Genomic DNA, 57,671 nt, shown 5'->3' on the forward strand with positions numbered 1-57,671 from the left:
TTCCCTCTTTTCATGTTTATCGTCGCTGAAAACATTGTATCCAAGAGAGAATAAAATGACTCTTTTTCTTTTTACACAATTATATGGACTTTATCCGATAGGGAGTCGCCTGAAGCATGAAAGGTAGCAAAGAGCCAACGAATACGACGATAGAGAGTCAGCCGAAGCATGAAAGGTAGCAAAGAGCAGGAGAATGCGACGATAGGGGCTCAGCCGAAGCATGAAAGGTAGCAAAGAGCGGGAGAATGAGACGATAGAGGCTAAGCCTAAGCTAGAAAGGTAGCAAAGAGCAGGTGAATGTGACGATAGGGAGTCGCCTGAAGCATGATAGGTAGCAAATCCATAGAGTGGAAAAACCACTACTTCATTATCAAAATTTTACCAATAAAGTAAAGTAATAAATAAAATTGCTTCATTTTTCTAGTATTTTAGAAGGTGTTTGATGTAATTCGCTGAAAAGTCCCATATAATAAGAGGTAAGTAATTGAGAGTGAGGTGCGGACTTATGGAGGATTATGCGAGTGCTAAGTTAGTTGAAGAGAAAGTGTTTAAGGATCCAGTGCATGGCTATGTTCATGTGCGAGACCAAGTGATTTGGGATTTAATCGCTACGAAAGAGTTCCAAAGATTACGGAGAATTCGACAATTAGGAACTACTTTTCTAGTATTTCATGGGGCAGAGCATAGTCGATTTAATCATTCACTAGGTGTCTATGAAATTGTACGGCGCATAGTGGACGATATTTTCCAGGGTCGACCTGAATGGGATAATGATGAACGACTGTTAGCTTTATGTGCTGCACTGTTGCATGATGTTGGACATGGTCCGTTTTCACATGCCTTTGAAAATGTATTTGGCACAAATCATGAAGAATATACGAGAATGGTGCTATTAGGGGATACAGAGATTCATGAGGTTTTAGCCCGTGTATCAAAGGATTTCCCTGAAAGAATTGCACAAGTGATCGATAAAAACTATACGAATCAACAAGTAGTCAGTTTAATCTCCAGTCAGATCGATGCGGATCGAATGGATTATTTACAGCGTGATGCCTATTACACAGGGGTTAGCTATGGCCATTTTGATATGGAGCGGATTTTACGCGTGATGCGCCCGCGAAAGGATATTATTGTCATTAAAGCAAGTGGGATGCATGCAGTAGAGGATTATATAATGTCTCGCTATCAAATGTATTTACAAATCTACTTCCACCCAGTATCACGTAGTGCAGAAACTATCTTATATAATATTTTAAAGCGTGCGAAACGATTAAGTGAAGAGGGCTATTCGTTTAAATTTGAGCCAGTTCATTTCAAACCATTTTTTGAAAATAATAATACATTAAAGCAATATTTAGATTTAGATGAAAGTATTATGCTGACCTACTTCCAATTTTGGCTGGAGGAGAACGATGCTATTCTAAGTGACCTGTGTAGACGCTTTGTGAATCGTGATTTGTTTGAGCACGTTGACTTAAACCCAGAGGAAGAGCCAGAGCGTTATGCATGGCTTGTGGAGCAAGTAAAGGCTATTGGCTTAGACCCAGAATATTATATTAGACCTGATTCTACATCAGATTTGCCTTACGATTTATATCGTCCAGGTATCTCATCGAAAAGTCCAATTTATTTAGAGATGCCTACAGGGGAGATTCGGGAGCTAGCTGACCAGTCGCATATTGTTGCTGCAATTGCCACTAAGATTAAAACTGATTATAAGGTATATTACCCGAAAGAAATCGGGGGATAGGGAATAGACGAACACAGAAAAACTGCTCCAAATAAAAAAGAATCTATAAGCAAAGTTCAAGTTTATGAACAAGTGCATTAGATTCTTGGACAAGCTTATTTATCGGAAGCGCGAACCCCAGCGTTTGCATAATGGTTTTTTGCCATTTCTTCAATAACGATAGTTACTGCTTCTGGTGGTGCATTTACTGTTTCTACAACTGCAGCTGTTACTTTTTCAACTAGAGCTTTTTTCTGTTCGTCTGTACGACCTTCTAACATTTTTACTGTTACGATTGGCATTTTACATCCTCCCAAGTGGATAAAATTAGTGTATATTCTTTATAATAGGCTTAGATGGAGGGATTGACAATATGGCAAATGAAGAAAAACCAAAACAAAAGATGGGCTTTACCATTATAAAAAATGATCCAACAGATGGCCATAAAGGCTTTGGTATCGGTTCATTATCTTTAGAAAATGTATCGCCAGTTTTTATTGATATACAGGAAAAAAACGCATTTATTGATATTGGTGCGATGCATGCAAAGAGTGAAGTGGAGCGTCGTGTTAAATTTACGACGAATCGTGAGGACTCAGAAGGTGGAAAACCGTATTGGCTAGTATGGGTTACAATCGATTTCAAAGAGGATGGACCTTATTTTGCTGGAGTAACTGCCTGTGAAATGGTTGTGAACAAAGAAAAACGTCGTGGCTATAAAATTTTAGCTGACCATGTCAACAGAATGGACAAATCCATGAAGCGTAAAATTATGGTTGACTATATGGATGATGTATCAAAAGAAGTGCTAACAGACTTCTTAAAATCTCATAATTTAGAAATGTGGGAAAGAAGCGACGAACAGCTTCACAAGGATTTAGAAGTCCAAAAATAATACTTTTACGACTAATAAATAGAAAATATGTTTTAAAAATAGTATCTAGTCAATAGTTTTTGCGGAAAAAACATTCTTAAATTTGAACAAAATGTGACAGTTTAATTTAAGAATTAATCCGTTGTTGAAACTATGTTTGAAAAAAAGTACACTGAAACTAGCTTAAATAGTAAGCTAGGACACTTGGCTGAACGAAATGTTTGAGACTTATGCGGCATTTGAAACTCCCAAGCCGGATGCCCCATGAATCTCATACTTTCGTTTGCCATAAAAATCGATTTTTCCTCGAGAAAAAATCGATATTTTTTTATATTGATATACCAATTTTTACCGATAAATAATAAAAGCTCTTTCTTGCTGGCGGGTATAATACCGAACAAGAAAGAGCTTTTTTAATTAGTTATTATTAAACATACCTTTGAAAGCTTCAAATGGGAATAAATCTAAGAAATCCTTCCAGGAATCTTCATCAAAGAACTCAAAGGATGAACATTTTTCCTTTGGAATATCTTCAGCTTTTACATAAACCATTCTCTGTTTAGGACAAGACTCCGTTGCGAGCTTTCCAGTTTCAATATCGATTAATACCTTTTCTACACCTTTTGGAGGCTCAAAGGTTTCGTTTGGCTTTCCTTTGTTGATGGCCTCCATAAAGTCAATCCATACTTGCTTAGAAGCAGCCATGTCTTGCTGTACGGAAAGGGTTTTCCCTTGGTCATAGCCATTCCAAACACCTGCAGTAACGCTAGGTGTGTAACCAACTAACCATTGGTCGCTTACTGTTGTACCAGATTTAGCGGCATACGTATGTGTCATGCGTGGGCGCAGTGAAACACCGGTAGCAGGGGAGTAATCGCTAAACACTGGATCGAAAATTCCTGTCATCATATCTGTTAGTAAAAAAGCATTTTCTTCAGAGATGACTTGCTCAGTCTTAGGTTTTTTGTATTCGTAAACAACCTCGCCATCTGCATTTTTGATTTCAAGGATTGTTGTTGGTTTTGTTTCTTTCCCGCCATTAGCAATCGTATTATATGCTTTTGTTAAATCGAATAGTGAATTTTCTGTTGTCCCAAGAGCGATTGATGGATTATTCGCGTCGGAGAAGTTTAGGTTAAATCGTTCTAAAACATCTCGGTAGGAATCATAGCCAATTTCCTCTAATGTTTTGACAGCATAGATGTTATCAGATATTGCAATAGCCTGAGCAAGTGACATCTGGCTATCTGCAAATTGCCCGTTAACATTTTGTGGCTTATAAGTTGCTCGCCCGTTATCATAGGTGAAAATTGTTTCGCCGACATCTAAAAATGTCAGTGGTGAAAATCCCTTCTCTAAAGCAGCCGCGTATAGAAATGGCTTGATAGAGGATCCAGGCTGCCGTACTGCTTGCGTCACGCGGTTAAACGAGCTACCTTCATAATCTCGTCCACCAACTAGTGCTGTAACCTGTCCTGTTTCCACATCCATACTAACAAAGCCGACCTGCAAATCACTGTCAGGCATGTTTTTCTCGATAGCATCGTCAACAGCTATTTGGTGTGCTTGGTTTAAAGTAGTTTTAATGGACCAGCCGCCTTCTCGGATGTTCAGATTCTCTTTTTCTAAAATCTTTGTAGCTTCCTGCCACGCAACATCTAGGAAATAAGGGGAAATTGATTTTGTCGCAGTCCATTGCTCATTTTTTAAGACGATTTCTTCAGAGTTAGCACGACTTTTTTCTTCAGCTGAAATGTATTTTTGCTTGTCCATTAATCCCAGGATAACTGCTTGGCGATTCATCGCTTTTTCATAATTATTAATAGGCGAATAAATACTCGGTCCTTTTGGAATTCCTGCTAACAAAGCTGACTCAGCTAAAGTTAATTCGCTTGCTGATTTGCCGAAATAATAACGGCTTCCTGCTTCAATTCCATACATTCCGTGCCCATAGTTAACGGTATTTAAATAACCCTCTAAAATTTCTTCCTTACTGTAAAAAACTTCTAATCGATAGGCATATAAAGCCTCCTGAATTTTTCTTGCCCAGGTTTTATCAAATGTTAAGTAGAGGTTACGAGCTAATTGCATACTAATTGTACTTGCACCCTCTGCCATGCTTTGTGTTTTTAAATCTGTCAAAACTGCACTGGCGATACGTGAATAATCAAAGCCGTTATGCTCATAGAAATCTTTATCTTCAACAGCAACTGTTGCATCTATTAAATAAGGAGAAATTTCGTCTAATTCAACCCAATAGCGTCTTTCTGCAGAATAATAATCACCAATTCGATTTCCATTATTATCTAAAAATACAGATGCTTTTGGCACGGTTAAAGGCGGAGCACCAGCTATTTGAGCATATACACGCAAAGCAATTAGCCCAGCTACAATCGCAAATACAGCAGCTACTGCAGTAAAAGTTGTGTACTTTAACCATTTTTTTCTTTTTCTCTGTCGTCTATAGCTTTCTCGTTTCATCCGCATCTCACCCCACATCATTTTTATACTGTCCATAGTATAGACTCAAAAAGTAACCTTTAATCGAAATTATACGTAAAAAAACTGTTGCAACTTGTCTAAAATTATCTATAATTTTTTCAAGTAGCTGTATGTTGTAGTTTTTCTAAGTGAAGGCTATTCGATATTTATAATAACCATCCATATATCATATACGAATAAAGTCGAAAAAAGTTTCAAAAGACCTATCTATTGCAATTTTGACGCGATATATACGAGTTGAACCGTGAGATTTGGTCTGTAATTGTTATATATAAGCTGATAGGTATGAAAAAACTTGTTAATTATCAGTTTGAGTTAAACAAATAATCGACAAAATATGATAAAGTGAAAAGCAATTGGCTCCAATTGAAGCTGGAGTTTAAGAAACACATGCAGGGTTTGTTTGAAAATAAGAAGTGAAGGTGAAATAAATGAGATTTGATGAAACGTATGCAGGAAATGTATTTATAAAAAGCCACCCAAATTATGAGGAATCAAAGGCAGTTCTTTACGGAATGCCGATGGACTGGACAGTAAGCTATCGTCCGGGTTCTCGTTTTGGCCCAGCTCGAATTCGCGAGGTTTCGATTGGACTGGAGGAGTACAGCTTATACTTAGATCGTGAATTAGACGATGTGAAATTCTTTGATGCGGGAGATATCCCACTTCCTTTTGGAAATCCAGAAAAGTCATTAAAAGAAATTAAAGATTTTGTTCGAAAAGTAGTAGCTGCTGGTAAAGTGCCAATCGGTATGGGAGGAGAGCATTTAGTTTCTCTACCTGTAATGGAAGCGGTATATGAAAAGTATAACGATTTAGCTATTATTCATTTTGATGCACATACTGACCTACGCACTGATTACGAGGGCGAGCCGTATTCACACGCGACACCAATTCGTAAAATTGCCGACCATATTGGACCAAAAAATGTGTATTCATTTGGTATCCGTTCTGGCTTAAAAGAGGAATTTGAATGGGCTAAAGAAAATGGCATGCACATTTCACCATTTGAAGTATTAGAGCCTCTTAAAAAGGTTTTACCAACTTTAGAAGGACGCAATGTCTACGTAACGATTGATATCGACGTATTAGATCCAGCACATGCTCCAGGAACTGGAACAGTAGACTGTGGTGGAATCACATCAAAAGAATTACTAGCATCCATCCACGAAATCGCACGTAGCGGCGTAAACGTAGTAGGCTTCGACCTAGTAGAAGTAGCACCTATTTATGATCATTCTGAAATGACCGTAAATACAGCGGCTAAGCTATTACGTGAAATGATTCTTGGTTGGGTTAAATAATTAGAAGATTAATTCATAAAGGTATGGACCATTACTATAAAGTGTCCATACCTTTTTAATTGTTTTCAGTGTAGTGTTTAGGAATTTCTTATAGTATTTAATTACCCCTTACATAGTTCTACCTTGATAAAATTCACCAATTTATCCTATAATATTAAGGTTATATATAGTAATGGTAGCCAAGGAGCGGTCCCTAAGCAATGAGTATGGAAGAAACAAAAGTAAAAATAAAATTAAATTCCACGATTTTACCGATAGATGGAGAAAAAGAAAACTACGAAATGTGGTTAGATGGGTCAGTAGTGAAAAAGTCTGGGAAGTCCTATCTGCGTTATGTAGAGCAACTTGAAGAAAAAGAAATCCGCACAACCGTCAAAATGGGAAATGAAGATGCCTTTATATTACGTGGTGGAGGAGTGAAAATGCGCCTGCCATTCAACACAATAAAAGAGGAAATTGGAGAATACGAGACACAATTTGGATCGATGCCAATCATAACAAAAACCAAGCATCTATCCTATGATTATAATGAAGATAATCAATTGAGCGGGAAATTTAATGTCCAGTATGATCTCATCATTAGCGGTCAATCCGTTGGAAAATATACATTAGAAATACAATATTCGGAGGTACAAAAATGAATGCAGTAGAACAATTGCAGCAAGCAATCAAAGACGCCTTACAAGCAGCGGTAGAAAAAGCTGGCCTAGTTGAAGCCGGGACAGAATTAAATATCCATTTAGAAACACCAAAGGATAAAGTAAATGGTGACTTTGCAACAAACCTGGCAATGCAATTAACAAAATTAGCAAAAAAACCGCCACGTGCAATTGCTGAAAGTATTTTAGAAAACCTTGAAACAAAAGGCACAGAGATTGAAAAATTAGAAATAGCGGGCCCTGGTTTCATTAACATCACAGTCCGTAAAGCATTCCTGGCTGATGTTGTAAAATCAGTAAATGAGCAAGGCGAAAACTATGGTCGCTCTGCAGCTGGAAATGGTGAAAAGGTACAGGTTGAGTTCGTATCAGCGAATCCAACAGGTGACCTACATTTAGGACATGCACGTGGAGCTGCATTCGGTGACTCATTATGTAATGTATTAGACTTTGCTGGGTTCGATGTATCTCGCGAATATTATATTAACGATGCTGGTAATCAAATCAACAATCTAGCGCATTCACTAGAAGCTCGTTACAAGCAAGCTTTAGGAATGGATGCAGCAATGCCGGAGGACGGCTACCACGGTCAAGATATTATCACGATTGCTGGAAAATTGGCTGAGGAATTCGGTGCGGCAATTCTAGAAAAATCAGACGAAGAACGCTTTGAATTTTTCCGTGAGCATGGCTTGAAGCTTGAGTTAGATAAATTAAAAAATGACCTAGCAAACTTCCGTGTGAACTTTGACGTTTGGTATTCTGAAACTTCATTATACAAAAACGGCAAAATCGAAGTAGCTTTAAACAAATTAAAAGAAAACGGCCATGTATTTGAAGAAGAAGGAGCTACTTGGTTCCGTTCAACTACATTCGGTGATGATAAAGATCGAGTTTTAATCAAATCCGAGGGTTCATTCACATACTTAACGCCAGATATCGCCTATCACGAAGATAAAATTCAACGTGGCTTTGAAAAGCTAATCAACATCTGGGGTGCAGACCACCATGGTTATATCCCACGTATGAAGGCAGCAATTCAAGCACTTGGCTATGACCGTGATAAGCTAGAAGTTGAAGTAATCCAAATGGTTCAGCTATATAAAAACGGCGAAAAATATAAAATGAGTAAGCGAACAGGGAATGCTGTAACAATGCGTGACCTAGTTGAAGAAGTAGGCTTAGATGCGGTACGTTACTACTTCGTGAAAACTGCATGTGATTCACATATGGACTTCGACTTAGATTTAGCTGTTTCACAATCAAATGAAAATCCAGTTTACTATGCTCAATATGCACACGCACGTATTTGCTCAATTATCCGTTCGGCTGATGAGCAAGGCTACAAAACTTCATTAGAGAATTTAAATCTGTTAACAGCAGAAAAAGAAGAGGATGTACTGAAAAAAGTAGGTGCCTTCCCTCAAGTAGTAGCCGATGCTGCAAAACACCGCACACCTCACCGTGTTGCAAACTATATCCAAGACCTGGCAGCTGCATTCCACAGCTTCTACAATGCAGAAAAAGTGCTTAACCCAGATAACAAAGAGTTAACTGAAGCACGCCTAGCACTAATCAACGCAGTCCGTGTAACGCTAGCAAACGCACTACGTTTAATCGGTGTAGCAGCTCCGGAAAAAATGTAATTTAACATTTATAGTAAAGTGACCCATTTGGGCGTTTCAGTTGAACGCTCGGTGGGTCATTTTTTTGTTTAGAGCTGGGGGGAGGGGCAGCTAACGGTTTAGTGAGGAGCGGGATCAGTGCCCCAAAAACGGTGGAGCGAGGTTAACCGGTAAAAGAGAGCAGTCGTCAGTTCCCCAAAAACGCTGGAGCGAGGTTAATCGGTAAAAGAGAAGAGGCATCAGTTCCCCAAAAAAGCTGTAGCAAGGTTAATCGGTAAAAGAGAAGAGTCGTCAGTTCCCCGAAAACGGTGGAGCGAGGTTAATCGGTAAAAGAGAAGAGTCGTCAGTTCCCCGAAAACGGTGGAGCGAGGTTAATCGGTAAAAGAGAGCAGTCTTCAGTTCCCCGAAAACGCTGGAACAAGGTTAATCGGTAAAAGAGAGCAGTCATCAGTTCCCCAAAAACGTTGGAGCAAGGTTAATCGGTAAAAGAGAAGCATCGTCAGTTCCCCGAAAACGCTGTAGTAAGGTTAATCGGTAAAACAGAAGAGTAGTCAGTGCCCCAAAAAAGCTGTAGCGAGGTTAACCGGTAAAAGAGAAGAGTCGTCAGTTCTTCGAAAACGGGGGAGCATGGTTAATCGGTCAAAGAGAAGAGTCGTCAATTCCTCGAAAACGCTGTAGCGAGGGTAATTGGTCAAAGAGAACCCGAACCCACACCCACACCCACACCAAATTTCTACATAACAAATATAAAATTCTATTAATTGCATAAATTCTATTGAAGTTTACGTTAACGTCAATGCTATAATTTGGGAAAAGAGGGGTGAGAAGGCAGATGAAAACGATTCAGGAGGTTGCGAAAGAATTCAATGTTTCAACTAGAACGCTACGATACTATGAAGAGATTGGGTTGCTTCGTCCAAGTCGTTCTGTTTCGAATCAGCGCACCTTTTCAAAGAAGGAGCTTGCTAAGCTGAAACTCATCTTTCGGGGGAAGAAATATGGATTCTCACTCGATGAAATAAAGGAGATGGTGCTTCTATTTGATTTCGACCGAACAGGCGTGCAACAGCTTGAACGAACTGTTGAATATGGCGAGCAAAAGATGAAAGAAATTGACTCCAAAATTGAAGAGCTTGTTCAAATGAAAATTGAGCTACAGGAGCTGCACACAAAATTCTATGAAAAATTGATGAATTTAAAGGGAGAGATGGTTGATGAATAGTTCAAATTTGTTAGCAAGAAATGCCCGAAAATATTCAAATAATGAAGCAGTAATCTGTCATGGAAGAAGAGTATCCTATAAAGAATTGGATGAACAAGTAACACGATTAAGCAATGCCTTATTAGCTCAAGGAATCAAACAAGAAGACAAAGTGATTCTTTTTATGCCAAATGTATTGGAATTTGTGGTTAGCTATTTTGCCGTACAGCGAATTGGGGGAATCGTGGTACCAGTGAATGCGAAATTCACTCTATCAGAAGTTGAATATGTGGCTGAACACTCGGAGGCAAAGGCAATTCTAGCACATGAAGCTATTTTTGCAGCTGTTGAAAAAATCTCGGCTATCCCATTAAAAATCAAAACAGGAGCACCAACTGATGGATGGTTGAGCTACACAGAGCTTTTAACAGAAAGCGAAACTACACCAATTGACTGCCAGTTAACAGAAGACGACCTTTCTACAATTCTATATACATCTGGAACAACGGGAAAACCAAAAGGGGTTCTTTTTAGTTATCGCAATGTCTTAGCCGTTTCGCAAATGATAGCTATCGAAATGGAAGTGAAGCCAGAAAGCCGACTTCTTTTAATGATGCCATTAACTCATTCCGCGCCACTACATTTATTTTTAATGTCTGGTGTTTTAGTAGGTTCAACAATTGTTTTAACACCAACCTTCACGCCGGATTTATTAATCGACTCGGTAGAAAATGAAAAAACGACGCACTTCTTTGGGGCACCTGTGGCATATTTGGTAACAGCTTCGAATCCAAGACTTCAAACAGCCGATCTTTCCTCGATGAAATGGTGGGTTTATGGAGGAGCACCGCTTTCTGAAAAAGAAATTCGCTTAGTTCAGCAAGCCTTTAAGACGGATAACCTATTATGTGTTTACGGATTAACTGAGGCAGGTCCAAGTGGGGCATTATTGTTTAATGATGAACATGAACAAAAGGCTGGGAGCGTCGGCAAGCGTGCACCGTTCGGGACAGAGCTTAGAATTATCAACGAAGATGGGGAAGATGTTGCTGAAGGTGAAATCGGTGAAGTGGTTTTATACGGCGAGGGTAATATGGTCGGTTATTATCGAGATGCTGAGGCAACAAAAGCAGCCTTTATAAATGGCTGGGTAAGGACGGGTGATTTAGCTCGATTTGATGAAGACGGCTTTATTTGGATAGTGGACCGAAAGAAGGACGTTATTATTTCAGGTGGGGTCAATATTTATCCAAAGGAAATCGAGGATCGTATGCTTCAATTTGAGGGTATTTTTGAAGTAGCAGTTATTGGTATTCCTCATGAAGAATGGGGCGAGACGGTAAAAGCAGTATATGCGACGAAAACGCCGATCGATGAAGAGAAGCTTAAAGCCTATTTAACTGAGCATCTAGCGAAATATAAAGTGCCAAGGGTATTTGAACAAGTGGAAGCGCTACCAAGAAATGCTTCAGGGAAAATTCTAAAACAACAATTGAAGCAACAGGTGGTGAACTAAATGAAGGTTTTGCAATCTTCTAGTAAAAGAGAATCAAACTTTTTTGAAAATGATGAGACGCTTCACAAAATACTAGAACAAATGCTGGAACCGAAGCTCTTAGAATATGCAAAACGAGAATTGCAGGATTTTGGGGAGCTAGTTGCCGGTGAAATTGATGAACGGGCAAAGCATACTGATAGGGAGGGAGAGCCTCGACTAAAACGATACAATAAATACGGTGAGGAAACTTCAGAGGTATGGGTCAATGAAGGCTACAAACAGACAATTCAGCAATCCTATAATACTGGAATCGTGGGCTATGTCCATAAAGAAATTCCACAGTTAGGGAAAAAGGGGAACTATGTTTATAGCTTTGCACAGGGCTATCTGCTTTCTCATGCCGAACCAGGCTTTTATTGTCCAGTGACGTTAACGATGGCAACAGCCTATTTACTGGATCATTATGCAAGTGAGGAATTGAAGGCACGATTTCTTCCCTATGTTTGTTCAACAGGGGAAGTGGAATTATTTGAAGGAGCTACCTTTTTAACGGAACGACAAGGTGGATCCGATGTAGGTGCAAACGTGGTTAAGGCACGTTTTGATGGAGAAGGCTACCGGTTATATGGCGAAAAATATTTTGCTTCAAATGCAGGAATGTGCGGAGTTGCCATGGTATTGGCACGTATCCCTAACGCACCAGCAGGGTCAAAGGGGCTGACGCTTTTTGCAGTACCGTGGAAAAATGAAGATGGCTCAGTCAACGGGCTAAGAATTCGCCGGCTAAAGGATAAATTAGGCGTTCGTGCAGTGCCGTCTGGAGAAATAGAGTTTGATGGTGCGCGTGCCTATGTTGTTGGGGACCCAAGTAAGGGCATATACTATATGCTTGAAGCTCTAAATCTCTCTAGGATTTGTAATGCTGTAGCTTCAGTAGGGATTATGCGACGTGCGTTTCTAGAAGCGAAGCACTATGTTTCCAATCGTGAGGCATTCGGGCAAAGCTTGACGAACTACCCGATGATTCAGGATTCTTTAGGGAAATTAGCAGCAAAACTACATGTGGAAGTAGCTGCTACATTTGATTTGATTCAGCAATATGATCTTGTTACGAATGGGAAGGGAACTACGAGAGAAACGGTTTTGAATCGATTGTACATCGCTATTATGAAGAAGGAAACGGCAGAGCATGCAGTCAAATTTGCAAGTGAAGCCATCGAACTTCATGGAGGAAATGGCTATATCGAAGACTTTGTCACACCGCGATTATTACGGGATGCACAGGTTCTGACGGTGTGGGAAGGTACGGCGAACATTTTAGCCCTTGAGGTCATTCGATTATTTAAAAAGTATGATGCACATAATTTATTTATTGAAGAAATGAATAAGCGATTACTAGCAATTCCAACATCAAAGTTGAAAGAAATCGTCGAAGTTCAATTAAATGTAATCGATAAGCAGCTACAGCTATTTGTTTCCTTAGATGATGCCACACAAACTTATGATGCAAAGGCAATTACAGAAAAAATGGCCCTTATTTATGAAAGTGTCATCGCTATAGAATGGGCAGCTCAATTTGGAGATAAATATGAAAAGTTAGCGGAAATCTATTTAGAAGAAACCTGGGAGCTGCGTAAAGTAGGTGACCCAATGAAAACTGTTCAGTATTTCCATGAAATAATCTAATAGTGATGGGAGAGTGCTTAAAAAAAGAAAGGGTGCTCTTCTGAAGTGAAAAGTGTAAATACAATTTGTGAAAAAGCATGGCGATCGTAATCGAGTTCGCCATGCTTTTTATTTAAGCGGAAAATTTTCGGTTAATGGTTCAAATAGAGGCCTAACAAGCAGAAATAAGAGAAGATTTTCCTGTTAATCTCTATATAATAAGCCGAAATTCACGGGTTTTGGCAAAATAAGCGGAAAAACTTCCTTTAATTCAATGAAAATATCACTATATTTCAATTTAGAAGGAAATTTTTCGGTTATTCTTCAACCCTTAACCACTCCAAAACCGCAATCCATTTTAAGAGACTCACCAGCTTACAATCCATATTAAGTTACTAAGAATTTGACGGATGAAAGAAGCTAAAAGTAAAATAGACTTATAAGATAGAGAGCGGATTTAGTCTGATAAGGAGATGGCGAATTTGAAAGGTTTATTTATTAAGACTGAAGAACAACGAAAATGGTTAAAAAAGCTAGCAACCCTAGAAGCAGAATTCAAAGTTAATGCCCAACAAATTGATGAACAATCAATCTTTCCTCGCGAGCATATTCAAAAGCTACGTGATATCGGGTATACGAAAATTACCTTACCGAAAGAATTAGGTGGCGACGGTTTTACTATTTATGATGCTATTTTGTTACAGGAAACCCTAGCGAGCTACGATGGAAGCACAGCGCTTTCAATAGGCTGGACGGTATTAACGGTGGGTGAATTATTTGAGAATAAATATTGGGAGCCTGCGAAGCTAGCGGCCTTTGCTAAAGAGGTAGAAAAAGGAGCAATTATTAACAGGGCTGTAAGTGAAGCGGCAACTGGCAGTCCGATTCGTGGAGGGCGCCCTGGCACGACGGCAAAACGTGATGTGGACAACTGGATTATTAATGGGCGAAAAAGCTATACGACTGGCTCACCTGAGTTAGACTACTTTTTAACCTCTGCATGGATTGAGGACGAGGAGAAAATCGGCTTCTTTTTAATACATAAAGATACACCAGGGATTTCTATAGAGGAGACCTGGGACGTTATTGCAATGCGTGGAACAGGGAGCCATGATTTAGTGTTGAATGCCGTGAAATTGGATGCATCTGATTTGGTAGAAGTCCCTAACTATACGACAGGCTTCAAATTGAATGGATGGCTGCTCATGATTCCCGCAACATACCTAGGAATTGCACAAGCAGCACGTGACTATGCAATACAATTTGCCAAAACTCATTCACCGAACAGCATTCAAGGGACAATAGCTACGTTACCGAATGTTCAAGCATTGCTTGGTGAAATCGAATTGGAATTAGCCCAAGCCCGATTTGCATTATATGGTGCTGCACAAAGCTATGTGGAATTGAAAGCGAAAGAACAAAAGGGTAAAACGCTAACAGAACAGGAAGGCTTGGTTATTGTTAATGCAGTAAATGTAGCAAAGCATGTTGTCACTAATGCTGCCATTACTGTAGTCGATAAAGCGATGCGAGTAGTTGGAGCAAAAAGCCTACAGCGCTCAAACCCGCTACAACGTTATTACCGTGATGTGCGTGCGGGACTCCATAATCCACCAATGGATGATTTAACGATAAAAAAATTAGCTGAAATGGTACTGAACGAAAAAGCATAATAAAACAAGTTTAATGGATCAATGATACTCGAAAAGTTTTATACATTCTTTTCCATAAATAAAGTATAATAGAGAGAAATAATTTCATAGCTAGTAAAGGTCTTTTTGCAAAGCTTTGCAAAAAGAGTAAAAGGGAAGTTGGTGAAAGTCCAACGCTGTCCCGCAACTGTAAATGGGAGTGCCCCTAAAGTCCACTGTTACGAAAGGCTCGTAATGGGAAGGAGGGGAGCATGATGAACATAAGCCAGGAGACCTGCCTTTATGATAACGATTCAAACCTTACGAGGATAGGGGGAGTACTGCGATTGTAATTCTATTAATTACAAAAGTCTCCCTTTTGACTTGGCTAGGGAGGCTTTTTATTTTTATGAAAACAAAGGTGAAGCAATGAAATACAATTCAATTTCTACTAAAAAATATAATATTGTAAAGAATAGTGTTGGGGTCGTGTTGTGAAAAAGAAAATGGTATTTGCTTATAGTTCATCTATCTTAATTTTATTCGTTAGCATTTGGCTTGGGGTTTCGATTGGCTCTGCAGATATACCTCTTTCAACATTATGGGATAACGAGACCAATCCAAGTGCTTATAGTATATTATGGGGTATTCGAATGCCTCGTGTAATTTTAGCTGGACTTGTCGGGTCGTCACTTGCCATTGCAGGGGCAGCCTTTCAAGGATTACTTAAAAATCCTTTGGCAGATCCATATACACTTGGTATTTCCTCCGGTGCTTCTGTTGGAGCAGTGGCAACGATTTTCTTCAGTCTTTCAATACCGGTACTCGGGTCTTACACTCTGCCGTTATTCGGGATGGTCGGTGCATTTCTTTCAATGATTCTTGTCCTATCCTTTGCAAGACTAATCGACCGTTCTATGAAAATGGAAACACTTATTTTAACAGGGGTCATATTCAGCTCCTTTTTAGGATCCTGTATTTCATTAATGATTGCACTTACAGGCCAACAGCTCCGTGAAATTACAAGCTGGTTACTGGGTAGTGTGTCTATGCGTGGATGGCCATATGTGCAAATGATTCTACCTTTTGTTGTAATTGGTGTTATTTTATTGTGGTTAAATCGTCGAGAATTAAATGCCATGATGTATGGTGATGAACGAGCACAAGCTTTAGGAGTTAATGTGAAGTTGAGAAAGTATTTAATTCTGGCAGGAGGTTCGATGCTAACAGGGGCGGCTGTTTCGGTTTCAGGTACTATTGGCTTTGTAGGATTAGTCGTTCCACATATGACGCGTATGCTTTGGGGTACTGATCATCGTCATTTACTAACGCTGTCATTTTTAAATGGAGCAAGTCTATTGATAATTTGTGATCTTGTTTCTCGAACGATTATCACACCATCTGAACTGCCGATTGGTGTTATTACAGCCTTTATCGGCGCGCCAGTCTTTTCATATATCTTCTTTAAGCAACGAAGAAGTAGGGGGTGAAACTATGCTAAAGGTTCATAATATTTCTGGCGGTTACGGAGCGGCTCCTATTCTATCAGAAATTTCATTTCAAGTTGAAAAGGGAAAAATGATAGGCATACTTGGTCCGAACGGGTGTGGGAAGTCAACGCTATTGAAGGTAATCAGCGGCATAATGAGTCCTACTTTTGGAAATGTCTTCATAGATGGCAAGGAGATAGATCAATACTCAACACGTGAGTTAGCTAAAAAGATGACGATTTTACCGCAATTACACGCAACTGCATTTTCAAGTACGGTACGGGAGACAGTTTCCATTGGTCGATATCCCCATCAATCAGGCTTCTTTTCAAGCTGGAGAGCTGAAGATGAAAGTGCCGTAAAAAAGGCGATGCAGCAAACGGATATTGAGAAATATGAAAATCATTATTTAGAGTTTTTATCGGGTGGGGAGCAGCAACGAGTTTTTATAGCCCAGGCTTTAGCCCAGGCATCTAGTTTACTGCTGCTTGATGAGCCAACGAATCATTTGGATATTGCACATCAAAAGCAAATATTGGATATGATTCGAAAGGAAGTAACTGAAAATGATTTAACCGTTGTGTCCGTTTTCCATGACATTAACCTGGCATCACTCTACTGTGATGAAATACTTTTAATGGAAAAGGGAAAAGTGAGAGCATATGGTGCCCCTCATGAGGTCTTGCTTGAGGAAAAGGTTATGGCTGTTTACGATACAAGGATTTCAATCCAAGCACATCCAGAGCAGCCGAAGCCACAAATGACGATTTTACCTGATTTGCAGGACACCCTTGAAAAAGTAATTACAGTCGAGCATTTAAACATCACCAATGAATATGTTGAATTTAAATCTCCTTTTCCTTTAAAGGTGCTATCATCTGCTGTACATAATGCGGGTATGGGTTGGTTTGCGAATTTTGTAAATCGCACCGTAGCCCCCAATTATGATATTGATAATGTGAAGGAAGAATATTATCAATACTTAGTTGATAAAGACTTTTCCCCGACAAATACAGTTGGTATGATGACTGCTGTTGATACAAAAAAGGCAGTAGTTAAAAACTATAGCATGCCATTTGGTGAAGTAATTGTAGTAGTTACAGCGGGAGTTGGAAATGCCATTGATGTCTCCCAAAGCTATAAACGTAACGATTTCTTTCGTGTTGGTACCATTAACACATGGGTGCTTATTAACGGAAAATTATCGGATGAGGCCTTTGTGCAGGCAATGATGACAGCAACCGAAGCAAAATCAAAAGCGTTGCAGCATGAAGAGGTTTACGATTCAGTTTCGAATACCATTGCGACAGGTACGCCAACAGATAGCTTATTGATTGCCTCAACACAGGCAGGAGAGTTAATGCAATATGGGGGTCCGATTACTGAAGTCGGTCAGGTAATAGGTAAAGGTGTGTTCGAAGCAACCGTAGAGGCAGTTCAATCTTATCGAAAAGGGGATAGATAATTATGAAGCTTTACACAAAAACAGGGGATAAAGGAAAAACAAGTTTAATAGGTGGACGCGTTAATAAGGATGATCTGCGTGTAGAAGCCTATGGCACAATCGATGAGCTAAACTCGTTTATTGGCAAGGCCGTAACGGAATTAGATTCAACAGTTTTTAAAGATTTACTAGAAGACCTTGAAACAATTCAGCATGAGCTATTTGACTGTGGTGGTGATTTAGCAAATGTCATGAAGGAACGAAAAATAACATTGCAGGAAGCATCTATTGAGGTATTGGAAAAAAGAATTGATGCCCTATCTGATGAAGCGCCGCCTTTAAAGAGATTTATCTTACCTGGTGGCACACCGGCAGCTGCAACACTTCATATTGTAAGAACAGTGACACGTAGAGCAGAAAGACAAGTAGTAACACTTTTAAATGAAGTAGAGGATGCGCCTGCTATTATCCAGAGATATCTAAATCGTTTATCGGATTACTTCTTTGCCGCTGCACGTGTTGTAAACTTCCGTTCGAATGTAAAAGATATTGAGTATATTCGTAGTGGAGATGTATTTAAATAATTTGAGTGAGAAAACAATCCTTCTTAAACGGGATTGTTTTTTTATTAGCTTAGAGGGCTTATTTAATCACTGTTATTATAGTGAGAATAATACTATAGCATAGAAAAAAGATGTATATTTAACAAAGTATCAATATATTATTAGAAATTTTCGAACAATAGATTGACTGAATGCTCATTCATATTTTACAATAGAGACATAAAAATGAGAGGTTTTGAATTAACTAATATTATAGATTATTTTAAGGCTACTCAGGAAAAGTTATTTTGGACAAAGGGGAAAAGGCAAAAAGGGGGAGAAGACATGAATGGATTACTAATTGCAAATTGGGTGATGTTTGCAGCGGTTGTATTATACGCATTAGGACTATTCTTCTATCTAGTTAAATCACGCTATGAGTTCATTCAACTTGGTAGAAAAGAAGAGTTTGAGTTAAAGCTAAAGGAACGTATTGGGGATTTAGCTGAAAAGGTATTTGGACAATCCAAGCTTTTGAAAGATAAAAAAATGGGCTTAGTCCACGTTGCCTTCTTCTACGGATTCTTATTAGTTCAATTAGGGGCAATAGATTTAATTTGGAAGGGACTAGCACCGGATTCACATTTACCGCTTGGTGGATTATATCCTGTATTTACCTTCTTCCAGGAAATTGTAGTATTAACTATTTTAATTGCTGTAGCGGTAGCGTTTTACCGCCGTTATATGGAAAAGCTTGTTCGTCTTAAAAGAGGCTTTAAAAACGGTTTAGTGTATTTGTTTTTAAGTGTTCTAATGTTCGCTACTCTAATCGGTAACGGGATGGCACTTATTTGGCACGGACATGCTTTAACTTTAGCAGAACCAGTTGCATCTAGCATCGCTTGGGCTTTCCAATGGATGTCACCAACGGCAGCTGCTGTTGTATTCTTCGTAATGTGGTGGGCACATTTAATAGCACTTCTTGCCTTCCTTGTATATATTCCACAAGGAAAGCATTTCCACTTAATTACAGGTACAATCAATGCTGTAGTAAACCGCCAAGATCGTATCGGGACACTACGCCCTATTGACTTTGCTGCACTTGAAGAAGCAGAGGATGAGGCAGAAATGCCAGCACTTGGCGTCGGTAAAATTACTGACTTTACTCAAAAGCAAATGCTAGATTTATATGCATGTGTGGAATGTGGTCGCTGTACGAATATGTGTCCAGCAACAGGAACAGGTAAAATGCTTTCTCCTATGGACTTAATCGTGAAGCTTCGAGATCACTTAACATTTACTGGGGCAGTAACTACGAAGCAAAAGCCTTGGGTACCAGCATTTGCATTTAATAATACGCAAGGAAATCAGCTTGCTATGGCGGCTGGAGCTGAGGGTGCTGTTATTGAAGATATTTATAGCCCATCATTAATTGGGGATGTTATCACAGAAGAAGAAATTTGGGCATGTACAACTTGCCGTAACTGTGAGGACCAATGTCCGGTAATGAACGAGCATGTCGATAAAATTATTGACCTTCGCCGTTACTTAACAATGACTGAAGGTAAAGTAAATTCTGATGCACAACGCGCTATGAATAATATCGAGCGTCAAGGAAATCCTTGGGGTCTTAACCGTAAAGAAAAAGAAAACTGGCGAGAGCTTGATTCAACTATTTCGATTCCAACTGTAAAAGAAGCGAAAAAATCTGGTGAAGGCTTTGAGTATTTATTCTGGGTTGGATCAATGGGATCATTCGATAGCCGTTCACAAAAAATCGCTCTATCCTTCGCTCGTTTAATGAACGAAGCTGGCGTGAAATTTGCGATATTAGGAAACAAAGAGAAAAACTCAGGGGATACACCTCGCCGTTTAGGAAATGAGTTTTTATTCCAAGAGTTAGCTACAGCTAATATCGACGAATTCGTGAAAAATGATGTGACGAAAATTGTTACAATCGACCCGCATGCCTACAATATCTTTAAAAATGAGTACAAGGATTTTGGCTGGGAAGGGGAAGTATACCATCATACTGAGCTACTATTCGATTTAGTTAATGAAGGGAAGCTGACATTAAATCATCGAGTAGATGAAACGATTGTGTTCCATGATTCATGTTACTTAGGTCGTTACAATGATGTATATGATGCACCGCGTGAAATTCTAAAAGCTATCCCGGGTGTAAACCTTGTTGAAATGGAGCGTAACCGTGAAACGGCAATGTGCTGTGGAGCTGGTGGTGGTCTAATGTGGATGGAGGAGCACGTAGGAAATCGTGTCAATGTGGCGCGAACAGAACAGGCATTAGCAACAGAAGCATCGATTATTTCTTCTGGCTGTCCGTACTGCTTAACAATGCTTTCAGATGGAACGAAAGCAAAAGAGGTTGAGGAATCAGTTGGCACTTATGATATCGCAGAGCTATTAGAACGTTCTGTATTCGGTGAAAAAATCGTTGAAGTGGTAGAAGAAGAGGCTGTTGAAGTTTAATTCGAAATTAATATGATTTGATGAAAATGTTGATTTTTCTAAGGTATTTAATCATAAAAGAGAATAAAATGTAGATATCTGAAAAATTAAAATTGATTATTAGTTTCATATTTTATAAAATATAGATAAATGCGAAAAGGGAGTTCTAAATGGCTCCCTTTTTTATTAAACATAAATTGAGCGAGCGTTCAGTCAGGTAGGAGTTTCTCGATTATGTTGGGCGTAAAGTGTGTTTTAAGAACAAGGGGATTGTTTTTCATTAATATTAAAGCCCAGCTGTAAAAAAACTCGATAGACAAAGGGGATGTAGATTTGAGTAGAACAGTGATTTTAGAAGGAGCAAGAACACCATTTGGAAAGTTTGGGGGAGGACTTTCTCCACTTTCTGCAAGTGATTTAGGTGGAAATGCTATTAAAGCAGCTTTAGAAAGAGCAAATGTAGCGACGGATACAGTAAACGAAGTCATTATGGGCACTGTACTCCAGGCTGGGCAAGGGCAGATCCCTTCACGCCAAGCAGCAACAAAAGCAGGCATTCCTTACTCAGTAAAAACTGAAACGATTAACAAAGTCTGTGCCTCAGGTATGCGTAGTGTCACACTAGCAGATCAGCTAATTCGCTTAGGCGACGAAGAGGTAATTGTTGCTGGTGGGATGGAATCGATGTCCAATGCACCTTACTACTTGCCAAATGGACGCTGGGGTCTTCGAATGGGCGATGCAAAATTAGTAGATGGCATGGTGTACGATGGTCTATCATGTGCCTTCCATCCAAATAATGTACACATGGGAACTTACGGGAATGAAACTGCAAATACATTCGAAATTGCAAGAGAAACGCAGGATGAGTGGGCAGTTAGAAGTCACCAATTAGCCATTAAAGCGATGGAAGATGGGAAATTTGCTGAAGAAATTACACCGATTGAAATTAAAGGTCGTAAAGGTGATATCACGACAGTTCATGAGGATGAAGCGCCTCGTAAAAACACTTCGATGGAAGCGTTATCAAAGCTTAGATCTGCTTTTGATAAGGATGGAACAATTACTGCTGGGAATGCCCCAGGTGTAAATGATGGCGCCTGTGCAATGGTGTTAATGAGTGAAGAAAGAGCAAACGAAGAGGGGCGCAAACCATTAGCATATGTTTTAGGGCATGCAGAGGTTGGCGTAGAGCCTAAGGATTTTCCACAGACACCTGGAATTGTCATCAATGAATTATTAAAGAAGACAAATAAATCCATAGAAGAAATCGACCTTATCGAAATTAATGAAGCATTCTCAGCAGTGGCTTTAGTTAGCAATCAAATTGCAGGAATCGATTCAGAAAAAGTCAATGTTAATGGTGGAGCAGTAGCACTAGGGCATCCAATTGGAGCATCTGGAGCAAGAATCATTTTAACATTAGCATACGAGCTAAAACGTCGTGGAGGTGGCATTGGTATCGCAGCGATCTGTTCGGGCGGTGGTCAAGGCGATGCCATTATGATCGAGGTACCTAAACAATAATTTAGTGCCATTTTCGAAAATAAGTCAGATACTTCAACAATTGACAGGGGATGAGAGAGTAGTGACGATTCAAAAAGTAATGGTGGTTGGTGCCGGACAAATGGGATCAGGGATTGCGCAGGTTTGTGCACAGGCTGGTCTTGACGTGAAACTGAATGATATGAAGCAAGAGTTTTTCGAACGAGGCATAGGGGTTATAACAAAAAATCTAGCAAGAGATGTAGCAAAAGGAAGAAAAACTGAAGAAGAAAAAGAGGCTGTACTTAGTCGAATCTCCATGTCTCTTGATTTGAAGGATGCCTGTGATGTAGACATCGTGATTGAAGCAGCAACAGAAAATATGGAGATTAAACAGTCGATTTTTAGAGAGCTGGATGGTATTGCACCAAAGCATGCGATTTTGGCAACGAATACTTCATCTTTACCAATTACGGAAATTGCTGCTGTAACACAGCGACCAGAGCAGGTTATTGGGATGCATTTTATGAATCCAGTGCCAGTAATGAAGCTTGTTGAAATTATTCGTGGTCTGGCAACTGCTGATGAGGTATACGAGGCAGTAGAAGAAATGACTCGTAAATTATCCAAGACGCCAGTTGAGGTGAATGATTTTCCAGGATTTATCTCAAATCGAATTTTGTTACCGATGATCAATGAAGCAATCTATGCATTGTATGAAGGGGTTGCCACAAAGGAAGCTATTGATGATGTTATGAAGCTTGGTATGAATCATCCAATGGGACCATTGACTCTAGCTGATTTTATCGGCTTAGATACATGTCTATCAATTATGGAAATTCTGCATGATGGATTAGGAGACAGCAAATATCGACCATGTCCACTTCTTCGTAAATATGTGGCTGCAGGCTGGCTTGGAAGAAAAACAGGTCGAGGGTTCTACGTTTACGAAGACTAAGGAGGGTTTCAGATGCATCTAGTGTTTACAGAAGAGCAAATGATGATGCGAGAAATGGTGCGTCAGTTTGCGGAAAGTGAAATTACTCCATTCATCGACAAAATGGAGCAGGGAGAATTCCCTCATGACATCCTGAAAAAAATGGGAGAGCTTGGTCTGATGGGCATTACAGTTCCTGAAGAGTATGGCGGGGCAGGAATGGACTTTACCTCCTATATTTTAGCCATCAACGAGCTATCTAAAGTAAGTGCAGTGGTTGGAGTGATTCTTTCCGTGCATACTTCGGTTGGAACAAATCCAATTCTATATTTTGGAACAGAAGAACAAAAGAAAAAATATGTGCCGAAATTAGCGAGCGGAGAGTATTTAGGAGCGTTCTGCTTAACAGAGCCAGAAGCGGGATCTGATGCAGGTGCTTTAAAAACGAAAGCCGTAAAACAGGATGACTACTATGTGTTGAATGGCTCGAAGGTCTTTATCACAAATGGCGGTGAGGCAGATGTATATATTGTGTTTGCCTCAACAAATCCAACACGAGGGTCCCGCGGCATCTCTGCTTTCATAGTAGAAAAGGATACACCAGGGTTCATCGTTGGAAAAGATGAGAAGAAAATGGGGCTCCATGGCTCTCGAACGGTGCAGCTAACCTTTGAAAATATGAAAGTACCTGCAGAAAACCTATTAGGCAATGAAAACGAGGGCTTTAAAATCGCCATGGCCAACTTGAATATCGGTCGAATCGGTATTGCCTCACAAAGCTTAGGAATTGCTGAAGCGGCATTGGAGGCAGCAACAAACTATGCGAAAGAGCGAGTTCAGTTTGGAAAGCCAATTGCTGCAAACCAAGGGATCGGTTTCAAATTAGCAGATATGGCAACAGCGGTAGAATCAGCGAAATTACTAGTTTATAGAGCAGCAAATTATCAGTCACTAGGATTGAAATGTACAAAAGAAGCATCAATGGCAAAGCTGTTCGCTTCTAAAACAGCAGTACAGGTTACAACAGAAGCAATCCAGGTCTTTGGCGGCTACGGCTACACCGAGGACTATCCAGTAGAACGATACTTCCGCGACGCCAAAGTAACCGAAATCTACGAAGGCACAAGCGAAATCCAAAAAATCGTAATCAGCAAACACTAAAATTGAATGGGTGCCAGGTACATGAATAATTTAGAATATTCGGAGTTGTTATGAAGTTGTTCGCGTACCTGGCACACAAAATATTCAGAATTAAACCAGAATTGTTTATGTACCTGGTACATAAACAATTCTGATCCAAAACAATTAATGGGGGAATGGAAGATGAATTTTCAGTTGTCAGAGGAGCATGAGCAGTTACGTGAGATGATTCGGGAGTTTGCGTTGAATGAGGTGGCACCTTCTGCGGCAGAGCGTGATGAGGAGGAGCGTTTTGATATTGAAATCTGGAATAAGATGGCGGAGCTTGGGTTAACGGGAATTCCTTGGCCTGAAGAGTATGGTGGCGCTGGTTTCGATTTCTTGGCCTATGCGATTGCAGTTGAGGAACTGTCGCGAGTTTGTGCGTCTACAGGGGTTACGCTATCTGCACATACGTCTTTAGCAGGCTGGCCGATTTACAAGTTCGGTAATGAAGAGCAAAAACAAAAATACCTTCGACCTATGGCAGAGGGGAAAAAAATCGGTGCTTACTGTTTAACGGAGGCTGGTTCTGGAAGTGACGCGGGCGGCATGAAAACAAATGCGAAGCTTGATGGTGACGAGTATGTATTAAATGGCTCGAAGATCTTCATTACAAACGGTGGGATTGCTGACACTTATGTAGTGTTTGCCGTAACAGATCCTGATTCAAAGCATAAAGGCACTAGTGCATTTATCGTAGAATCTAGCTTCCTAGGGTTTGGCGTAGGGAAAAAAGAAAAGAAAATGGGGATTCGTTCATCACCAACAACGGAAATCATCTTTGACAACTGTCGTGTCCCGAAGGAAAACCTTCTTGGAAATGAAGGAGAGGGCTTTATCATTGCCATGCAAACTTTAGATGGAGGAAGAAATGGAATTGCGGCTCAAGCGGTTGGGATTGCACAAGGGGCCTTAGATGCAGCAACAGTTTATGCAAAAGAGCGTGTTCAATTTGGAAAACCAATCTCTGCAAACCAAGGAGTATCCTTTAAGCTTGCAGACATGGCAACGTCTATCGAAGCTTCAAGACTATTAACTTATAATGCAGCTTGGCTAGAATCGAATAATTTGCCTTATGGGAAAATGTCAGCAATGGCGAAGCTTATGGCAGGAGATACTGCAATGTCTGTTACAACAGAGGCAGTACAAGTATTTGGTGGCTATGGCTATACAAAAGATTACCCAGTAGAGCGCTATATGCGTGATGCGAAAATTACTCAAATTTATGAAGGTACACAAGAGATTCAACGACTAGTTATCTCTCGTATGCTGACAAAATAATCAATGACAGAACAAAATGAGAAAATCTTAGTTAAATCATCTGTTAAGGATGAGGGTCTCATTGAAATTCGAAGAAAACAAATCGTTGATGGAGCGTTGAAATTATTTAAAGAAAAAGGATTTCATCGTGCCACAACAAGAGAAATTGCCAAAGCTGCCGGATTTAGCATCGGAACTTTGTATGAATACATTCGTACAAAGGAGGATGTCCTTTATTTAGTCTGCGACAATATTTATCATCAAGTGATTCAGCGATTATCTCATATTTCTACAAGCTCTGGAACTATTGAAGAGTTGACAGAAGCGATAAAACAATACTTTTTGTTGATCGATAGTATGGTAGATGAATTTACCATTATGTATCAAGAAACGAAGACCTTGCCAAAGGATGCGCAAAGCTATGTTTTAAAGAAGGAATTAGAGATGGTTGCACTTTTTGAAAAAATCCTGAAAGCCTGTGTACAATCGGGGCAATTGAAGGTATCAGACAAGGAGGTTTTTTTAGCAGCAAATCATATCGTTGTACAAGGGCAAGCTTGGGCATTTCGAAAATGGGCCTTACATAAGCACTTTACCATTAAGGACTATACAGCTGCCCAAACAAAGATGTGCTTATCTGGAATTTTACATTTTGAAGAATCATGAAGCTCAAACACCGCCAAAAGCATACGTATGTACGTTGCAAAGAAGCGGTTTTTTTTATAGGCATAAAGTGTATGCGAAGGCGAAATGGGGATGGAAGCTTCGCAAATCACGCTTTTAAAAAGTAATCACGTTCTTGAAAGGGGTACTAAATATGGTAAATATAAAACAAGCTAACGATACAGATAAAAAGGGTGTCTATCGTCCGAAGCACCATGTACGTTTTGTAACGGCATCGAGTTTATTTGACGGTCATGATGTTTCGGTTAACATTATGCGCCGTATATTACAGGCAAGTGGTGTAGAAGTAATTCACCTTGGACATAACCGTTCAGTTGAAGAGGTAGTCAATGCTGCTATTCAAGAGGATGCACAGGCAGTTGCCATTTCCTCTTATCAGGGTGGGCATATGGAATACTTTAAATATATGCATGATTTATTGCACGAAAAAGGTGCGCCGCATATCAAAATCTATGGTGGCGGCGGTGGAGTCATTCTACCGAAGGAAATCGAGGAGCTTCACGAATATGGCATTGCTGGTATCTTCTCTCCAGAGGATGGAATGAAGCTTGGCTTGCAAGGGATGATTAATAAACAAATCGAGGAAGCAGACTTTTCAACCTTGAAAGGGAATAATATAGTGCTGCTAGATAAGCTTTCAACAGATCGACCGGAATTACTTGCAAACTTGATTACATCCGCAGAATTAGGTGGAGATGGGCAAACGGTTCACCTTGTTGAAGAAGCGAGGAAAAAATCTAAGAATACTCCAGTATTAGGGATTACGGGGACAGGTGGAGCAGGGAAATCTTCGCTAACTGATGAATTAATTCGCCGCTTTTTACGCGAATTTCCAGAGAAGAAAATTGCCATTATCTCTGTCGATCCTACAAAGCAAAAAACGGGAGGAGCTCTTCTTGGAGACCGAATTCGCATGAACGCCATTTTCGATAACCGTGTTTATATGCGCAGTCTAGCTACGCGTGGCTCAAGAACAGAGCTATCTGCATCTATTGGAGATGTGCTTGATATTGTAAAGGCTGCCGGTTTTGATCTTATTATTGTTGAAACAAGCGGGATTGGGCAAGGTGATGCTGAAATTACAAAATATACGGATCTTTCGATGTATGTAATGACGAGCGAGTTTGGTGCACCAACACAATTAGAGAAAATTGATATGATCGATTATGCTGATTTAATCGTCATCAATAAGTTTGAACGCAAGGGCTCTGAGGATGCACTTCGTCAGGTTCAGAAGCAATACCAGCGTTCTCATGAGCTATGGACCGAAGAGTTAGATAAAATGCCAGTCTACGGCACGATTGCCAGTCAATTCAACGATAAAGGAACGAACTCTCTATTTGCCGCTCTTGTAACGAAAATCAATGAAAAGTTTAGCTTTGACTGGAAAACATCCTACGAGTTATTTGTGAAAACTCAAAAACAAGATGTAATTATTCCTAATAATCGCCGCTATTATTTAAGAGAGATTGCCGATACGGTTCGCAACTACCATAAAACTTCTGCACAGCAGGTTGATTTGGCAAGAAAGCTTTATCAACTGGAAGGAACAATTCATCAATTACTCGAAAAATCACCAGTCGATGCATTAGTCAAATCGCTTGAGTCTTTGGTGGAGGGTGTGCAAGCTGAATTAACTGCAGAATCGAAACGAATTCTTGCAAACTGGGAGAAGCTCAAGGAATCCTATGCAGGCGATGAATTTGTCACTAAGGTTCGGGATAAAGAAATCCGTACACTATTAAAAACGACATCCTTATCAGGGACTAAAATTCCAAAGGTTGCCTTACCAAAATTTAAGGATTATGGGGAGATTTTACGTTGGGTTTACGCTGAGAATGTTCCTGGTTATTTCCCTTATACTGCTGGAGTATTCCCATTTAAACGAGAGGGCGAGGATCCAAAACGTCAATTTGCTGGAGAGGGAACACCAGAACGTACTAATAAACGATTCCATTATTTATCGAAGGATGATGATGCAAAGCGCCTTTCTACAGCGTTTGATTCGGTTACTTTATATGGTGAAGACCCAGATTATCGTCCTGATATATATGGTAAGGTCGGAGAGTCGGGCGTAAGCGTATGTACCTTGGAGGATATGAAAAAGCTATACGCTGGCTTTGATTTATGCGCACCTTCCACATCGGTTTCCATGACAATCAATGGTCCAGCACCGATTATTTTAGCGATGTTTATGAATACAGCTATCGATCAGCAGGTGAGAAAGACAGAAGAAGAGCTAGGTCGACAGCTTACTGTGGAAGAATTTACAGAGGTGCGTGAAAAAACATTGCAGGTTGTTCGCGGTACAGTGCAGGCGGATATTTTGAAGGAAGATCAGGGGCAAAACACATGCATCTTTTCAACAGAATTTGCTCTTCGTATGATGGGTGATATACAGGCCTATTTCATTGATCACAAGGTACGCAACTATTATTCAGTTTCAATTTCGGGCTATCATATTGCAGAAGCTGGAGCCAATCCAATTTCACAGCTAGCCTTTACTTTAGCTAACGGCTTTACCTATGTTGAATATTATTTAAGTAGAGGCATGAATATCGATGATTTTGCACCGAATCTATCATTCTTCTTCTCGAACGGGCTAGATCCTGAGTATACAGTAATTGGCCGAGTGGCTCGCAGAATTTGGTCCATTGTTATGCGTGATAAATACAATGCAAATGAACGCTCACAAAAGCTGAAGTACCATGTACAAACTTCGGGCCGTTCATTACATGCACAGGAAATTGATTTTAACGATATTCGTACTACGTTACAGGCGTTAATGGCTCTTCAGGATAATTGTAACTCTCTTCATACAAATGCTTATGATGAGGCGATTACAACACCTACAGAAGAATCTGTTCGACGTGCGATGGCGATTCAGATGATTATTACAAAAGAGCATGGTTTATCAAAAAATGAAAACCCTTTGCAAGGCGCGTTTATCGTGGAGGAGTTAACGGATTTGGTTGAAAATGCTGTCCTTGAGGAATTTGAGCGTATGAATGATCGTGGGGGAGTTCTAGGTGCGATGGAAACACAATATCAACGCGGGAAAATTCAAGAAGAATCGATGTATTATGAGCACCTTAAGCATTCAGGCGAGCTGCCAATCATCGGAGTGAATACCTATTTAAACCCAAATCCACCTACAGCCGACAGCATTAATAGCATGCAGATTGCTCGTGCTTCAAAAGAAGAAAAGGAACTGCAGATTCATAATTTACAAGCATTCCAAACAAGCCATCAAACTGACTGTGAGGCTTCCTTAAATAAGCTGAAGGAAGTAGCTCTTTCGGGAGACAATATTTTCGAGCAGCTAATGGAGACAGTCCGAGTAGCAAGCCTTGGCCAAATCACAAAAGCTTTATACGAGGTTGGCGGGCAATACAGAAGAAATATGTAAGCTAAACGCGCTTGCTTTTGGTAGAGATATCAAAAGTAGGCGTGTTTATTTAATGGGATGTGTAAGGGAAAGGCTATTGTAGAGGGCGTTTCATTAAAGCGTTTAATATTCATACATAAATGCGTCTTTAATTTCCTTCCTTTCAAGAAATCAGTTATTGGTCTCTAATTTGAATAAAAATGTGAAAAAAGTGGTTACATTTAGGAGGTATCCGACCATTAAATATGAGATAATTTTATTAATTAGTTAATTTAGGGAAAAAATAGTGCTAATTATGGGTGAGAAAAGTAGTACTATTTTTTTGAAATTAGCTATAATAGATGGGACAGAAGGGAAGGATTACGATTGCTGAAACAGTACTTACATTACATAATCATTTTGGCGTGTCTGATTGGCACCTTCTTCTTGTATGATAAGCAATTAGGATCCGTTCCACTATTGATATTATCAGTTTTTTTATTTTATTTAGGAATTAAAGAAATATATAAAATAAAAAAGAGTAAATGAAACTAGCATAGTGTATAGCACTTTGTATATAATGGATATTATGTTTAAGATATGTATTATCTTTGTTCACAAAAAGGGGATATTACCATTTTATCCGTAACAGTGTCGTTAGAGCTTCAATAGCTTTAGTGAAAAAGCAAAGTTTTCTAATGTAGATAACTACAACAATTGAAATAGTGATAGAGAAAAGTCTATCGCTTACTACAAATGTGTTTTGAACAAAATAGTGCTACTTAATTGTACTAATAGAAAGGACGTGCACGATTTGGATATTCGTGAAATGACAAAAGAACAATTAGCAGAAGAATCGTTAATTGACTTAGCCTATGCAATTTTAGAAGAGAGAAAATCACCACTTGCATTCCAAGACTTATTAAAAGAAATTCAAAATTTAAATGGTATGTCTGATGCTGAAATTCAAGATAGACTAGTACAATTTTATACAGATATGAATATCGATGGACGTTTCCTTTTAAACCATGAAAATGGCTGGGGACTACGTGAATGGTACAAAGTTGAAACAATCGAAGAAGAAACAGCGCCAACTGTTAAAGCGCGCAAACGTAAATCTAAAGCGTCTGCAGACGATGAGGAAGATTTAATCGTTGATGAGGACGACTTAGTATTTGAAGAAGATTTCGAAGAGTTTGTTGATGAAGAGGTTGAAGAAGACGAAGAGGAAGAAGAAGATTTAGACTTCGTTGCAGAAGAAATCGACAGCATTGATGAAGTAGACGCTGACATTGATGACGATCTAATCGAAGAAGAAGACGGCTTCATCATTGATGACGAAGAAGAAGCTGAAGAAGAAGAAGAAGAAGAAGATTTAGACGAAGAGCTAGAAAAATAATATAGTGCTTCCTAGAAAGCGTAGATAGGGCAGAAAAATTGCCACTATCTGCGCTTTTTTGTTTGATGGGTGTGAGAGCTAAAGGTGGATATATAAGCTTGACCATAGAACAATCATCCATTTGCTTAAATTATTCGAAAAATACTTATCTTTATTAAAGCACTTGACTTCTTTTGGTGTTCCATATAATCTTTTACTTGGGCTCCATTCAAGATGGAGAATGACCGTGAACCAATCACGCTCCCTCTGCAATCATGCAGGAGGAGCGTTTTTTTGTTTTTTCTAGGTCTGTAGTAAATACGAAAAACTCTCCATATTTAGTTTGAAAACTTTAAACAGCCTTTAGACAAATCATTGAGGAAACCTATTCAAAGTTTCAAATTCTAGACTTGAAATTGAGAAATTGGGAATGAATGATTATGTAAAGATTAATTTAGAGTGTTCAAGCTTTCTTATTTAGCGGTTAAGAAAGTATGAAACTTTCTTATTCGCATAAGTGCAACTATGTCTAATCGCTGTAGACCTTTTCGATTAGCCGAGTTTTCTAATAAATAGCAATAGTAGTATGAGGAGGAATTAGCAATGACGAAGTATATTTTTGTAACAGGTGGGGTAGTTTCTTCACTTGGTAAAGGGATCGTAGCATCATCATTAGGACGTCTATTAAAAAATCGTGGGTTACAGGTTACAATCCAAAAATTTGACCCATATTTAAATATTGATCCAGGTACAATGAGTCCATATCAGCACGGTGAGGTTTTCGTAACAGACGATGGTGCTGAAGCTGACTTAGACTTAGGTCACTATGAACGTTTCATCGATATTAATTTAGGTAAACACTCGACAGTTACTTCTGGCCGTGTATATCAATCGGTGCTTGCGAAAGAACGTCGTGGCGACTACAACGGTAAAACTGTTCAAGTAATTCCTCATGTTACAAATGAAATAAAAGATCGTATTCAGCGTGCAGGTCGTGAAACAAGCGCGGATATCGTAATTACTGAAGTGGGTGGAACAGTAGGGGATATTGAATCTCTTCCATTCCTTGAAGCAATCCGTCAAATGAAAACTGACCTAGGTCACCACAATGTAATGTATGTTCACTGTACATTAATTCCTTACATTGCAGCAGCTGGTGAGTTAAAAACGAAGCCAACTCAGCACTCTGTAAAAGAATTGCGTTCACTAGGGATTCAACCAAATATAATTGTCGTTCGTACAGAACAAGCTGTATCGGATGAAATGAAAGACAAGCTAGCTTTATTCTGTGACGTAAAACCACGTGATATTATTGAATCTCGCGATGCAGAAACGTTATATGATATTCCATTAAACCTGCATGCTCAAGATTTCGATGATATCGTTCTTGAACATTTTGGTATCGAAGCACCTGAAGCTGATATGGCGGATTGGAAAGAGCTTGTAACGAAAGTGAAAAATCTTTCACAAAAAACGCGTATTGCTTTAGTTGGTAAGTATGTAGAGCTTCAAGATGCTTACATTTCTGTCGTAGAAGCATTAAAGCATGCTGGATATGTATATGATTCTGATATTGAAGTGGACTGGATTAACGCGGAGCATGTAAATGCAGAAAACGTTCATGAATTATTAAAAGATGCAGATGGAATTTTAGTGCCTGGTGGATTCGGTGACCGTGGAATTGAAGGGAAAATCTCTGCTATCAAATTTGCACGTGAAAATGATATCCCATTCCTAGGAATTTGTTTAGGAATGCAATTAGCTACAATTGAATTTGCTCGTCATGTACTTGGTTTAGAGGGTGCACATTCTACTGAGCTAAATAAAGAAACAGCTTATCCAATTATCGACTTCTTACCAGACCAAAGTGATGAGGTGGATTTAGGTGGAACATTACGCTTAGGTTTATATCCATGTAAGCTAGTTGAAGGCTCACGTGCAGCACAAGCTTATGATGATGAGTTAGTTTATGAACGTCATCGCCACCGTTATGAGTTCAACAATGAGTTCCGTGAAGCAATGGAAGCTGAAGGTCTTGTATTCTCAGGGACAAGCCCTGATAACAAGCTAGTGGAGATCATTGAATTACCAGAGAAAAAATTCTTTGTGGCATGTCAATTCCACCCAGAGCTAATCTCTCGTCCTCAACGTCCACAACCACTATTCCGTGAATTTGTTGGTGCAGCATTCAATAACCGTTAATATTAAAAGACTTCTTTCTATTACTTATTTATAGAAAGAAGTCTTTTTTAAATAATTATGTAAGAAAAATATTACAAATCTAGTATTTTTATATAAATTTAGTATTATAATATTTAAGTATAGTATAACCTCTTTTCATAGTGGAAAAGAGGTTAAGAAAAAATTATAATTCGTCGTCATCAGAAATCATTTCGTCATAATTTAATTTGATCGCTTCATAAACAAAAAGCCCAGCCATGAGATAGGGAATTACGACACGTTCACCCAATCTAGTCGGGTGCGGCAAGATTCCACCTCGCACTTTCATGGATACATACGTATAGGCAAGTTCACTTAATTCATTTGAATCACTTTTTGGTTCACTTGAGACTACAGAAAATGGAATAAAGCTATCATATAATTCCTTTGCTAGACTTAAAGCTTCAGGGTTTTCACTATTTGCTGTAAAGATGCAAACTCGATCTGATTCAGTTAAAGAAATTGAGGGAGACCAGCTTTTCAGGTTAGTAAATGGTTCGGCTCCATGTAATGCATTCAGTTCAATTGCTTGTAACTCACCAAAACAAGCAAAATAGATTTTTCCTTGGCCAATACTTGCTTGGGCCAATAAACGTGAAGTTTCTTCAATTGCTTCTTCTTCACTTTGTATAATTCTTTGAAATAATCCACTCATTTGAGTAGAAAGTATCTTAGACATAATTTCACCTCTACATGTATTATAAATTTTTATTGAGAAAAAATAAAACATGAAGATTTTGTGAAGGATTAAAGGATTTTTTACAAAAATAATCGAAAAGTATGTTTAAAAGAGGCTAATGTAGGGAATGGAATTCATGGAATAATATTACATCTAAAATTATATCACGTTAAGGGGAAGTTGCTGTGAAAAAAATATTAATCGTAGATGATCAAAAAGGAATTCGCCTTTTATTAAATGAAGTATTCTCAAGAGAAGGGTATAAGGTTTATCAAGCCTCAAATGGAGTGGAAGCGCTTAATATTGTTGATAATGAAGAGATAAACTGTGTCATGTTAGACATGAAAATCCCTGGCATGAACGGAATAGAAATTCTAAAGAGAATACGTGAGAAAAAACATCAAATGCCAGTGTTTATGATGACTGCCTTTGAAGAAGAAGAGATTCTTACTGAAGCAACGCAGTGGGGCATGACAAAGTATTTTAGAAAACCATTTAATATATTGGATGTAAGAGACGAAGTGAATGCCTTATTGAACGATTAATTGTTTTTTCTTAGCGTGAAAATTATTTAATAGTAAAAAGCCATTCCTTGTTGAGATTAGAGACCGGAGCACCTATCGCAAGCATAGGTGAGATAGAAGGATGCTTCGCGAAAAAGTTTAGAGATTTTTGCACCTTTCAAGGTGCGGAAGGGTATGCTCACTGGATGAGTTTGAGGGATGCACCTATCGCAGGCTCAGGTCGATAATAGGATGGTTAACGAAATAGTTTAGAGATTTTCGCTCCTGTCGTAAGCTTTCGGCGCAGAAAACCATACCGTCTCTTAGAACTTGAGAGACGGAAAAGAAACGACTTCTGTAAGGGATTTAGTTTTATAAGGGATTTATCTTTCGCGAGCTCAAGGTGCAGAAGGATATGCTCACTGAATTAGTTTAAAGAGCTAGCACCTATCGCAAGCTCAGGTGCTTTGGAAGGATGCTTAGCGAAGAAGTTTAGAGATTGTGCGCATGTCGTAAGCTTTCGGCGCAGAAAACCATCCCGTCTCTTAGAACTTGAGAGACGGAAAAGAAACGACTTCTGTAAGGGATTTTGCACCTTTCGCGAGCTCAGGTGCTTTGGAAGGATGCTTAGCGAAAAGTTTAGAGATTTTGCGCCTGTCGCAAGCTTTCGGCGCAGAAAACCATCCCGTCTCTTAGAACTTGAGAGACGGGATGGTTTTTGCTATGATTAAACCTGGAATAATTATCTTATTAATTTACTTAGCTGTCCGAGGAGGATTTTCGTATATGCCATTAGTATCTATGAAAGAAATGTTGATTAAAGCGAAAAATGAGGGTTATGCTGTAGGGCAATTTAATATTAATAACCTTGAATTTACTCAAGCGATTTTACTTGCTGCACAAGAAGAGCAGTCTCCTGTAATCCTTGGCGTTTCTGAAGGTGCGGGGAAATATATGGGTGGTTTCATTGCTGTTGTGCACATGGTTAAAGGATTAATGGAAAGTTATAAAATTACTGTACCTGTTGCAATTCATTTGGATCATGGTTCAAGTTTTGATAAATGTAAGGAAGCGGTAGATGCTGGTTTTACTTCTGTAATGATTGATGCTTCACATCACTCATTTGATGAAAATGTGAGAATTACAAATGAGGTTGTTGAGTATGCTCATGCCAAAGGAGTTTCTGTTGAGGCAGAGCTAGGGACAGTTGGTGGCGAAGAGGATGGCGTTATTGGTGGTATTATGTACGCTGATCCTGCTGAATGTAAGGCGCTTGTTGAGGCTACAAACATTGATTGCCTAGCACCTGCATTAGGCTCTGTTCACGGTCCTTACAAAGGTGAACCAAAATTAGGCTTTGATGAAATGAAACAAATTGGTGAAGAAACTAATATGCCATTAGTACTTCATGGCGGTACTGGTATTCCAGACGAGCAAATCAAGCGTGCTGTTTCATTGGGTACTGCTAAAATCAACGTAAATACTGAAAATCAAATCGCAGCAACAAATGTAATTCGTGAAATCTTCGAGTCAAACAAAACTGTTTACGATCCACGTAAATATTTAGGACCAGCTCGTGATGCTATTAAAGAAACAGTTATCGGCAAAATGCGTGTATTCGGCAGCTCACAAAAAGCTTAATTTTTAATGAGCCAAGAAGATTGTATTAGCCAACACAACTAATTGTAAGGAAGCAGAATTGTTTATTTTACTTAGAAAATGTAAACTACTCATGTAAATAATAAGATGAACTGCTTTTCTATTTTGTCTTCATTTCAAGGGTGAAATGTACTTGATTCATCGTGGAGATAAAGTCTTGGCTAGTATTTGGAGACGTTAAGCATTGAAGTAGGACTGAAACCTAACTGCTTATTACGCGTCCAATCAAAAGGGATAATCTAAAATACGGAGCATCCACATACAACATAAACAGCCAGCCAAGGCATATTTGATATAATATTGATTTGCAGGAGAAGTGTTTGATTGTTTTCAATCGGCCTTCTCTTAGTTTTTTATAGACACAAATTTGAATTATTTGGAGGAAAATATAATGAAATTTTTTATCGATACAGCAAACTTTGAGGAAATTAAAGAAGCACATGCTTGGGGGATTTTATCAGGCGTTACAACAAATCCATCATTAGTAGCAAAAGAAGCAAATGTTTCGTTTCATGAGCGTTTACGTGAAATCTCAGAGCTAGTAAATGGTTCTGTTAGTGGCGAGGTTATTTCACTTGATGCTGAAGGAATGATTAAGGAAGGCTTAGAGCTTGCAGCAATTGCACCAAATATTACAGTTAAGCTACCAATGACGCCAGAAGGACTTAAAGCATGTAAATTCTTTTCTGAAAAAGGCATTAAAACTAATGTAACGTTAATTTTTAGTGCAAATCAAGCTCTTATGGCAGCTCGTGCTGGTGCAACATATGTATCACCATTTGTAGGACGTTTAGATGATATTGGACAAAGCGGAGTGGACTTAATCGCAACAATTTCTGATTTGTTTGCAATCCACGGAATCGAAACAGAAATTATTGCTGCTTCAATCCGTCATCCACAACATATTACAGAGGTAGCTCTAGCTGGAGCGGATATTGCAACGACACCATTTAAAGTGTTAAAGCAATTATTCCACCATCCTTTAACAGATAAAGGAATCGAAGGATTTTTAGCAGACTGGGAAAAACGACAAAGCAAGTAATTTCAACGTCTAGGCAGAATAATTTAGTCAATTACCTAAGTAACCAAGCCCTAACAATCAACATAATAAAAAACTGAAATACTATAGAGAATAGAAAAAATTTAGAATTGTTTATAAATTTAAGCTTTAAATTGTGAAATTGGTAAATAATAAACAATAATACTAAAAAATTTCATTGTAGCAAAAGTATCGTGAAGCAGCAGAAGGCCCAAAATTGCCGACTGCTGCAAATATAAATTCCTTACTCAGTTTACTGTGTTAAAGGTGTATTTGATAGAAAGTGAACGATTAGCAAACAAGTTAGACTATCATAAGTGAAACTTTCCAATCATAAGGGAGAACGGATATGGATGTTTATAAAATTAATGGCGGAAATCGTCTAAGAGGAACAGTAAAAGTCAGTGGAGCAAAAAATAGTGCTGTTGCATTAATCCCTGCATCTATCTTAGCTAATTCTTCAGTCACTATTGGCGGTATACCTGAAATTTCTGATGCTTGGACGCTAAAAGCATTGTTAGAAGAAATTGGTGGCGAAGTTACTTTTAAAGATGGACAGATGGTTATTGACCCAACTGAAATGCAGGCAATTCCTTTACCAAATGGTAATGTGAAAAAGCTTCGTGCTTCCTATTATTTAATGGGGGCAATGCTAGGTCGTTTCAAAAAAGCAGTGATCGGATTGCCAGGTGGATGCTTCTTAGGTCCTCGCCCAATTGATCAGCATATAAAAGGCTTTGAAGCACTCGGTGCAAAAGTTACAAATGAGCATGGTGCGATTTATCTTCGTGCTGATGAGTTAATCGGTGCCAAAATCTATTTGGATGTAGCAAGTGTTGGTGCCACAATTAACATTATGCTAGCGGCAGTCCGTGCAAAAGGGCGTACAATTATCGAAAATGCTGCAAAAGAGCCTGAAATCATTGATGTTGCAACTCTCTTAACAAATATGGGGGCTAATATCAAAGGGGCAGGTACGAGTGTTATTCGTATTGATGGCGTAGATGAATTACATGGAACAAATCATACAATTATTCCTGACCGCATCGAAGCAGCAACATTTATGATTATGGCTGCAGCGATTGGAGATGGGGTAACGGTAGATAATGTTATTCCTTTCCACCTTGAAGCCGTAACGGCAAAGCTGCGTGAAATGGGCGTGAAAATTGAAGAAGGCGAAGAAAGTATGTATATTCATCGTTCAGACATTCTTCAAGCATGTGATGTGAAAACGCTTGTTTATCCTGGTTTTCCAACGGATGTACAGCAACCCCTTTCAGTGTTAATGACTCAAGCAAACGGGGCATCTAAGGTAACAGATACAATCTATTCAGCGCGTTTTAAACATATCGATGAATTACGTCGTATGAATGCAATCGCAAGAGTTGAAGGGAATTCAGCAATCATTCAAGGGCCATCGAAGCTTCATGGTTCTACAGTGACAGCTACAGATTTACGTGCAGGAGCTGCACTTGTTCTGGCAGGCTTAATCGCTGAAGGCGAGACTGAAATCCAGGATATCCATCATATTGAACGTGGATATAGCTCACTAATAGAAAAGCTTTGTGAAATTGGTGCAGATATACGTCGAGAAACAATAACAACAAGCGCAATTAAACGAGCAAAATAATATAAATAGAATTCATCCGTAATGAATTAACAAAATATGTTACAATAGTGGTAACATATAGTTCGGCAATTTTGACTAAGGCCGAAATCGGGAGGCAAATGTAGAATGGAACGTAGTTTAACGATGGAAGTTGTACGCGTAACTGAAGCAGCAGCAATCGCTTCTGCAAAATGGATGGGACGCGGTTTAAAAGAGGAAGCAGACGAAGCAGCGACAACTGCAATGCGAGCATTATTTGATACAATCCCAATGTATGGTACCGTGGTAATTGGAGAAGGTGAAATGGATGAAGCACCAATGCTTTATATTGGTGAAGAACTTGGCCTTCGCAATGGCGGTCCACAAGTAGACATTGCGGTTGACCCTCTTGAAGGAACAAACATCGTTGCAAAAGGTACAAATGGCGCAATGACGGTTCTGGCAATTGCAGATCGTGGAAACCTATTAAACGCACCAGATATGTATATGGAAAAACTAGCAGTAGGTCCTGAAGCAGCGGGTAAAGTAGATATTACAGCTTCAGTTACTGAAAACCTTCATGCAGTTGCAAAAGCAAAAAACAAAGAAATTGCAGATGTAGTGGCAGTATTATTAGATCGCCCTCGTCACCAGCATATCGTTGAGGAAATTCGTGCAGCAGGTGCTCGTATTAAATTTATTCAAGACGGTGATGTAAGTGCAGCTATCAATACTGCATTTGACGAAACTGGTATTGATATTATGTTCGGTACTGGCGGAGCTCCAGAGGGAGTTATCTCAGCTGTTGCATTAAAATGCTTAGGCGGAGATTTCCAAGCAAGATTACTTCCAGAAGACGATGCTCAAGCTACACGTTGCGAAAAAATGGGAATTGACGTAAACAAAGTATTATACCTAGAGGATTTAGTAAAAGGTGACGATGCGATTTTTGCAGCAACAGCTGTTACTGATAGCGAATTGATGATGGGTGTTCAATATAAAGGTTCATACTGTTTAACAAACTCTTTAGTAATGCGTGCGAAAACAGGAACTGTCCGTTTTGTTGAAGGACGCCACAACATCGACAAAAAGCCTAGCTATGTAAAATAAAAATAAATTACTTCAAACAAATGATGCCTGATCACAAACCGGATGTTCTTATGGATAACCACATCTATCCACATTAAATCTCCACTTCTAAAATCAGGCATCTTCCTACTATTCTTTCTTACTATAAAAACCCTACTGAAATACAACTTAAAATGATAGAAAAATGCGATAGGTGGCTCCAAATGCACTAAATCGATATTTTTCTTGTGCAGATATTCATCAACTACACTTGCTTTTTGTGTATAAAAATAGATGGAAATTTAAAAGAACTGGAGATATGCTATGTCGACTTTAACTATATCGCAATTAGAAAATATGACCTTAAAAGAGTTATATTCTCTTGCACGTGATTACAAGGTTTCTTATTATAGTAAATTAACAAAAAAAGAGTTAATCTTTTCAATTTTAAAATCACGCTCTGAACAAGAAGGCTTCTTCTTCATGGAAGGTGTACTTGAAATTGTAAACCAAGAAGGCTTTGGATTCCTAAGACCTATCAACTATTCTCCATCGAAAGAGGATATTTATATTTCTGCTTCCCAAATTCGTCGCTTCGATCTTCGAAATGGGGACAAGGTATCAGGTAAGGTTCGTCCACCCAAAGAAAATGAACGCTATTTTGGATTGCTTCAAGTGGATGCAGTGAATGGAGAAGACCCAGAAGTCGCAAAAGAACGAGTTCACTTCCCAGCATTAACACCACTATATCCTGATCGCCATATAAAATTAGAGACAGAGCCTAATAAATTGTCTACTCGAATTATGGACTTAGTTGCACCTGTTGGATTTGGACAACGTGGATTGATCGTAGCCCCGCCAAAAGCAGGGAAGACATCACTTTTAAAAGAAGTTGCGAATGCAATTACAACGAACTACCCTGAAGCTGAGTTAATCGTACTGTTGATTGATGAACGTCCAGAGGAAGTAACGGATATCGAGCGTTCAGTAAAAGCAGATGTCGTAAGCTCTACATTCGATGAAGTACCAGAAAATCACGTGAAAGTAGCAGAGCTAGTTTTAGAACGTGCTCGTCGTCTGGTTGAGCATAAGCGTGATGTTATTATTTTAATGGATTCCATCACACGTTTAGCTCGTGCGTATAACTTGGTAATTCCTCCAAGTGGACGAACTCTATCTGGTGGTATTGATCCGGCTGCGTTCCACAGACCAAAGCGTTTCTTCGGTTCTGCACGTAATATTGAAGAAGGCGGCAGTTTAACAATTTTAGCAACTGCACTGGTTGATACTGGATCACGTATGGATGAAGTAATCTATGAGGAATTCAAAGGAACAGGGAACTTAGAGCTTCACTTAGACCGTCATTTAGCGGAACGTCGTATCTTCCCAGCACTTGATATTCGTCGTTCAGGAACACGTAAAGAAGAATTGCTTATTCCTTCTGAGCAATTAGAAAAATTATGGGCAATTCGTAAAACGTTTTCAGATGCACCAGACTTTGCAGAGCGTTTCTTAAGAAAAATACGTACATCTAAATCCAACGAAGAATTCTTTGAAAAGCTTGATAATGACATGAAAAAAGCAACTAAGGGTAAAGGATTGCTTTAATTCCGAGTTTCAAAAAATCTATTTTTTGACCTCGAATTAACGATTAAATTTTACCAATTATCTTTTTGTTGCGTTCAATAATATTTCTTGCTATAATCTTTTAAGTATGAAACGTGTACATATGTGACTGGCATATTCGGGTTACGTAAGGTACAGTTCGAATAACAACTCTGTTCCAGATGGTTCAGGGCGAGAGGAGTAACGAATATGAAACAAGGAATTCATCCAGATTACAAAACTGCAACAGTAACATGCTCTTGCGGTAACTCATTCGAAACAGGTTCAGTAAAAGAAAAAATTACTGTAGAATTCTGTAACGAATGTCACCCATTCTATACTGGACGTCAAAAGTTTGCTTCTGCTGACGGCCGTGTTGATCGTTTCAACAAAAAATACGGAATCAAGTAAGACCTATAAAACGCCTGCCCAGTATTTTACTGGAGCAGGTGTTTTTTGTTTTAAGGTAAGTATTTGTGGATCTGCTCGTTTATTGTACCGTCTCTCTTCACTTATACATTATTGATTTTCGAGAGAACTGATAAGAGAAGAAATTTTGGTTATTTTAGATATAGAGCACTTAATAAGCAATATAAGCGAAAGATTTCCCGTTAATTGCTTAAAATAAGCCGAAATTCAAAGATTTAGCCAATATAATGATAAAAACTTCCTTTATTTTCAAGAATAAATGGATATTTAACAATTTAAGCAGAATTATTCCTTTTATTTGGCAAATTAAGAAAGTACATATATTTTGAAATAAACCCCGTATAAGAAAATTTCTATTATTATTATTATTATTAAACTCCTCATAGATACAACCACAAGCTCAAATTGTCAGACTTTCAAGGAATAATTGTAGAAACAGTAGGTTATGCGATATACTATGTATATAAAGGATATTTCAAATAAGTATGCCTTGAGTCACCATCTCAAGGCACTTTTTCATGTATTGATAATGTTTATGGAGAACAACTTAGAAAGAGGTTTGTTGGAATGGCGCAATTATTTTTTAAACATGGAGCAATGAACAGCGGAAAGTCTATTGAAATTCTTAAAGTTGCACATAACTATGAAGAACAAGATAAGCCGGTATTAATATTTACTTCAGGAATCGATACGCGAGATGAAGTAGGATATGTATCTAGCCGTATTGGACTCAAGCGCCAGGCGATACCAGTATTTGATGACACTGATTTATTTGGCTATGTTAAAAACTATCCACAAGAACTATACTGTATTTTAGTGGACGAAGTGCAATTTTTATCAAAAGATCATGTACTACAATTAGCCAAAATCGTAGATCATTTAAAAATTCCAGTGATGGGCTTTGGTTTAAAAAATGACTTCCAAAATGAACTGTTTGAAGGCAGTCGCTATATGCTGATTTATGCTGACAAAATTGAAGAAATGAAAACAATCTGTTGGTTCTGTCATAAAAAAGCAACCATGAATTTACGTGTGGATGAAAACCGAAAGCCAGTATACACTGGTGAGCAAATTCACATTGGTGGCAATGATACATATTATCCTGTATGCCGTGAGTGTCATGCAAATCCGCCACTATAAAAACAACACTTAAGTAAAAACTTGGATTTTAATCATTTGACATATATAATTTATTATGGAAAACAAATGCGCATATAATGTGGCATTATAAACGATTAAAAGATTATTGCATCTTACCTTAAAGGGAATATGCTAAAAATATTGATACTAATAAATTAGAGGTGAACCCATGTTTGATCGATTACAGGCGGTTGAAGACCGTTATGAAAGATTAAATGAACTCCTAAGCGATCCAGCTATCGTTAGCGATAGTAAAAAGCTTCGTGAGTATTCAAAAGAACAATCGGATATTCAAGAGATGGTAGAAGTATATCGTGAATATAAAGATGTTAAACAACAACTAGCAGACACAAAAGAAATGCTAGATAACGAAAAAGATCCAGATATGCATGATATGGTAAAAGAAGAGTTTAATGAATTAAATAGTCGTATTCCTGGTCTAGAAGATCGTCTTCGTATTCTGCTTATACCGAAAGACCCGAATGATGATAAAAACGTTATCATGGAGATTCGTGGTGCTGCAGGTGGAGATGAAGCGAATATTTTTGCAGGCGACCTATTCCGTATGTATACGCGTTATGCAGAAACACAAGGCTGGAAAATTGATATTATGGAAGCTACACCAAATCCAATGGGCGGTTATAAAGAAGTAATCTTCATGATTAACGGTCAAGGAGCTTATTCGAAGTTCAAATATGAAAACGGTGCTCACCGTGTTCAACGTGTTCCAGCAACGGAGTCACAAGGTCGTATCCATACTTCAACTGCAACAGTAGCTTGTTTACCAGAAGTAGAAGAAGTGGATGTTGACATTCATGAAAAAGATATCCGTGTTGATACATTTGCATCATCTGGTGCGGGTGGGCAATCCGTAAATACAACGATGTCAGCTGTTCGTATGACCCATCTTCCAACAGGTGTGGTTGTATCGATGCAGGATGAGCGTTCTCAAATTAAAAACCGTGAGAAGGCTATGAAAATCTTGCGTGCTCGTGTTGCTGATAAGTATATGCAGGAAGCTCAAAAGGAAATTGATGCTACTCGTAAATCAGCAGTTGGTACAGGAGATCGTTCAGAACGTATTCGCACATACAATTATCCACAAAATCGTGTCACTGACCACCGCATCGGCTTAACTCTTCAAAAACTTGATATTATCATGGAAGGTAAGCTTGATGAAATCATTGAAGCATTAATGCTAGAAGAGCAAGCTTCAAAGCTTTCCCACTTAAATGATGAAGCATAAAACAATTTTTGAGGCCCTTAATTGGGCTTCTTCTTTTTTAGTGGACAAAGGTCGTGACGAAAATGCTGCTAGACTTCTTATGCAGCATCTTTATGAAACAAATTATTCGGGATTAATGATGCGAATGCACGATAGAATCGATGAAGAAAAATGGCACCAATTTCAAAAAGACGTTGAGGAACACGCTACTGGTCGTCCAGTTCAATATATTACAGGTGTGGAAGAGTTCTATGGTAGAACCTTTACGGTAGATGAATCGGTGCTAATTCCTCGTCCAGAAACAGAGGAGTTAATTTTAGGAACAAAAGAACGGATGAAAAAGCTTTTCGGTGATCAAGCTGAGTTGAAACTCGCTGATATTGGAACGGGTAGTGGCGCTATTGCCATTACTATGAAAAAAGAATGGCAAGCTGCTGAGGTGGTCGCGACTGATATATCAGAGGTGGCTCTTGAAACCGCAAAAATCAATGCGCAAAACCTTGATGCAGATATTGATTTCCGTTTAGGAGATTTAACGGCTCCTATAGAAAACGAAAAGTGGGATGTTATTTTATCGAATCCTCCTTATATTGCATTTGAAGAGGCAAAGGAAATGTCAGAGGTGGTTTTAGAGCATGAACCCCACTCTGCACTTTTTGCGGAGGAGGAAGGATTGATACTCTATAGGAAACTAGCTGAGCAATTACCGAATCTAGTAAAAAAACGAGCTTTAATCGGTGTTGAGATAGGTTATACACAGGGCGAAGCTGTAGCGAATTTCTTCAAATCTAGTTTTCCACAGGGTAAAATTGAAATCGTAAAAGATATTAACAAAAAAAATCGTATAGTTTTTTGTGAAATTGATGTATAAAAATCTCTCAATCTGACAATTATGATGTCAGGGAGGGATTTAAAATGTTAAATGATTACGAGATTACAAGTGTTGATAATAAAAATGAGATTCATCCAATTATAAGCCTTTTAAAATTAGTTGCCTTTGCAGTTGCAATTATGTGTTCTATTATTTTAGTACCGAATATGGTTGATGAAGTCTATGAAACTAGAAGTAACTTAGTTGATGATAGTTTGAAAATTCGAGTGGTAGCAAATAGTAATACAGATGCCGATCAGCAGTTGAAGACGGAAATGGTGGAAAACCTAACACCTTTCTTAACACAGATTCAACAAAATGAACAGGCACAACTTGATAATGATGAGGTTTATGCTGAATTAGCTACTTTTGTGGAAAAAAATTATGCAGATCAGGATGTAAAAATCAATGTTGGGGATAACCTAATACCACCTAAATTAGAATCCAATATGTTTTATCCACAATATCACTATAACTCACTTGTGTTAACAATTGGTGAGGGACGTGGGGATAACTGGTGGTGTACCATCTTCGCGAATGTTTGTGAGCGTAAGGCAGACAAAGATTCGGAGAAGGAAGAAGCGAAGAAGGCTGATGAAGAAGAGGAAGAAGCAAAGGTAACATTTATTGTGTGGGAATGGGTGAAAAAGCTTTTTGCTTAAAAGTTATTAACAATATTCTGAAAGTTATGCACATTAACCTGCACATATCCACATAATCCTCTTAGGCGCCTATAGAAAAGGAGGGGTAAAATGGAAACGATTCGATTACTTGTGGATAATAATTCGAATAGTGAGAAAAGTTATACACAAGCTGTGGATTTGTTAAATAATGGGGAAGTTGTTGCATTTCCAACTGAAACGGTTTACGGGCTGGGAGCAGTTGCAACGAACGACAGGGGCGTAAAAAAGATTTTCGAAGCAAAGGGCCGTCCGTCAGATAACCCATTAATTGTACATATTGGAACAATAGAAGAAGTTGCAAATTTCATAGAAGAAATTCCCGAAAATGCGTTAAAGCTAATGGATACTTTTTGGCCAGGACCATTGACGTTAATCATGAAGGCTAAACCAGGCATACTCGCGCCAAGTGTTACAGCAGGGCTAACAACAGTAGGAATGCGCATGCCTGATCATGAAGTAGCACTGGACCTACTAAGAAAGCTAAAAAAACCAGTTGCAGCACCGAGTGCCAATCGAAGTGGGAAGCCAAGCCCTACAAAAGCTGAACATGTGGAAGAAGATTTAAAGGGCCGAATTCCATTGATTTTAGATGGAGGAGCAACAGGCATCGGAATCGAATCAACGGTACTGGATATAACGGTAAATCCACCAGTCATTCTGCGTCCAGGTGGTGTTACTAAGGAAATGCTTGAGGAAGTAATAGGTGAAGTAATCCAACCGACTAAATTACAGGAAAAGCTAGATTCAACTCCCAAAGCACCAGGCATGAAATACACGCATTACGCGCCAAACGCACCAGTGTATTTAATCGAAAGTGATCAAATGACTGTAAGTGAAGCGATTAGTAAGCTGAGTAATAAAGGCGAAAAAATTGCCCTGCTTGCACCGTTATCCTTTGAAAACTTAGGTGCCGACTTTTTCTTTCCATATGGAGAAGAGGGAGATCAAGAGATGATGAGCTCTAAGTTGTACGATGATTTAAGAGCATGTGATAAAACACAGGCCACAATCATCCTTGCTACAACAACTTCAATTCAAGGAGTAGGCGCTGCCATCATGAATCGCCTAGAAAAAGCCGCGGGTGGGAATTGGTATAAATAGTAAACTGAAGCTTTGCTTTTGTCCTTAGGGTCAGAAGTGAAGTTTTTTTTGTGGAGATAATAAGTTGGTTCTGCAGCTTCGAATACTTCGTTCGCTCAAATAAATGCTAAATTAGCAGCTTAACAAGTAATCACTTTAATAGTCTAAGAGGCTTAGTAGCGAAATGTTACTTCATTAGAATAAATAGGCTTTTAGCACCTAATCGAGTAGTGACGAGAATCCATTGATATTAGAGGAACGACAGGCATAAGATAGTAGAAAACTTATGAAGGAAAGAGGACTATATTGCAGGAAATAATAACGGGACTTATTGTAGCATTAGATGTAGTAGCGCTTTACCTGCTACTACCAGATGTTAAACAGCGTTTCCTCCTTTCGTTTTGGACAGCCCTTCTACATATGGTATTTCCAATTATTGGTTTTACTTTAGGGAGTTGGATGGTACATATCCTATTACAATGGTCTAATCTAGTTTCGAGCATCTTACTGTTTTCAATTGGTCTACAATTAATACTTTCGACAAAAAATCGACAAACAATTGCTATTCCAATCGCAATTTTAGCAATAACTGCAAGTTTAGACACCTTTTCAGTAAGCATTTCTTTTGGTATGCTAAATTTACAAAAGTATTTATTTATTATCAGTGCAGGAATTTGGACTTTTGTTCTATCCTATATATCCTTATACATTGCAAAAAGTCGTTTGAGAATCAAAGGTGATGCTTTGAAATGGATAGCAGGACTTGCACTAGTTGGCATTAGTATCTATTCATTTATTTTAAACATCGAATAACATAAAGAAAGAGTGGACGCTCGTGAATATTTATTTCATTTGTACGGGAAATACATGTAGAAGTCCTATGGCAGAAGCTATATTGCGAAGTAAAAACCTTGAGGAAGTACAGGTTAAATCAGCTGGTATATATGCAATGGAAGGAGGAGAAATTTCAGAGAATGCAAAAGCTGTACTCGAACAAGAACAAATATCCTTTAGTCATATTACATCACAAGTAAAGCAGGAGGATATTGAGTGGGCAGATTTAATTTTAACAATGACTTTAGCTCACAAAAATATGATTTTGCTTTCTTTCCCAAATGCTCAGGGGAAAACCTTTACATTAAAAGAATATGTAGTTCCTTTTAGCTCAAAGGATGTATCTGACCCATTTGGTGGAGATATTGCAACGTATAAACAGACTTATCTAGAACTAAATCGACTAATAGACGAATTACTTATGAAATTTTCTGGAGGTAGCACTAAATAATGAAAAATAAAACATTCAGCTTACGCAAAAAATTAGTTTTATTTGTAGGTATTTTAGCGTTCGTTACGTATTCAACAAGTTTTGTATTTATACATTATCTTCACCCAATGTTCTTCTCACAGTTTATCGAAAATCAAAGAGTCTTTGAGCTTCTTACATATGTATTAGGGATCACTTGGTCATGTATATTAGCTGGCATTTTCAGTGTCATTTTAGTGAAGCCATTACAGCAGCTTGAAAAATCTGCAACATTAGTAGCAGAAGGGAAAATTGGACAGGACGTAAATGTACCAAAATCCCGTGACGAAATTGCTTCTGTTGCTGAAGCATTCCAGCTAATGGTAACAAACCTTCGCCAAATGGTAGAAAGTATTGAAGGAAATTTCAATAAAACGAACGAGGTCATTATTGAATTATCGGAGCAAACTTCAGCTGCTTCACTTAAAGCGGAGGGAATTGCACAAACGGTTAGCCAGATTTCTCAAGGTGCAGAAGGTTCTGCTGTTGCTGTACAGGAGACGGCTGAAGCAATTGAGGATGTACGCCAATTGGCATCAGAGGTAAATACGCGTGCCCTTAATTCAGCAAATCAATCTAAGGAAATCATTCATAGTCTAGAAACAACAACAGATTCGATCCAAGGATTAGTGACAAGTATTCAACAAATTGCACAGGGGAATGAAAAAGCCCTTGGAAACATACATCAGCTTGAGAAAAATGCCGAACAAATTGAACGAATCATCAGCTTAGTAGGGGATATTGCAGCACAAACCAACCTATTAGCATTGAATGCTTCTATTGAAGCGGCACGAGCTGGGGAGCATGGTAAAGGCTTTGCTGTAGTTGCAGAAGAGGTTCGTAGCTTAGCAGACGAAAGTGCAAAAGCAGTTCAGGGAATCACAAGCCTGATTCAAACAATGCAAGAGAATGTATCAGTGGTCGTAAAACAAATGAACGAACAAGTAACCTTTGCTGTGAAGGAGTCCTCGAAGGTTTCTGAAACAACCGAAACAGTTGAAGGAATGGCTTCAAGTGTGCGTGAAATGGCAGATGCAGTTGTAAAGATTTCAGAGTTAGTCGAAAAACAAATGGTCAATATCGAAACAACAGCACGTCAATCTCAAGAAGTAGCGGCCATCGCTCAGCAAACCTCTGCAGGAGCCCAAGAAGTACGTGGCTCAACAGAAGAACAAGCCTACGCTATCGAACAAGTCGAAAACCTATCAAAGGATTTAAAACGCCAATCCGAACAGCTATACAAAATGATCCAACAATTCGATCGAAACAACTAACAGAAAAGCCTCATGCCCACCTAACGCATGAGGCTTTTCTCTGTCTAGAATTGAATTGTGTGAGAATTGTTTGTGTGCCTGGTACATGGAGAATTCTGAATTGTATGGGAGTTGTTTGTGTACCTGGCACCGAAAAGATTCTGAATTGTACAGAAATTGTGTGTGTACCTGGTACACACACAATTTCTGCCTATTCACGAATTATATTTGGAGTTTCGAACCGGAAAGTAGTTTAAATCTGAACGAAATTGAGTACATGCACGCTATTATTCGTATTTAAGTTAAAAGATTATGTGAATGTTTATAAAATACATGTAATTATTTCTCAATTAGTGGTAAACTGTACATGACAATATACGCTAGGAGGTAACGTAGTGAAAATTGCAATTTCTTCAGACCACGGTGGGAATAACTTACGAAAAGAAATTATGTCACTATTAGATGAACTTAACATTAGCTATCAGGATTTTGGTCCGCAATCTAGTGATTCGGTTGATTATCCAGATTATGCGAAACCAGTAGCTGATGGTGTAGCTAGTGGTGAATTCGAACGTGGAATTTTAGTTTGTGGAACTGGCATCGGTATGTCAATTGCTGCAAATAAGGTAAAAGGTATTCGTTGTGCACTTGTTCATGATGTGTTCAGTGCAAAAGCAACTCGTTGCCACAACGATTCTAATATTCTAGCTATGGGGGAACGTGTTATCGGACCTGGTTTAGCGCTTGAAATCGTAAAAGCTTGGTTAGGTACCGAGTTTGAAGGCGGTCGTCATTCTCGCCGAATCGAAAAAATTACTGAGCTTGAAGGGTAAGTGACGAATCTTGACTTCATTACAGCAGATTCAATCACAATTGTCGCAGTTGCTAAGTGAGTTAGAACAACAAGTAAAGTTTCAGCCAAAGCAGCTTTATGTTATCGGCTGCTCGACATCTGAAATTGCAGGCTCTCGAATTGGAACTTCTGGTGCCATTGAGATAGCTGAAGTACTGTTTGATGAATTTTCGAAATTTGCCCAAAAACACAGTCTATATTTAGTTTTCCAAGGCTGTGAGCACATAAACCGCGCTCTAACAATGGAGGCTGAGGCTGCTCAAATGTATTCATTGGAGCCTGTCACAGTAGTTCCTGTTAAACATGCAGGTGGTTCCATGTCTGCCTATGCGTATTCAAAATTTGAAAATCCGGTTGTTGTGGAGCATGTTCGTGCCCATGGTGGGATTGATATCGGACAAACGATTATTGGAATGCATTTAAAAGAAGTTGCGATTCCGTTGCGAACGTCGGTACGGCAAATTGGGGAAGCAATTGTTACAATAGCAACAACTCGTCCAAAATTAATCGGTGGCGAAAGAGCAGTCTATATTAGATAAAAGCATCAGAGAAGTTTATAAAGGTTAAATGAATTTGGGATAAAAATCCGATAATAGGATTTTTCATTAATAAAAAAATGAAAGAATTTTAGGGGGATTTAGACAATGGCTTATGAAAAATTAGCAGCACAAGATAAAGCGGTATTAGATGGTATTTTAGCAGAGAAAAAACGTCAACAAGCGAACATCGAGTTAATCGCATCAGAAAATATTGTCTCTGAGGCAGTTATGGAAGCACAAGGTTCAGTATTAACTAACAAATATGCTGAAGGTTACCCAGGTAAACGCTACTATGGTGGCTGTGAGCATGTAGACGTTGTGGAAGATATCGCACGTGATCGAGTGAAACAAATCTTCGGTGCTGAATATGCAAACGTTCAACCGCACTCTGGTGCACAAGCTAATATGGCTGTATACTTCACAGTTCTTGAACCAGGCGATACTGTGCTTGGTATGAACCTTTCACATGGTGGGCATTTAACACATGGTTCTCCTGTAAACTTCTCTGGTATTCAATATAAATTTGTAGAATACGGTGTATCAAAAGAAACGCATGTTATTGACTATGAGGATGTACGTGCAAAAGCTTTAGAACATAAGCCAAAGTTAATCGTTGCTGGTGCTTCTGCATATCCACGTGAAATCGACTTCAAAAAATTCCGTGAGATTGCTGATGAAGTAGGCGCTTATTTCATGGTAGATATGGCGCATATCGCTGGTCTAGTAGCTACTGGTGAACACCAATCTCCAGTACCTTATGCAGATTTCGTTACTTCTACAACACATAAAACATTACGAGGCCCACGTGGCGGCTTAATCTTAACTTCTGAAGAATGGGGCAAAAAGATTGATAAGTCTGTGTTCCCAGGAATACAAGGTGGTCCATTAATGCACGTTATCGCTGCAAAAGCTGTAGCATTCGGTGAAGCATTACAGCCAGAATTCAAAGAATACGCTAAGCAAATTAAAGCAAACGCGAAAGCACTTGCTGAAACTTTAGTTGCTGAAGGCTTAGAATTAGTTTCTGGTGGAACTGATAACCACTTACTTTTAGTAAACGTAAAATCAGTTGGTCTAACTGGTAAAGTTGCAGAAAAAGTACTTGATGAAGTAGGACTTACAACTAACAAAAACACAATCCCGTACGATGAAGAAAAACCATTCGTAACTTCTGGTATCCGTCTTGGTACAGCGGCAGTAACAAGCCGTGGCTTCAAGGAAGAGGATTTAAAAGAGGTAGGCTTAATCATCGCCAAACTTCTTAAAAATCCAGAAGACGAAGCAGTTCAAAAAGAAGCAACAAATCGCGTAAAAGTCTTAACTGACAAATATCCAATCTACGAAGAATTAGTTACAAATATGTAATTTTAAAAGGCTAGCGAGAAGGATTTCCTCGCTAGCCTTTTCAATTGTGATTATATAGCCCGTATTATGAGCACAAAGCAGATTTTATGAGCGGAAAACGCCGCTTGTGTTCACATGGCAAAGTTTATGAGCGGACAACACATCTTAAAATCACATAACTCCTTTTAAGTAACCAGAAAACTCCCTTTTAGACCCCATCACTCAATTGACATGCATCATATTTGCAAATGACATAGAATTTTCCATAAACCCATTCGACATATTGTTTTATGTTATGACTTTTTTTGATATACTAGCCTAGATAAAGGGAAACTACATTTAGTTGGGGGAAATCTCACTAAATGCCAGGTTACAAAAAGGAGCGAAATCAATTGAGCAAAGTATATGTATTTGATCACCCATTAATCCAACATAAGTTAACTTATATTCGTGATAAAAACACGGGAACAAAGGAATTTCGTGAGCTTGTTGACGAGGTAGCGACATTAATGGCATTTGAAATTACGCGTGATATGCCATTAGAGGAAATTGATGTTGAAACACCAGTAACAACGGCAAAAACAAAGGTTCTTTCTGGTAAAAAAATCGCGATCGTTCCAATCTTACGTGCGGGAATTGGTATGGTTGACGGAGTTTTAAAGCTAATCCCAGCTGCAAAAGTGGGGCATATCGGGTTATACCGCGATCCAGAAACTTTAAAGCCAGTTGAATATTACGCAAAGCTTCCAGCTGATGTGGAGGAACGTGATTTCATCATCGTGGATCCAATGCTTGCTACAGGCGGTTCGGCAGTAGAAGCGATTAATTCTTTAAAAACACGTGGTGCTAAAAACATTAAATTCATGTGCTTAATTGCAGCTCCAGAAGGTGTACAAGCTATCCAGGAGACACATCCAGATGTGGATATCTATATCGCAGCGCTAGATGAAAAATTAAATGACCACGGCTATATCGTTCCAGGTCTTGGAGATGCGGGAGACCGTCTATTCGGAACTAAATAATTTTTTGGCGGATAAAGGGTACTCGCTGGCGGATATCATATTAGATTTGGCGGATAAATCGCTAAACTTGGCGGATAAACCGTTGCGGCCTCTTCAAACAAATTATTCTTTTAGCAAATCCTAAATACAATACAATTATTACATTAATATACGACCTCCTTCTCGATAGGGAGGTCGTTTAAAAAATTTAAGGACGGTGCAAGTCAATTGAGTAAAAAATGGAAGGTAATGACGATTTTTGGAACGAGACCTGAGGCCATTAAGATGGCGCCGCTTGTTTTGGAATTACAAAAGTATCCTGAACAGATTGAGTCGATTGTGACAGTAACTGCTCAACATCGTCAAATGCTGGACCAGGTACTAGAAACATTCGATATTACGCCTAATTATGATTTGAATATTATGAAGGATCGCCAAACGTTGATTGATGTGACAACGAATGCGCTTCATGGATTAGATCGTGTTATGAAGGAAGCTAAGCCGGATATTGTGTTAGTGCATGGAGATACAACGACTACTTTCGTTGGAAGCTTGGCTGCGTTTTATAACCAAATTGCAATTGGTCATGTGGAGGCTGGGTTACGTACGGGGAACAAATATTCACCATACCCAGAGGAAATGAATCGCCAGCTTACTGGTGTAATGGCAGATTTGCATTTTGCTCCTACTGAGGTGTCTAAAGAAAATCTATTAAAAGAAAATAAGCAAGAGCAGGATATCTTTGTGACAGGAAATACAGCAATTGATGCATTAAAAACAACTGTTGGTGAAAACTATAGCCATCCGGTTTTAGAAAAAATAGGAGATGACCGCATGATTCTTCTAACAGCACACCGCAGAGAGAATCTTGGCCAACCAATGCGCAACATGTTCAAGGCTATTAAAAGGCTATTATCTGAGCATGATGATGTGCAGGTTGTGTATCCTGTTCATTTAAATCCGGCTGTTCGAGAAGTAGCTGATGAGATTCTAGGAAATGATTCTCGTATTCATTTAATTGAACCTTTAGAGGTTTTTGACTTCCATAATTTTGCGGCTCGTTCCTTTATGATTTTAACGGATTCTGGTGGTGTACAAGAAGAAGCGCCTTCACTTGGAAAGCCTGTATTGGTTTTACGTGATACAACAGAGCGCCCAGAGGGTATTGCTGCTGGTACTTTAAAGCTAGCAGGTACTGAAGAAGAAACAATCTATAAGCTTGCAAAAGAGTTATTAGAGGATCGTGCGGCTTATGAGAAAATGGCACAGGCTTCAAATCCTTATGGTGATGGTCATGCTTCTAAACGGATTGTTGAAGCATTGATTAGTTTCTTTGAAAAAAGTAAATAATAAGGTCCATTAATGAATTCTTGTTAAAAAATCAATATTTCTGGTAAAAACTTGATAAATAGTCTATTTCTATTTAGTGAAAGGTGAGATTATTATCTTTTTATTTCTACTTCTAACACAAATTTGTCAAGAATTTGACAATATTTCAGTTGTTGTGAAGTTTTTCACCTGAACTAATTGACATCATTTTACCCCTATTGTATGCTTACAAAGGGTAAGAATGATAAGGGTTTCAAGTCAACATTTGACCCCGAAACGCTTGTTATATCAAGTTTCTACTAGATTGACAGTTGAAACTTATCAATGTCAATTTGCAACGTTTTCAAAGCGCTGGAATTTATGTGTTTACAGCAAAGAAATCTAAGTATGATAGAAAATTCTTATTCAAACGAGAATTTTTTACTATTTTCTTTTCTTTTTTCGACATTTGTTGGATACGCTTGTAAAGCAAATGCACGCTGGATTCCTTAAGTAGAGAACGATTTGAACTTTTACTCGAAAAAGATTTGGGAGATAAATTGCCAATGCTAGATTTGCATCACATTTTCGCTATGCAGAAGAAAGCGTTATTTTTTTTGCTCGCTCTTTGTGCATTAGGATGGGGATTTACCTCGTACCCTACAGTTTTTGCTGGTATTGCCGTCGGTGCTTGCTTTGGTACATATAACTTTTGGATTCTTGGTCGACGAATGGACAAGTTTGATCGTTCCATAAGTGAAGGGAAGAAAACAGTATCACTCGGTTCAGCTTTACGCTTTGGATCAGGTATTGCAGCAGTCGCTATCGCAATTACGTTGCCACAATATTTTCATCTAATTAGCACAGTGATAGGGCTAATGATGCCATACGTTTTCCTATTTATAGGAGTAATCGTATCGTCGGTAAGAAACAAATAACGTAACAAAGAAAGTGAGGTGAATGCAAGAATGGATCATGGAGCTCCAGAACTAACGATAGGCTTTTTAACTTTCAACTTAGCCACAGTCTTAACACTTTTAGTTACAGCAATTATCGTATTTTTAATCGCGTTTGTTGCTACACGCAATTTAAAACTTAAACCAACTGGTATGCAAAACTTCATGGAGTGGGTGATGGATTTCGTTAAAGGAATCATCAAAAACAACATGGATTGGAAAACAGGTGGTCGATTCCACATTTTAGGTATCACACTTATTATGTTTATCGCCGTAGCAAACTTGCTTGGTCTACCACTTGGCGGTATTGTAATTCATGGAGACCTGTGGTGGAAGTCGCCAACAGCTGACCCAACAGTTACACTAACGCTAGCATCAATGGTTACGGTATTAGCTACTTACTATGGTATTAAAATGCGTGGTACAAAGCATTACTTCGGGACATTCGTCCAACCAATGTCATTTTTACTGCCGCTAAAGATTATCGAGGAGTTTGCTAACACATTAACGTTAGGTCTTCGTCTTTACGGTAACATCTACGCCGGTGAGATTTTACTTACTTTAATAGCAGGTATTGCCGGAACAAGTATTTTAGGATTCTTCGGTGGTTTAATCCCAGGATTAGCATGGATAGGATTCTCTATCTTCATTGGCTTTATCCAAGCCTTCATCTTCACAATGTTAACAATGGTTTACTTATCTCACAAAGTGAGTGCAGACCATTAATATAAAGCTTTTAGTGTAAAACATTAGACGCTTAAAACAAAAAATAATATACAATTCCAAGGAGGAAATATTCAATGGGTTTATTAGCAGCAGCAATCGCAATCGGTTTAGGTGCACTTGGTGCAGGTATTGGTAACGGTCTTATCGTTTCACGTACAGTAGAAGGTATCGCTCGCCAACCAGAGGCACGTGGCGTTCTTCAAACTACAATGTTCATCGGGGTAGCATTAGTTGAGGCCCTACCGATCATCGCAGTAGTAGTAGCATTCATCGTAATGAACCGATAATCATTGGTTCAAAACACATGTGGCGAAGATGATTCCACAAGAAGAAACTTCGCCATTCCTTTTGTTTAAAATGTAAGTCTTTTTTAAATTGAATGTAAAGAAGTACAAAACATAGATTTTATGAAATGTTTCGAACGGTCTAGATAGACGAACTTATACGGAACTATATAATTTTTGATAGCTCTTGAAGGGAGTGAAACAATCGTGAATTTGGATTACCTAGTACTAGGTGCTGGCGGTCATGCCTTTAATGGTGGTGACGTTTTAGCTACACTTATTATCTTCCTAGTTTTAATGTTACTTCTAAAAAAATTCGCTTGGGGTCCATTAATGGGCATTATGCAACAACGTGAAGAGTTAGTAGCAGGAGAAATCGAAGCAGCTGAAAACGCTCGCATCGAATCTGCTAAATCTTTAGAAGAGCAAAAAGCTCTTTTAAAAGAAGCTCGCACGGAAGCACAAGCAATTATTGAAAGTGCTAAAAAACAAGGCGAAGTTCAACGTGATGAAATCATCACTGCGGCTCGTACTGAAGCTAATCGCTTAAAAGACTCAGCTGTTCGTGAAATCGAAACTGAGAAAGAAAAAGCAATCGCTGCGGTTCGTGATGAAGTCGTTTCATTATCAGTTCTTGCTGCATCTAAAGTTCTTGGGAAAGAAATTTCTGAAGAGGACAATAGCGCATTAATTAAAGAAACGATTGCGAAGGCAGGCGAGGCGAAATGAGTTCGACAATAGCTAATCGTTATGCACAAGCTTTGTTTCAGCTTGCTTTAGAAAAACAAGCTGTTGCAGAAGTAAATGTAGATTTAGAAGAATTAGTGAAAGTAATTGAAACAACTCCTGAGTTAGTTTCACTACTTGCTACACCAAAATTCTCAATCGAACGTAAAAAACAAATTGTATCTGAAGTTTTTGCTACAGCAAATCCAATGGTAGTAAATACGCTTGAGCTTCTTATTGATAAAAAGCGTGTTAACGAAATCGGAAACTTAGCAAAAAGCTTTAAAACGCTTGCAGCAGAAGCACAAGGTTCTGCTGAAGCAACAGTTTACTCTACTCGCGCACTTACTGATTCAGAAAAAGATGAGATTTCTTCTTCTTTCGGTAAATTAGTTGGTAAAGAAAAACTTACTATTACAAACATAATCGAACCATCAATTCTTGGTGGCGTTCGTGTTCAAATCGGTAACTACATTTTTGATAACACAGTAGCTAGTAAGCTAGATAATCTTAAACGTACGTTAGTTGGTTAATTATAAAGAAATGTGAGAGGTGACATTCATGGGCATCAAGGCTGAAGAAATCAGCGTGCTGATAAAAAAGCAGATTGAAAATTATCAATCTGATCTAGAAGTAAGCGAAGTTGGTACTGTAATCACAGTT

General features: G+C 38.8%; 50 protein-coding genes and 1 riboswitch (1 of these 51 running past the window's edge). Of the genes, 47 read left to right on the plus strand and 3 right to left on the minus strand.

Annotation, left to right across the window (positions count from 1 at the left end; translation table 11 throughout):
• Window positions 1-505: 505 nt before the first annotated feature.
• Complete coding sequence (locus BJ095_RS04585; protein WP_107932423.1) at window positions 506-1,750, plus strand: HD domain-containing protein; 1,245 nt, start codon at window positions 506-508, stop codon at window positions 1,748-1,750.
• A 95-nt stretch (window positions 1,751-1,845) separates the two neighbouring features.
• Here BJ095_RS04585 and BJ095_RS04590 read toward each other — a convergent pair whose 3' ends face one another.
• Window positions 1,846-2,031 (minus strand): 2-hydroxymuconate tautomerase, encoded by a 186-nt coding sequence (locus BJ095_RS04590; RefSeq protein WP_107932425.1) that lies wholly within the window; start codon window positions 2,029-2,031, stop codon window positions 1,846-1,848.
• Between the two features lie 71 nt (window positions 2,032-2,102).
• Between BJ095_RS04590 and BJ095_RS04595 the strand changes: the two genes are divergently transcribed.
• A complete protein-coding gene (locus tag BJ095_RS04595) occupies window positions 2,103-2,624 on the plus strand; it encodes a YwhD family protein (RefSeq protein ID WP_107932427.1) in 522 nt (173 codons plus the stop codon).
• Between the two features lie 396 nt (window positions 2,625-3,020).
• Here the strand turns inward: BJ095_RS04595 and BJ095_RS04600 are convergent, their stop codons facing one another.
• Complete coding sequence (locus BJ095_RS04600; protein WP_107932429.1) at window positions 3,021-5,084, minus strand: transglycosylase domain-containing protein; 2,064 nt, start codon at window positions 5,082-5,084, stop codon at window positions 3,021-3,023.
• 452 nt (window positions 5,085-5,536) lie between these two features.
• Between BJ095_RS04600 and speB the strand changes: the two genes are divergently transcribed.
• The 19 genes from speB (at window position 5,537) to BJ095_RS04695 (ending at window position 33,128) form a co-directional block, all read left to right on the plus strand.
• Window positions 5,537-6,409 (plus strand): agmatinase, encoded by an 873-nt coding sequence (speB, locus tag BJ095_RS04605; RefSeq protein ID WP_107932431.1) that lies wholly within the window; start codon window positions 5,537-5,539, stop codon window positions 6,407-6,409.
• 200 nt (window positions 6,410-6,609) lie between these two features.
• Window positions 6,610-7,050, plus strand: coding sequence for a DUF1934 domain-containing protein (locus BJ095_RS04610; RefSeq protein WP_107932432.1), 441 nt, complete (start codon window positions 6,610-6,612; stop codon window positions 7,048-7,050).
• Window positions 7,047-8,714: an arginine--tRNA ligase gene (gene argS, locus BJ095_RS04615; protein ID WP_107932434.1), complete on the plus strand. Its 1,668-nt coding sequence runs from the start codon at window positions 7,047-7,049 to the stop codon at window positions 8,712-8,714. The genes BJ095_RS04610 and argS overlap by 4 nt, the downstream gene beginning before the upstream one ends.
• An 811-nt stretch (window positions 8,715-9,525) precedes the next feature.
• A complete protein-coding gene (locus BJ095_RS04620; protein ID WP_107932436.1) occupies window positions 9,526-9,915 on the plus strand; it encodes a MerR family transcriptional regulator in 390 nt (129 codons plus the stop codon).
• Window positions 9,908-11,410 (plus strand): class I adenylate-forming enzyme family protein, encoded by a 1,503-nt coding sequence (locus BJ095_RS04625; RefSeq protein ID WP_107932438.1) that lies wholly within the window; start codon window positions 9,908-9,910, stop codon window positions 11,408-11,410. The genes BJ095_RS04620 and BJ095_RS04625 overlap by 8 nt, the downstream gene beginning before the upstream one ends.
• On the plus strand, window positions 11,411-13,078 hold the full coding sequence (locus tag BJ095_RS04630) for an acyl-CoA dehydrogenase family protein (protein WP_107932440.1): 1,668 nt from the start codon (window positions 11,411-11,413) through the stop codon (window positions 13,076-13,078).
• Window positions 13,079-13,539: 461 nt separating this feature from the next.
• A complete protein-coding gene (locus tag BJ095_RS04635) occupies window positions 13,540-14,730 on the plus strand; it encodes an acyl-CoA dehydrogenase family protein (protein ID WP_181417963.1) in 1,191 nt (396 codons plus the stop codon).
• A gap of 80 nt (window positions 14,731-14,810) precedes the next feature.
• Window positions 14,811-15,005: riboswitch (cobalamin riboswitch) on the plus strand.
• A gap of 189 nt (window positions 15,006-15,194) precedes the next feature.
• A complete protein-coding gene (locus tag BJ095_RS04640) occupies window positions 15,195-16,178 on the plus strand; it encodes a FecCD family ABC transporter permease (RefSeq protein ID WP_107932740.1) in 984 nt (327 codons plus the stop codon).
• Between the two features lie 4 nt (window positions 16,179-16,182).
• Window positions 16,183-17,643, plus strand: coding sequence for an adenosylcobinamide amidohydrolase (locus BJ095_RS04645; RefSeq protein ID WP_107932444.1), 1,461 nt, complete (start codon window positions 16,183-16,185; stop codon window positions 17,641-17,643).
• Between the two features lie 2 nt (window positions 17,644-17,645).
• A complete protein-coding gene (locus tag BJ095_RS04650; RefSeq protein ID WP_107932446.1) occupies window positions 17,646-18,206 on the plus strand; it encodes a cob(I)yrinic acid a,c-diamide adenosyltransferase in 561 nt (186 codons plus the stop codon).
• Window positions 18,207-18,509: 303 nt separating this feature from the next.
• The gene (locus BJ095_RS04655) at window positions 18,510-20,654 is read left to right on the plus strand and encodes a (Fe-S)-binding protein (protein WP_107932742.1); all 2,145 of its coding nucleotides are present in this window, start codon (window positions 18,510-18,512) and stop codon (window positions 20,652-20,654) included.
• A 312-nt stretch (window positions 20,655-20,966) separates the two neighbouring features.
• A complete protein-coding gene (locus BJ095_RS04660; protein ID WP_107932448.1) occupies window positions 20,967-22,160 on the plus strand; it encodes an acetyl-CoA C-acetyltransferase in 1,194 nt (397 codons plus the stop codon).
• 61 nt (window positions 22,161-22,221) lie between these two features.
• Complete coding sequence (locus tag BJ095_RS04665) at window positions 22,222-23,076, plus strand: 3-hydroxybutyryl-CoA dehydrogenase (RefSeq protein WP_107932450.1); 855 nt, start codon at window positions 22,222-22,224, stop codon at window positions 23,074-23,076.
• 12 nt (window positions 23,077-23,088) lie between these two features.
• The gene (locus BJ095_RS04670; RefSeq protein WP_107932452.1) at window positions 23,089-24,216 is read left to right on the plus strand and encodes an acyl-CoA dehydrogenase; all 1,128 of its coding nucleotides are present in this window, start codon (window positions 23,089-23,091) and stop codon (window positions 24,214-24,216) included.
• A 162-nt stretch (window positions 24,217-24,378) separates the two neighbouring features.
• A complete protein-coding gene (locus BJ095_RS04675; RefSeq protein ID WP_107932454.1) occupies window positions 24,379-25,518 on the plus strand; it encodes an acyl-CoA dehydrogenase in 1,140 nt (379 codons plus the stop codon).
• A 3-nt stretch (window positions 25,519-25,521) separates the two neighbouring features.
• Window positions 25,522-26,163 carry a TetR/AcrR family transcriptional regulator gene (locus BJ095_RS04680; RefSeq protein WP_107932456.1) on the plus strand — a complete coding sequence of 214 codons (642 nt, stop codon included), beginning with the start codon at window positions 25,522-25,524 and terminating at the stop codon, window positions 26,161-26,163.
• A 151-nt stretch (window positions 26,164-26,314) separates the two neighbouring features.
• Window positions 26,315-29,590 carry a fused isobutyryl-CoA mutase/GTPase IcmF gene (icmF, locus tag BJ095_RS04685; protein ID WP_107932458.1) on the plus strand — a complete coding sequence of 1,092 codons (3,276 nt, stop codon included), beginning with the start codon at window positions 26,315-26,317 and terminating at the stop codon, window positions 29,588-29,590.
• A 772-nt stretch (window positions 29,591-30,362) separates the two neighbouring features.
• Window positions 30,363-30,947: a DNA-directed RNA polymerase subunit delta gene (gene rpoE / locus BJ095_RS04690; RefSeq protein WP_181417964.1), complete on the plus strand. Its 585-nt coding sequence runs from the start codon at window positions 30,363-30,365 to the stop codon at window positions 30,945-30,947.
• A 582-nt stretch (window positions 30,948-31,529) separates the two neighbouring features.
• Entirely contained in the window at window positions 31,530-33,128 is a 1,599-nt protein-coding gene (locus BJ095_RS04695) for a CTP synthase (protein ID WP_107932462.1), read from the plus strand.
• Between the two features lie 163 nt (window positions 33,129-33,291).
• Here the strand turns inward: BJ095_RS04695 and BJ095_RS04700 are convergent, their stop codons facing one another.
• A complete protein-coding gene (locus BJ095_RS04700) occupies window positions 33,292-33,825 on the minus strand; it encodes a DUF2529 family protein (RefSeq protein ID WP_107932464.1) in 534 nt (177 codons plus the stop codon).
• Window positions 33,826-34,010: 185 nt separating this feature from the next.
• Here BJ095_RS04700 and BJ095_RS04705 point away from each other — a divergent pair, with 185 nt between their 5' ends.
• From BJ095_RS04705 to atpA, 26 genes are all read left to right on the plus strand, one after another.
• A complete protein-coding gene (locus BJ095_RS04705; protein ID WP_107932466.1) occupies window positions 34,011-34,370 on the plus strand; it encodes a response regulator in 360 nt (119 codons plus the stop codon).
• Between the two features lie 744 nt (window positions 34,371-35,114).
• Window positions 35,115-35,969, plus strand: coding sequence for a class II fructose-1,6-bisphosphate aldolase (gene fba / locus BJ095_RS04710; protein WP_107932468.1), 855 nt, complete (start codon window positions 35,115-35,117; stop codon window positions 35,967-35,969).
• Window positions 35,970-36,378: 409 nt separating this feature from the next.
• A complete protein-coding gene (fsa, locus tag BJ095_RS04715) occupies window positions 36,379-37,029 on the plus strand; it encodes a fructose-6-phosphate aldolase (RefSeq protein ID WP_107932470.1) in 651 nt (216 codons plus the stop codon).
• Between the two features lie 346 nt (window positions 37,030-37,375).
• Window positions 37,376-38,656 (plus strand): UDP-N-acetylglucosamine 1-carboxyvinyltransferase, encoded by a 1,281-nt coding sequence (locus BJ095_RS04720; RefSeq protein WP_107932472.1) that lies wholly within the window; start codon window positions 37,376-37,378, stop codon window positions 38,654-38,656.
• A 105-nt stretch (window positions 38,657-38,761) separates the two neighbouring features.
• Window positions 38,762-39,724 (plus strand): class II fructose-bisphosphatase, encoded by a 963-nt coding sequence (glpX, locus tag BJ095_RS04725; protein ID WP_107932474.1) that lies wholly within the window; start codon window positions 38,762-38,764, stop codon window positions 39,722-39,724.
• A gap of 282 nt (window positions 39,725-40,006) precedes the next feature.
• The gene (rho, locus tag BJ095_RS04730; RefSeq protein ID WP_107932476.1) at window positions 40,007-41,290 is read left to right on the plus strand and encodes a transcription termination factor Rho; all 1,284 of its coding nucleotides are present in this window, start codon (window positions 40,007-40,009) and stop codon (window positions 41,288-41,290) included.
• 207 nt (window positions 41,291-41,497) lie between these two features.
• Window positions 41,498-41,698, plus strand: coding sequence for a 50S ribosomal protein L31 (gene rpmE / locus BJ095_RS04735; RefSeq protein ID WP_036200092.1), 201 nt, complete (start codon window positions 41,498-41,500; stop codon window positions 41,696-41,698).
• A gap of 585 nt (window positions 41,699-42,283) precedes the next feature.
• On the plus strand, window positions 42,284-42,856 hold the full coding sequence (locus BJ095_RS04740) for a thymidine kinase (RefSeq protein ID WP_107932478.1): 573 nt from the start codon (window positions 42,284-42,286) through the stop codon (window positions 42,854-42,856).
• 169 nt (window positions 42,857-43,025) lie between these two features.
• The gene (gene prfA / locus BJ095_RS04745; protein WP_107932480.1) at window positions 43,026-44,102 is read left to right on the plus strand and encodes a peptide chain release factor 1; all 1,077 of its coding nucleotides are present in this window, start codon (window positions 43,026-43,028) and stop codon (window positions 44,100-44,102) included.
• Window positions 44,089-44,952: a peptide chain release factor N(5)-glutamine methyltransferase gene (gene prmC, locus BJ095_RS04750; protein ID WP_107932482.1), complete on the plus strand. Its 864-nt coding sequence runs from the start codon at window positions 44,089-44,091 to the stop codon at window positions 44,950-44,952. Before prfA ends, prmC begins: the two co-directional genes overlap by 14 nt.
• A gap of 44 nt (window positions 44,953-44,996) precedes the next feature.
• A complete protein-coding gene (locus tag BJ095_RS04755; RefSeq protein WP_107932484.1) occupies window positions 44,997-45,614 on the plus strand; it encodes a stage II sporulation protein R in 618 nt (205 codons plus the stop codon).
• A gap of 90 nt (window positions 45,615-45,704) precedes the next feature.
• Window positions 45,705-46,736, plus strand: coding sequence for an L-threonylcarbamoyladenylate synthase (locus BJ095_RS04760; RefSeq protein ID WP_107932485.1), 1,032 nt, complete (start codon window positions 45,705-45,707; stop codon window positions 46,734-46,736).
• A gap of 285 nt (window positions 46,737-47,021) precedes the next feature.
• Window positions 47,022-47,528 carry a manganese efflux pump gene (locus tag BJ095_RS04765; protein WP_107932486.1) on the plus strand — a complete coding sequence of 169 codons (507 nt, stop codon included), beginning with the start codon at window positions 47,022-47,024 and terminating at the stop codon, window positions 47,526-47,528.
• 22 nt (window positions 47,529-47,550) lie between these two features.
• On the plus strand, window positions 47,551-48,000 hold the full coding sequence (locus BJ095_RS04770; RefSeq protein ID WP_107932487.1) for a low molecular weight protein arginine phosphatase: 450 nt from the start codon (window positions 47,551-47,553) through the stop codon (window positions 47,998-48,000).
• The gene (locus BJ095_RS04775) at window positions 48,000-49,292 is read left to right on the plus strand and encodes a methyl-accepting chemotaxis protein (RefSeq protein ID WP_107932489.1); all 1,293 of its coding nucleotides are present in this window, start codon (window positions 48,000-48,002) and stop codon (window positions 49,290-49,292) included. The genes BJ095_RS04770 and BJ095_RS04775 overlap by 1 nt, the downstream gene beginning before the upstream one ends.
• Window positions 49,293-49,666: 374 nt before the next feature.
• Window positions 49,667-50,104: a ribose 5-phosphate isomerase B gene (gene rpiB / locus BJ095_RS04780; protein ID WP_107932491.1), complete on the plus strand. Its 438-nt coding sequence runs from the start codon at window positions 49,667-49,669 to the stop codon at window positions 50,102-50,104.
• A gap of 10 nt (window positions 50,105-50,114) precedes the next feature.
• Window positions 50,115-50,663 (plus strand): TIGR01440 family protein, encoded by a 549-nt coding sequence (locus tag BJ095_RS04785; RefSeq protein WP_107932493.1) that lies wholly within the window; start codon window positions 50,115-50,117, stop codon window positions 50,661-50,663.
• Window positions 50,664-50,768: 105 nt separating this feature from the next.
• Window positions 50,769-52,028 (plus strand): serine hydroxymethyltransferase, encoded by a 1,260-nt coding sequence (glyA, locus tag BJ095_RS04790; protein WP_107932494.1) that lies wholly within the window; start codon window positions 50,769-50,771, stop codon window positions 52,026-52,028.
• A gap of 371 nt (window positions 52,029-52,399) precedes the next feature.
• A complete protein-coding gene (upp, locus tag BJ095_RS04795) occupies window positions 52,400-53,029 on the plus strand; it encodes a uracil phosphoribosyltransferase (RefSeq protein WP_107932743.1) in 630 nt (209 codons plus the stop codon).
• A gap of 207 nt (window positions 53,030-53,236) precedes the next feature.
• Window positions 53,237-54,358 (plus strand): non-hydrolyzing UDP-N-acetylglucosamine 2-epimerase, encoded by a 1,122-nt coding sequence (gene wecB, locus BJ095_RS04800; RefSeq protein ID WP_107932496.1) that lies wholly within the window; start codon window positions 53,237-53,239, stop codon window positions 54,356-54,358.
• Window positions 54,359-54,882: 524 nt separating this feature from the next.
• On the plus strand, window positions 54,883-55,254 hold the full coding sequence (locus BJ095_RS04805) for an ATP synthase subunit I (RefSeq protein WP_107932498.1): 372 nt from the start codon (window positions 54,883-54,885) through the stop codon (window positions 55,252-55,254).
• 30 nt (window positions 55,255-55,284) lie between these two features.
• Window positions 55,285-55,998 carry a F0F1 ATP synthase subunit A gene (gene atpB / locus BJ095_RS04810; RefSeq protein ID WP_107932500.1) on the plus strand — a complete coding sequence of 238 codons (714 nt, stop codon included), beginning with the start codon at window positions 55,285-55,287 and terminating at the stop codon, window positions 55,996-55,998.
• A gap of 74 nt (window positions 55,999-56,072) precedes the next feature.
• On the plus strand, window positions 56,073-56,285 hold the full coding sequence (gene atpE / locus BJ095_RS04815; RefSeq protein WP_036200106.1) for a F0F1 ATP synthase subunit C: 213 nt from the start codon (window positions 56,073-56,075) through the stop codon (window positions 56,283-56,285).
• Between the two features lie 204 nt (window positions 56,286-56,489).
• Window positions 56,490-57,011, plus strand: coding sequence for a F0F1 ATP synthase subunit B (gene atpF / locus BJ095_RS04820; RefSeq protein ID WP_107932502.1), 522 nt, complete (start codon window positions 56,490-56,492; stop codon window positions 57,009-57,011).
• A complete protein-coding gene (locus BJ095_RS04825; RefSeq protein WP_107932504.1) occupies window positions 57,008-57,541 on the plus strand; it encodes a F0F1 ATP synthase subunit delta in 534 nt (177 codons plus the stop codon). The genes atpF and BJ095_RS04825 overlap by 4 nt, the downstream gene beginning before the upstream one ends.
• 28 nt (window positions 57,542-57,569) lie before the next feature.
• Window positions 57,570-57,671 carry the 5' portion of a F0F1 ATP synthase subunit alpha gene (atpA, locus tag BJ095_RS04830; protein ID WP_107932506.1) on the plus strand. The gene runs 1,407 nt beyond the window's last position, so 102 of the gene's 1,509 nt are visible here — the first part of the coding sequence; the start codon lies at window positions 57,570-57,572; its stop codon lies off the right edge, out of view.

Source organism: Ureibacillus chungkukjangi (genome assembly GCF_003217295.1).
Classification (GTDB): Bacteria; Bacillota; Bacilli; order Bacillales_A; family Planococcaceae; genus Ureibacillus; species Ureibacillus chungkukjangi.

Coding starts and splice junctions, on each gene's coding strand:
- BJ095_RS04585 (WP_107932423.1), top strand. CDS start 506: ATGGAGGATTATGCGAGTGCTAAGTTAGTTGAAGAGAAAGTGTTTAAG.
- BJ095_RS04590 (WP_107932425.1), bottom strand. CDS start 2,031: ATGCCAATCGTAACAGTAAAAATGTTAGAAGGTCGTACAGACGAACAG.
- BJ095_RS04595 (WP_107932427.1), top strand. CDS start 2,103: ATGGCAAATGAAGAAAAACCAAAACAAAAGATGGGCTTTACCATTATA.
- BJ095_RS04600 (WP_107932429.1), bottom strand. CDS start 5,084: ATGAAACGAGAAAGCTATAGACGACAGAGAAAAAGAAAAAAATGGTTA.
- speB (WP_107932431.1), top strand. CDS start 5,537: ATGAGATTTGATGAAACGTATGCAGGAAATGTATTTATAAAAAGCCAC.
- BJ095_RS04610 (WP_107932432.1), top strand. CDS start 6,610: ATGAGTATGGAAGAAACAAAAGTAAAAATAAAATTAAATTCCACGATT.
- argS (WP_107932434.1), top strand. CDS start 7,047: ATGAATGCAGTAGAACAATTGCAGCAAGCAATCAAAGACGCCTTACAA.
- BJ095_RS04620 (WP_107932436.1), top strand. CDS start 9,526: ATGAAAACGATTCAGGAGGTTGCGAAAGAATTCAATGTTTCAACTAGA.
- BJ095_RS04625 (WP_107932438.1), top strand. CDS start 9,908: ATGAATAGTTCAAATTTGTTAGCAAGAAATGCCCGAAAATATTCAAAT.
- BJ095_RS04630 (WP_107932440.1), top strand. CDS start 11,411: ATGAAGGTTTTGCAATCTTCTAGTAAAAGAGAATCAAACTTTTTTGAA.
- BJ095_RS04640 (WP_107932740.1), top strand. CDS start 15,195: ATGGTATTTGCTTATAGTTCATCTATCTTAATTTTATTCGTTAGCATT.
- BJ095_RS04645 (WP_107932444.1), top strand. CDS start 16,183: ATGCTAAAGGTTCATAATATTTCTGGCGGTTACGGAGCGGCTCCTATT.
- BJ095_RS04650 (WP_107932446.1), top strand. CDS start 17,646: ATGAAGCTTTACACAAAAACAGGGGATAAAGGAAAAACAAGTTTAATA.
- BJ095_RS04655 (WP_107932742.1), top strand. CDS start 18,510: ATGAATGGATTACTAATTGCAAATTGGGTGATGTTTGCAGCGGTTGTA.
- BJ095_RS04670 (WP_107932452.1), top strand. CDS start 23,089: ATGCATCTAGTGTTTACAGAAGAGCAAATGATGATGCGAGAAATGGTG.
- BJ095_RS04675 (WP_107932454.1), top strand. CDS start 24,379: ATGAATTTTCAGTTGTCAGAGGAGCATGAGCAGTTACGTGAGATGATT.
- BJ095_RS04680 (WP_107932456.1), top strand. CDS start 25,522: ATGACAGAACAAAATGAGAAAATCTTAGTTAAATCATCTGTTAAGGAT.
- icmF (WP_107932458.1), top strand. CDS start 26,315: ATGGTAAATATAAAACAAGCTAACGATACAGATAAAAAGGGTGTCTAT.
- BJ095_RS04695 (WP_107932462.1), top strand. CDS start 31,530: ATGACGAAGTATATTTTTGTAACAGGTGGGGTAGTTTCTTCACTTGGT.
- BJ095_RS04700 (WP_107932464.1), bottom strand. CDS start 33,825: ATGTCTAAGATACTTTCTACTCAAATGAGTGGATTATTTCAAAGAATT.
- fba (WP_107932468.1), top strand. CDS start 35,115: ATGCCATTAGTATCTATGAAAGAAATGTTGATTAAAGCGAAAAATGAG.
- fsa (WP_107932470.1), top strand. CDS start 36,379: ATGAAATTTTTTATCGATACAGCAAACTTTGAGGAAATTAAAGAAGCA.
- BJ095_RS04720 (WP_107932472.1), top strand. CDS start 37,376: ATGGATGTTTATAAAATTAATGGCGGAAATCGTCTAAGAGGAACAGTA.
- glpX (WP_107932474.1), top strand. CDS start 38,762: ATGGAACGTAGTTTAACGATGGAAGTTGTACGCGTAACTGAAGCAGCA.
- rho (WP_107932476.1), top strand. CDS start 40,007: ATGTCGACTTTAACTATATCGCAATTAGAAAATATGACCTTAAAAGAG.
- rpmE (WP_036200092.1), top strand. CDS start 41,498: ATGAAACAAGGAATTCATCCAGATTACAAAACTGCAACAGTAACATGC.
- BJ095_RS04740 (WP_107932478.1), top strand. CDS start 42,284: ATGGCGCAATTATTTTTTAAACATGGAGCAATGAACAGCGGAAAGTCT.
- prfA (WP_107932480.1), top strand. CDS start 43,026: ATGTTTGATCGATTACAGGCGGTTGAAGACCGTTATGAAAGATTAAAT.
- prmC (WP_107932482.1), top strand. CDS start 44,089: ATGATGAAGCATAAAACAATTTTTGAGGCCCTTAATTGGGCTTCTTCT.
- BJ095_RS04755 (WP_107932484.1), top strand. CDS start 44,997: ATGTTAAATGATTACGAGATTACAAGTGTTGATAATAAAAATGAGATT.
- BJ095_RS04760 (WP_107932485.1), top strand. CDS start 45,705: ATGGAAACGATTCGATTACTTGTGGATAATAATTCGAATAGTGAGAAA.
- BJ095_RS04775 (WP_107932489.1), top strand. CDS start 48,000: ATGAAAAATAAAACATTCAGCTTACGCAAAAAATTAGTTTTATTTGTA.
- glyA (WP_107932494.1), top strand. CDS start 50,769: ATGGCTTATGAAAAATTAGCAGCACAAGATAAAGCGGTATTAGATGGT.
- BJ095_RS04805 (WP_107932498.1), top strand. CDS start 54,883: ATGCTAGATTTGCATCACATTTTCGCTATGCAGAAGAAAGCGTTATTT.
- atpB (WP_107932500.1), top strand. CDS start 55,285: ATGGATCATGGAGCTCCAGAACTAACGATAGGCTTTTTAACTTTCAAC.
- atpE (WP_036200106.1), top strand. CDS start 56,073: ATGGGTTTATTAGCAGCAGCAATCGCAATCGGTTTAGGTGCACTTGGT.
- BJ095_RS04825 (WP_107932504.1), top strand. CDS start 57,008: ATGAGTTCGACAATAGCTAATCGTTATGCACAAGCTTTGTTTCAGCTT.